The organism is Gordonia sp. (in: high G+C Gram-positive bacteria) (assembly GCF_052106715.1).
GTDB lineage: Bacteria > Actinomycetota > Actinomycetes > Mycobacteriales > Mycobacteriaceae > Gordonia.
In genome coordinates this window covers 1-57088 of sequence record NZ_JBQEDL010000025.1, presented here as the reverse complement: position 1 = coordinate 57088, position 57088 = coordinate 1, and the positions used below count along the sequence as shown (strand labels likewise).

Here is a 57088-nt window from a genome sequence, read left to right as displayed (position 1 = left end):
CGCGCGCGAGTAGAGCACTCCCGTGCCACACGGGTGCGTTCAATGCTGTTCCCGGGTCGGTTCAGGGTATGTATACACACGTGCTCCAGAGAACGATCCGAGGTCTCAATCCGGCGAGCTTCGCGATGGTCATGGCCACCGGAATCGTCTCCGTTGCGATGCATGTCCAGGGGTGGACCGCACCGTCGGCGATCCTCATGTGGGTCGGCGCCGTCGCGTACTGCGTCCTCGTGCTCGCCTATCTTGACCGGTTCGTGCGATATCGCGCGGCGGTCGCCGTCGACCTGCGAATGCCGACACGGACGTTCGGATTCTTCACCTTCGTCGCGGCCACCGGCGTTCTCGGCGACCGAGTGCTTCTCGACGGGCACGTCGGAATCGCCGAGGTCGCACTCGGCGTCACCGCGGTCAGTTGGCTGATCCTCGGTTACGTCCTCCCGGCGACAGCGTTCGTCGCGCGGGGCGACGAGGCCCCGCTGCGGCGCGCGGACGGCAGTTGGTTCGTCTGGGTGGTGGCGACACAGGCGGTGGCCGCCTGGCGTCGAGTCTGCAGCCGAGGCTCCCCGGCCTGGGCACCGAGTTGGCGTTGCTCGCCGTATCCTGCTGGTCGATCGGCGTCTTCCTATACGTGGCGGTCGCCGTCTTCGTCGCGGCACGACTCCTGCTCGCGCGCCCGGCACCCGAAGACGTCTCGGGTGCGTACTGGGTGGCGATGGGGGCGACGGCGATCTCAGTGGTTGCCGGCTCGCACGTGGAGACGATGAAGCCCGTGCCGCTCACCGAGGTCGTCGGTCCGACAGTCGCCGCGGGGACGTTCCTGCTGTGGGCGTTCGGCACCTGGTTGGTGCCCGCGCTGCTCGTCGCCGGATACTGGCGTCACGTCGTCCACCGCGTGCCGCTGCGCTACGAGGTCGGCCTGTGGACCATCATCTTCCCTCTCGGCATGTACGGCGTGGCCAGCCGTACCCTCGGCACCGCGCACGACCTGCCGATCGTCAACGGCATCGGAAACGCCGAGATCTGGCTGGCGTGCCTCGCGTGGGTCGCCACGTTCTGCGCGATGGTGGTCACGCAGGGGCGGCTGCTGGTACGGCGCCCGCCATTTGACGCCCAATCACCTGCGAGTCAGTGAGGCGTCGACGGTCGCGGCAGCCTTGTCCAAACATTCCTGCCATTCGACGTCGGGATCGGAGTCGGCGGTGATGCCGCCGCCGACGCCGAGCGTCAGCGCGCCGTCGACGGCGACGGCCACGGTGCGGATCGCCACCGAGAGATCGAGGAGGCCGTCGGGCCCGGCGATGCCGACGGCACCGCAGTAGACCCCGCGTTCGTGTTCTTCCCAGTCAGACAGCAAGGCCGCGGCTCGGATCTTCGGGGTGCCGGTGACCGACGCGGGAGGCATCGTCGACGCCAGCAGCGCGTCGTTGCCCACGTCGGACGGCAGGGTGGCCTGCACCGTCGACACGAGATGCCAGACGCCCGGCGCGCGAACCACCGAGAGGAGTTCGGTGACCTGCACGGACCCGGTCGTCGCAACGCGCCCGAGATCGTTGCGGACGAGGTCGACGATCATCACGTTCTCGGCGATGTCCTTCGTGGACGCCGCCAGCACCGACGGGTCGACGTGGGCCGGCGCCGTGCCCTTGATGGGGGAGGAGGAGACGACGTCGCGCCGTCGGTCGAGGAATTGCTCGGGGGAGAAACTCGCGATCGATCCCCACTCGCCCGACAGCCATGCGCCCTTCGCGGGGGCGCCCGCAGCAGCGACGTCGCAGAAGAAGCCGAGTGGGTCGCCGTCGAGCACTCCGGTGAACCGTGTGCAGACGCACGCCTGATAGATGTCTCCGTCGACGATCGCGTCGAGGCATCGGGCCACCGCGTCCACGTGGGGTTCTTTGCGTGGCGGCGTCCACGAGGCCGCCCACGGGAGCGGGTGGGCAAGCGGTTCGTCGAGGCATTCGGCGACCCAGCCGGGACACGACGAACCGTCGACCGACTCCCAGATCCAGGCGCCCTCTCGTAACAGGAGGAGGCCGTCGCAGAGTCCGCCGACCACGTCGGGTGGCTGGCCGGGCGGAGCGTACGAGAAGGCGCCGAGCCAGAAACGGTCCGGTCGGTCGGGTGGACCGACGCCGGAGCGGACGTCGATCGACGGCGCGATCACCGCGTCAGCGTCGAACCACCGACCGACCAGGGCGGCAGGCGGCGGGCGGCCGTCGATCACGGTACGGGCCCGCAACGCGGCCAGAACGTCTAACGGGGAGGCAACGACCATGGTGGATTCGACTCGCTTCGATCGCTCGCCGGGCGCAGCGACGTCTAGACCTCGTGGCGCGGGAACACCGGGTGCGGCTTCGGGAGGACGGCGCCCGGGGCCAGACGATCGGTGGCGGCGGCGAAGGTTCGCGCGTCGGCGTCGATCGCCAGTAGGTCAAGCAGGGTCGCGGTGGACGCAGGCATCGTGGGCTGTGCCAGCAGTGTCACGATCCGCACCACCTCGGCGCATACGTACAGAACGGTGCCGGTCCGCTCGAGGTCCGTCTTGGCGAGCTTCCACGGCTCCTGCGCCGAGATGTAACGGTTCGCGTCGGCGAGCACCGACCACAGCGCTTCCAGGCCCAGATGGATGGCCTGCGAGTCGAAGTGGTCGCGCACCTGCTCGAGCAGGCCGTCGGCGGTGTCGAGCAGCGCACGGTCGTCGGCGCCGAACTCGCCGGGCTCCGGAACCGTCGAATCGAAGTACTTGCCGATCATCGACAGAGTTCGCTGCGCGAGGTTGCCGTACTCGTTGGCCAGATCCGCGTTCTTCCGGGAGACGATGGCCTCAGCCGAATACGAACCGTCCTGCCCGTACGAGACCTCGCGGAGAAAGAAGTAGCGGACCGGATCGAGCCCGAACTCGGAGATGAGAGCGTGCGGATCGACGACGTTGCCGATCGACTTGCTCATCTTCTCGCCCTTGTTGTTCAAGAAGCCGTGCGCGAAGACGCGTCGGGGCACCGGAATGTTCGCGCTCATCAGGAACGCAGGCCAGTACACGCAGTGGAACCTGATGATGTCCTTACCGATGATGTGCAGGTCGGCAGGCCAGTATCGCTCCAACGTCTCCGGATCGTCGGGGAAGCCGACGCCGGTCAGGTAGTTGGTGAGCGCGTCGACCCACACATACATGACGTGTTCGGGGCTTCCCGGGACTCTGACGCCCCAGTCGAACGTGGTGCGCGAGATCGACAGATCGTTGAGTCCGCCCTCGACGAACCGGACGACCTCGTTGCGGCGTGTGTCCGGTCCGATGAACTCCGGGTGCTCGCGATACAACTCGAGCAACGGCTCGGTGTACTTCGACAGCCGGAAGAAGTACGTCTGCTCTTCGGTCCACGTCAGCGTGTGGCCGTTCTCGGTGGCGATGCGGTCGCCGTCGTCGTTGACGCTCGTCTCGTCCTCGGTGAAGAACGCCTCGTCGCGCACGTCGTACCAGCCGGCATACGAGTCGAGGTAGATGTCGCCGGCGGCCTCCATCCGCTTCCAGATCTCCTCCGACGCCCGATGGTGGTCGTCGTCGGTGGTGCGGATGAACCTGCTCAGATCGGTGCCGAGCGCGGTGTGCAGCGCTTCGAATCGGTCGGAGTTGCGTCGGGCAAGGTCGGCGGTGGACACGCCCTCGGCCAGCGCCGTCTGCTGCATCTTTTGACCGTGCTCATCGGTGCCCGACTGGAAACGCACGTCGTAACCGTCGAGCGCCTTGAATCGGGCGAGTACATCCGCCGAGATGAACTCGTACGCGTGTCCGATGTGCGGGGCGCCGTTCGGGTACGCGATGGCTGTCGTGATGTAGAACGGACGAGCGTGCCCGGAAGATGCGCCTGCGGCGGGAGCGTTGACCATAGTGTTCCCAAGGATAGTCGCCGCGAGATGGTCAGAGTGAGCGGCGGTACGGCTCGCACCCCGCGGGCGCCGCGGGCGGGTGTTTCGGCGTCGGCTGCTCGATCGCCTTACGGACCGGGGTGTCGCCGAGAATGAAGCGTTCGCCGTGGTGCGCGAGTTCGATCGTTGGACCGGACATCAGGCGGTACGTCGCCGATTCGGAGTCGACGGCGACGATGATCCGTGACTCGCGGACCACCATGCGGAAACTCATGTAGCTGAGCTGACGCGGGAGCTGCGGCGCGAACGTGATGGCGCCGCCGAAGTCACGCATGCCGCCGAACCCGGCCACGCAGTCGGTCCACGCGCCCGCGAGCGCCGCGATATGCAGACCGGACGAGACATTCGAGTGCAGGTCGTGCAGGTCCGTGAACACCGATTCGCTCATCAGATCGTAAGCGAGGTCGAGGTAGCCGACCTCGGCCGCCGCGACCGCTTCACAGCACGCCGACAGCGACGAGTCGCGCACGGTGATCGGATAGTAGTAGTCGAAGTTCGCGAGCTTCTGTGCGGGCGTGAAGTGGTCGCCGAACAGATACATGGCGAAAACGAGGTCGGCCTGCTTCACGACCTGTTTGCGGTACAGGTCGTAGTACGGGTAGTTGAGCAGCAGCGGGTACCGCCCGCGGGAACGCTCGAAGTCCCACGGCGCGAGCAGGGTGAACGCCTCCGACTGCTGGTGGACGCCGAGCGACTCGTCGTACGGGATGGCCATGTCGTCGGCGCACGAGGTCCACAATGCCGTCTCGGCGGCCGCGACGCCCAGACGTCGGGCGACGCTCGGGTGCCGTCCGACGGCGGTCACCGCGTCTCGCAACGCCTGCTGCGCGGCGAGGTTGGTGAACAGGTTGTTGTTGACGATCGCCGTGTACTCGTCGGGACCGGTGATCCCGTCGATGCGGAAGCGGCCGTTGGCGTCGTGGTGGCCGAGCCCGGTGAAGAAGCGTGCGATCTCGGTGAGGAGTTCTACGCCGCACTCGATCTCGAATGCCTCGTCGCCGGTGGCGCGGATGTACCGGGCCGTCGCGTTCGCGATGTCGGCCGACACATGGACACCCGCGGTGCCGGCGGGCCAGTAGCCTGAGCACTCGTCGCCGTTGATCGACCGCCACGGGAACATCGTGCCGGTCTCGCCGAGTTCGGCTGCGCGTGCCTTGGCTTTGTCCATGGTGCCGTGACGCCACCGGAGTTCTTCACCTGCGGCGGCGGGCACCGTGTAGGTGAGCATCGGCAGAACGAACGTCTCGGTGTCCCAGAAGGTGTGGCCGTCGTAGCCCGGACCGGTCAGCCCCTTGGCTGGGATCGCGCGGGACTGTCCGCGCGCTCCCGCCTGCAGCACGTGGAACAGCGAGAAGCGGATCGCCTGCTGCATCTCCGAATCGCCGTCGACCTCGACGTCGGCGTCGGCCCAGAAATCGTGGAGGTACTCCTCCTGTTCGGTTTTCAGTGCGTCCCAGCCGGTTTCTCGAGCCATCGCGATCGCGGCGTCCACCTGGGCGCGGAGTGCCGGCACGCTGCGGCGCGCCGACCAGCCGTAGCCGAGGAACTTGGTCAGGACGATCTTCGAGCCCTGTGGAACCGCTGCGGCCACGGTGAGGCGGGCGAGGTCGCCGTCTGCGCGGATCGATGTGTCTCCGCTGGCAGGCAGCTCGATCTCGTGATCCATCGCCGCGGCCACGGTCAACGCCGAACGCCTCGTGTGGTGCACGAGCACCGCCGAATAGTCCTCGCAGTCGGCGAGGTCGGCGACCAGCGGCTTGTCCAAGGCCGCGCTCAAGCGCGGATCGTCGGCAGCGGATTTGCCGCCGGGGCCGCCGATCGGCTCGTTGGCGAGCAGGTCCGACTGGAGTACGAGCTTCATGTCCTCGCCGATCGGCTCCACCTCGTAGCGGATCGCGGCGACAGTTCGTTTAGTGAAGGAGACGAGTCGTTCGGACCGAATCCGCACGGTGCGCCCGGTCGGCGAGGTCCAGAGGGTCTCCCGCTTCAGAGTGCCGGTCTTGAAGTCCATGACCCGCTCGTGTTCGACGGTGCTGCCGTAGCGCAGGTCCATCGGCTCGTCTTCGACGAGGAGTCGGATGATCTTGCCGTCGGTCACGTTGACGACGGTCTGCCCGGCTTCCGGGAATCCGTAGCCGCTCTCGGCGTAAGGGAGGTCACGCGTCTCGTAGAAGCCGTTGAGGTACGTGCCGGGCACATCGACCGGCTCGCCTTCCTCGAACGTGCCGCGCAGGCCGATATGACCGTTCGAGAGCGCGAAGAGCGCTTCGGTGCGGCCGATGGTGTCGATGTCGAAACCGCGCCACCGCAGTTCCCACGGGTGCACGTCGAAACCATGGTCGGGGCGGGTGCCGTGGGTCGGCACATGCATCGTGTCCGAGTGGCTTGAGGTGTCGCCGTGCGTGGTGTGCGCGAGATCGGCGGCGATCGGGTCCGTCACTGGCGGGGTCCTTCCGCTCTACAGGAGGTCGTCGAGGTCTGTCACGACGATAGAGGCGCCGGCGGCTCGCATGGAGTCGGCCTGGTCGCCGCCGACACGATCGATGCCGACGACGTAGCCGAACCCGCCCGCTGCTCCGGAGGCCACGCCGGAGATGGCGTCCTCGAAGACGGCGGCGTGCACGGGGTCGATGCCCATCAGTTGCGCTCCGCGCAGATACGAGTCGGGGGCAGGCTTGCCCGCGAGGTGCTCCTCGACGATCGTGTTCCCGTCGACGCGGTGTTCGACGAACTGGGAGAGATCAGCCGCGTCGAGGACTCGCGCACCGTTCTTCGACGACGTGACCACAGCGATCCGTAGCCCGGCCTCGCGCGCGGCGTTCAGGTAGCGCACCGAGCCGGGGTAGGCGGTGACTCCGTCGTGGTCGAGAACCTCGAGGAACTCGGTGTTCTTCGACTCGGCGATCGTTTCGGCGGTGGCGTCGTCGACGTCTATGCCGCGGGAGTCGAGGAAACTGCGGACACCGTCGAGGCGGGGCCGCCCGTCGACGTATGCGAGGTAATCACGGTCGGTGAACGGTCCGGAATCGTCGCCGCGCTCGGCGAGGAACGCGTCGAACGCGTTCTTCCAGGCGGACTTGTGGAGGACGGCGGTCGTCGTCAGGACCCCGTCCAGGTCGAAGAGTGCGACGGTGACATCGTCAGGTAACCCCAGCATCGATACGAGGCTACCGGGCCGAGCCGTCCCGCGCGCGTCGGCCGAGCGGCCGCGCCGACCCGGCACCGCGCGATTGCAGGCCCGGGTCGTCGATGCGGCACAGTGGTCTCGTGAGTTCCAGCAGTAAGAAGAACCGCCGTAGTACGCCGCCACCCGATCCGACGCCGTTACCCGGCCTCATCGACGCGCACACACACCTCGCCGCGTACGGCGGGCGCACCCCCGAGGCCGTTCACGCCATCCTCGATCACGCGGAGGCGGTCGGCGTCTCGCATGTGGTGACCGTCGCCGACGACATGGTCGATGCGCGGTGGGCGCTGAAGGCCGCGCACTGGGACTCCCGAGCGTTCGCCGCCGTCGGGCTGCATCCGACCCATGCCGCCGACCTCGACGACGCCTCCCGCGCCGAGATCGAGGCGATGGTCGCTGACGAGCGGGTCGTCGCGATCGGTGAGACCGGCTTGGACTACTACTGGACGACGCGGTCGGACGATTGCGCGGCCCCGTCCGTTCAGCGGGACGCGTTCGCCTGGCACATCGATCTCGCCAAGCGGTCCGGCAAGACGCTGATGATTCACAACCGGGAGGCCGACCGCGATCTGCTCGACGTGCTCGCCGCCGAAGGCAGCCCGGACACGGTCGTGATGCACTGCTTCTCCGGAGATCGTGCGATCGCCGCCGAATGTGTAGATCGAAACTACTACTTGAGCTTTTCCGGGACTGTGACCTTCGCCAACTCCGACGAATTGCGTGCCGCAGCCGATATCACCCCGACGAGGCTGATGTTGGTGGAGACGGACGCCCCGTTCCTGACCCCGCATCCCTATCGTGGCCAGCCAAATCAGTCGTATTGCCTCCCGTATACGGCGCGCGGTCTGGCGGCGGTGAAGGGGCTCGAAGACGAGGAGATCGCGACGATTCTGGGCGCGAACGCGGCGCGTGCGTACTCGCTGTCGTTGCGGTAACCACCACCTGTTCGTTACCGTATCGTGATCCCGGAACTAGTCAGGATGTTGAGCCTTGTCTGTCTTCACACGAATTAACACGTCTACCTCGGTGCGTGCCCGCCTCGCGGTGGCCGCTGTTGCCTCCACGGTGGCAGCCGGTGCCGTCACCGGTGCCGTCATGCATCGAGAGGTGACTCTCGCCGTCGACGGTGAGCAGACCACCGTCAACACGATGGCGTTCTCCGTCGAGGACGTTCTCCGTGAGAACGGCGTCGAACCGGCGAGCGGCGACTTGGTCAGCGCTCCGCTGTCGAGCTCGTTGGCCGACGATCAGACGATCGCGGTCGATCGCCTCAAAGAGGTGACGCTGCTTGTCGACGGCAAGCCGGAGACCGTCACCACCAACGCTTCGAACGTGCGTCAGGTCCTCGTCGAGCACGGGCTGGCTTCCGGAGCTGTCGACGACAGCCTCGACGCTCCACTCCCCGTGAAGGGCGCCGACCTCGATGTGACGCTGCCCAAGCGTGTCGTCCTGCGTGACGGCTCCGACGTCTCGCGCCCGACGATCGCCGCGAAGACCGTCGGCGAACTGCTCAACGCCGCAGGCGATCCGCTCTCGCCCACGGACAAGGTGTTCCCGGCCGCCGATACGGCGGTCCGCAAGGACATGGTCATCAAGGTGACTCGCATCAAGACCGAAGAGGTCACCGTCGACGAGGTCGTGAAGTCGCCGGAGATCGAGAAGAAGGACCCCGAGATGACCTCGGGCAAGCGCGACGTCACCAAGAAGGGCAAGCCCGGCAAGTCGAAGGTGACGTACAAGATCACCACTCGCAACGGCAAGGTAGTCAAGAAGACCAAGGTGTCTGAAGACGTCATCGAGAAGCCGACCCCGAGCACGGTCACCGTCGGCACCAAGCCCGGCGCACCGCACGTCCCCTACGGCGTGTGGGACCGTCTCGCGCAGTGCGAGTCGACCGGCAACTGGGCGGTCAACTCCGGCAACGGTTTCTATGGCGGTATCCAGTTCGATCAGAACACCTGGGACCGCTGGGGCGGCCAGGAGTACGCACCGCGCGCCGACCTCGCGACCCGTGAAGAGCAGATCGCGGTCGCCAAGAAGACGCAGGCCGCGCAGGGCTGGGGCGCATGGCCGTCGTGCACATCGCAGCTGGGGATGCGCTGACCCGCTGAACGTCGGGTCCGGTCTATCCTTGAGGTCTATGCCTCCTCGACTCCTCGGCCCCTCTGAGATCCGTGCACTGGCCGCGGACCTGGACGTCCGACCCACGAAGACACTCGGACAGAACTTCGTCCACGATGCGAACACCGTCCGGCGGATCGTCGCATCGTCCGGAGTGGGCGCCGACGATGTCGTCCTCGAGGTCGGGCCGGGGCTTGGCTCGCTGACTCTCGCGTTACTCGGTACCGCGGGACGTGTGGTCGCCGTTGAGATAGATCCGAAACTGGCGACGCGACTTCCGCTGACTGTTGCCGAGTATGCGCCCGACGAGGCCGACTCACTCGACGTGGTCACCGCGGACGCCCTCGTCGTCGAGCCCGCAGATCTCCCTGTCGCACCGACCGCGCTGGTCGCGAATCTGCCGTACAACGTGGCGGTACCCGTCTTGCTGAACCTGATGGCGCGGTTCCCGGCCATACGGACGGCGCTCGTCATGGTGCAGGCAGAAGTCGCCGATCGGCTCGCCGCGACGCCGGGCGGACGGATCTACGGAGTGCCGAGCGTGAAAGCCAGGTACTACGGCGACGTCGCCCGCGCCGGTTCGATCGGTAAGCACGTCTTCTGGCCGGCGCCGAAGATCGAGTCAGGGCTCGTGCGTGTGGAGCGCACCGACCGGTTCGGCACCGATCCGGAGCACCGTCGGCGGACGTTCGCCGCGATCGATGCGGCCTTCGCTCAGCGACGCAAGACGATGCGCTCGGCGCTGGCGTCGTGGGCGGGCAGCCCGGGTCGTGCCGAGGAACTCCTTCGCGCCGCCGACATCGATCCCCAGATCCGCGGCGAACGGCTCGCCGTCGACGACTTCGTCCGACTCGCCGACGCCGCAGCGGTCGCCGAACCCGCGGATATCCTCGAACCATGATGATCGGCGGAGCCACCGCACGAGTCCCCGCGAAGATCAACCTGCATCTGGGCGTCGGACCGTTGCGCGAGGACGGATTCCACGAGCTTTCCACAGTGTTCTGTGCGCTCGGACTGTTCGACGACATCACCGTTCGTCCCGCCGACCGACTGACCGTCACCGTCACCGGAGAGAACCGTCGTGCGGTCCCGTCGGACACGTCGAACCTTGCGGCCAAAGCCGTCATCGCGTTGGCCGAGCGGCTCGGACGTGAACCCAACGTCGCGGTCACCATCGACAAGCACATCCCCGTCGCAGGCGGGATGGCGGGCGGCTCGGCCGACGCTGCGGGAGCGTTGGTCGCGGTTGCACGACTCTGGCGCGTCGATCTGCCGCGCACGGACCTCATGGAGGTCGCGGCGACGCTCGGGTCGGACGTCCCGTTCTTGCTTGCGGGCGGGGCGGCGCTCGGCACCGGTCGTGGTGAGCGGCTGTTGCCCGTTCTGCATCGCGGTGAGTTCCATTGGGTGCTCGCGGTGTCGGGAAGCGGGCTGTCGACGCCCGACGTCTACCGTGAGCTCGACCGGCTGCGTGCCGCGGGCGACCGCAGGACCGATGCCGGGACCACCCGTCCGGACGAGCTGATGGTTGCCGTCGCGTCGGGCGACGTGCATGCGGTCGCTCCGCTGCTCCACAATGATCTACAGCCCGCCGCGTTATCGTTGCAACCGTTGCTGCGTCGGACCCTGCGGGCCGGACGTGAGGCCGGCGCTCTGGCGGGCATCGTCTCGGGGTCGGGCCCGACCTGCGCTTTCCTGTGCGCCGACGCCGACGCTGCGGTCCGCGTGGCCGCCGAGCTGTCCGGTTCGGGTGTGGCCAAAGCGGTGCGCACCGCGTCCGGTCCCGTCGCCGGAGCCAGGCTGATTCCCGTCGACGGCACCCGTTGACCGCGTTCCGCAGCAGCTCGAGCGACGGCCCCACTCCACGACGACCCCACTCCACAACGACCCCGACTCCACGACGACGCACTAGGAACTGATTATGGCCTCGGTCAACAACGGCACCAACACCGCGCTGATCACCGCGGAGCGGATCAGCAAGAGCTTCGGGATCGCACCGCTGCTCGACGAAGTGAGCGTCGGCGTACACGAGAACGAGCGGATCGGCGTCGTGGGTCTCAACGGTGGCGGTAAGACGACGCTGCTCGAGATCATCGCAGGCATCACTGAACCCGACGCCGGACGTGTGTCACGAGTCGGTGGCGCAGTGGTCGCGACAGTCACTCAGCGCGGCGAGATGCCTGCCGATCAGACAGTCGCCGATGTGGTCGTCGGAGTCGGGGTCGCCGAGCACGAGTGGGCGTCGGATCCGCGGATCCGCGGGATCATCGAAGGAATCGGTGTCGACGGACTCCTCGACCGGGAGGTGGGACGACTGTCCGGTGGGCAGCGTCGTCGTACCGCGTTGGCTGCCGCCCTGGTCACCGACGCGGATCTCCTGATCCTCGACGAGCCGACGAACCACCTCGACATCGAAGGCGTGCACTGGCTCGCAGAGCATCTGACCAAGCGTCGCAGCGCGTTGATCGTCGTGACGCACGACCGCTGGTTCCTCGACACCGTCGCTACGCGGACGTGGGAGGTCCACGCCGGGCGCGTCGACGAGTACGACGGTGGTTACAACGACTGGGTGTTCGCCCGTGCCGAGCGTGCGCGGCAGGCCGACGCGGCCGAGGAGCGCCGCCGCAATCTGGCGCGGAAAGAACTCGCATGGCTGCGCCGCGGCGCGCCGGCCAGGACGTCCAAGCCCAAGTACCGGATCGAGGCGGCCGAGAAGCTCATCTCCGACGTCCCGCCGCCACGTGACACCGTGGCCTTGTCGTCGTTCGCCAAACGGCGCCTCGGACGCGTCGCGATCGAACTGGAGGACGCCCGGCTCACGACGCCGTCGTCGGACGGTGAATCGGGCCGAGTCCTGTTGAACGACACCACGTGGCGGCTCGCGCCCGGCGAGCGGATCGGTCTGGTCGGCGTCAACGGCTCGGGGAAGACGACCTTGCTGCGTGCTCTCGCGGGGGACGTCTCCGTGGCACCGGGTAAGCGGATCGAGGGCAAGACGGTCTCGATCGGCTGGCTGCGACAGGAGCTCGACGATCTCGACGAGTCGTTGCGGTTGATCGACGTCGTCGAGTCCGTCGCCGGCTACATCATGTTGGGCGACAAGGAGATCTCGGCGAGCCAGCTCGCCGAGCGACTCGGGTTCTCGCCCGCCAGACAGCGCACACCGGTCGGCGACCTGTCCGGTGGCGAACGTCGTCGCCTGCAGTTCACTGCAGTCCTGATGAGTGAACCCAACGTGCTGCTACTCGACGAGCCGACCAACGACTTGGACATCGACACCCTGCAACAGGTCGAGGATCTGCTCGACTCGTGGGCGGGCACCCTCGTGGTGATCAGCCACGACCGGTATCTGATCGAGCGGATCTGCGACTCCACCTGGGCGCTGTTCGGCGACGGCGAGCTGACGAATCTGCCGCGCGGTATCGAGCAGTACCTCGAGCGGCGGGCCTCAGACGACAAGAAGCCGACCAAGACCGCTGCGAAGACGTCGTCGGCGAGCAAGGTATCGAGCCGCGGCGACTCGTCCGACGACAGCACCGTGACCCCCGCTCAGCATCAGGCGGCTCGCAAGGAGTTCAACGCCGTCGAACGCAAGATGGAGAAGCTGTCCTCGCAGGTAGCGAAGCTGCATGACGAGATGGCGGCCCACGACCAGAGCGACTACACAGGCCTCGGCGAACTCACCGAGAGGCTGCGGGCCGCGGAGTCCGAGACCGAGCGACTCGAAGAGCGTTGGTTGGAACTTTCGGAGATAGTCGGCTGACGTAGCGTGGTCACCATGTCTTACATCCGTACTTCTGTGAGCAACGGCGTCGGCGAGATCATCCTGGACCGACCGAAGGCCCTCAATGCGCTCGACCAGTCGATGATCGACGACCTGCATGAGACCCTCACCGCGTGGGCCGACGACGATTCCGTCGAGATCGTCCTGGTCACCTCGTCGAGCGACCGCGCGTTCTGTGCCGGCGGAGATATCCGCGCCATCCGCGACAGCGCGCTGGCAGGCGACACGGCCGCTGTCACCAAGTATTTCGCTAGCGAGTACCGCGTGAACCAGTTGATCGCCGAGTACCCGAAGCCCTATGTCGCGTTGGTCGATGGAGCGGCCATGGGCGGTGGCCTCGGCATCAGCGTGCACGGCGAGATCCGGGTCGTGACTGAGAAGGCCCTCATTGCGATGCCGGAGACGGCCATCGGCTTCTTTCCGGATGTCGGGGCCAGCTACTTCCTCCCGCGTCTGCCCGCAGGCGTCGGCATGTGGCTCGGGTTGACCGGGGCGCGCGTGCGTGGCTCGGACGCCGTCGCCATCGGCCTCGCGACCCACTACGTGCCGTCCGACCAGCTTGCCGGAGTCGCCGACGTCATCCGATCCGGGGCAGGTCTCGCCGAAGCGTTGGCCGATCACCGTGACCCGGTCGAGTCGACTTTGCCGCTCGGCAAGATCGCTGACTACTTCGGCGACGTGAGCGTCGACGCGGTGGCCGGTGGTCTACGTGGCGCGGTCGGTGACGACTGGGCGGAGGAAATGGTGGCGCTGCTCGACTCGGCGTCGCCGACGAGCCTGTTCGTCACGGCGCGACTGCTCGAAGAGGGCGGATCGTCGTCCCTGGCCGAATGTCTCGAGCGTGAACTGTCGACGGCGGAGAAGATCACCGCGCACCCTGATTTCGCCGAGGGCGTCCGTGCGGTGCTCGTCGACAAGGATCGGAATCCGTCGTTCGTACCGCCGACGATCGACGAGGTGTCGCCGGAGGCCGTCGCCGAGATCGTCTGACGGCTACCGCCGCACGTCGAAGCGCCCCGTCAAGCGCGCCGTGAGGGGTGCGGGTGTCGGCGCGGGATCCTCGTCGTACGGAACGTCGTCGGACGGGGCGAACGGATTGGCGTCCTGGGAGATGGCCTGTGCGCAGGTGAAGCGCCCGGCTGCGCGGTGCCCGCTCACCCTGGTGAGAGTCAACGAGCAGGCGGGTGCCGTGTAGTAGATGCCGTCGACGGATACGCCGACCATCGCACTGATGGGGTCCGTCAATTCCCCGACGTCCCGTGAATCGGGCGTGCGCTCTCCGGTGAGCGCCGACGCGAGGAACTCGAACTGGCCGCCCTCGCCGTTGCCGCCCGAGAACGTGAACAGCAGGGAGTCGGGCGCTATTTCGACGGAGTCGTTGCCCCATTTGGCGAACTCGACGCACTCGTCGGGTCGGCCGTCGGACGCGTCGATCGAGACTTGCATGACGCCGCGGGAGTACTTCAGCCCGGATGTCCTGCCTATCCCGTACCCACTGCGGTCCACCTTCCCCGTGGGCGTCGGAGCATCGCAGTCGGCGAGGGGCAGGCGGGGTGCTTCAGACGGCTCCGACGGATGCGTCGACTCGTCGGCCGGGGAGGTGCCGCACGAGGTGAGGACAGCGACACAGGTGAAGACTCCTGCGGCCACCTGCGCTGGCGCCCGATGCCTGCGCATGTCAGTCGGCTGCGGCGACGAGCGGCTCCAGGAGGAGGTCCTCGTGTTCCTTCTCGATGTACTGCAGACGCCACTTGTCGCTGAACAGTGCGAGAATCGCGCCGTCGGTGCGGGTGAAGACTTCGACGCCCCGCTGTCTGGCCAGTTCGGGTGCGCTCGCTTCGTCCGTGCGCCGCGCCAGCGAATAGCCGAGCGGTTCGATCACGGTGTCGACATTAAACTCGGCTTTCATTCGGGCCGTCACGACTTCGAACTGCATGGGTCCGACGGCCGCGAGGACCGGTGAGGCGTCGCCGCGCAGGTCATTGCGCAACACCTGGACGACGCCTTCGGCGTCGAGCTGGTCGATGGCCTTGCGGAACTGCTTGTACTTGTCGGCCGTCGTCACGCGCAGCGACGAGAAGTGCTCGGGAGCGAACGAGGGGATCGGCGGGTACCGGACCTTGGGATCGAGGTACAGGGTGTCCCCGGGGGCCAGCGCCATCGCGTTGACGAGTCCGACGACGTCGCCCGGATAGGCGGTGTCGACGGTGGCCCGGTCGCGGCCGAAGACGGCTTGCGCGTACTTCGTGGCGAACGGCTTCCCGGTCTGCGCATGGTTGACCACCATGCCGCGCTCGAACTCGCCCGACACGATCCGCATGTAGGCCAGGCGGTCGCGGTGCGAACTGTCCATACCGGCCTGCACCTTGAAGACGACCGCGCTGAACGGGTCGGTGACCTCGCGCGTCGTGTCGTCGATCGCGACGCGTCCGCGCGGCGGGGGAGCGAACTCGACGAGCGCCTCTAAGAGTTGGCGCACACCGAAGTTGAGCATCGCCGAGGTGAAGATCATCGGCGACGTCTGGCCGGCCAGGAACATCTCCTGGTCGTGGTCCTGACCGAGTTCGCCGAGGAGTTCGCTCTCCTCGGACGCCGCGGTCCACGCCGCGCCTTCGGCGTCGCGCGCGGTGTCGGCGTCGAGGATCTCCTCGGGCGCCACCTTCGCGCCGCCCGCGGTGCGCGTGAACTTGATGTACTCGCCGGTGCGGCGGTCCAACAGGCCGCGGTAGTCGCCCGCGATGCCGACCGGGACGTACAAGGGCGTCGGGATGAGGCCGATGCGCTCACTGATCTCATCGATCAGTTCCAGCGGGGTCTGCCCGGGACGGTCCCACTTGTTCACGACGGTGATCACCGGGATGCCGCGGTGACGGCACACCTGAAACAGCTTCAACGTCTGGGGCTCAAGGCCTTTCGCCGCGTCGATGAGCATGACGGCTGCGTCGACGGCGGTCAGCACCCGGTAGGTGTCCTCGGAGAAGTCCGAGTGTCCCGGGGTATCGACCAGGTTGATGACGTGTGGGCGGTCTCCGGCGTCGCCTGCGGCCGCGTACTTGAACTGCAGGGCCGTCGAACTGACGGAGATGCCGCGGGCCTTCTCCATCTCCATCCAGTCCGAGACAGTCGAGCGGCGCTGGCCCTTGCCGTGGACGGCGCCGGCCTCACTGATCATGCGGGCGTGCAGCGCCAACGCTTCGGTCATGGTCGACTTGCCCGCGTCGGGGTGGGAGATGATGGCGAACGTGCGACGGCGTTTGACTTCACGCCCGATGACCTCGGAACTCACCCGTCTACGCTATCGGGCCAGAGGTTGCCGCGGCAAAAATCTCCTCGCGGCTCTCGTACCCCGGAATTCGTGTTGCACGATTGAACGTTCGATCGTGCAACGCGAAGTTTCGGCTAGAAGGCGGTATCAGCGGGTCATTCGAACGGGATCGGCGGCATCGTGACGACCTGAGCCGCGTAGCTCAGACCCGCCCCGTAACCGAGAAGCAGAGCGGTGTCGCCGGGTTTCGCGGTGCCAGTGGAAAGCATGGTCTCCATGGCGAGCGGGATCGAGGCTGCCGACGTGTTGCCTGCGGTCTCGATGTCGTTGGCGACGGCGGTCGTCTCCGGGAACTTGAGGCTCTTGGCGAGCAAGTCGTTGATGCGGGTGTTCGCCTGATGCGGGATGAACACGTCGATCTCGGACGCGTCGACCTTCGCGACGTCGAGAGCACGCTGCGCCGCCTTGCCCATCTCGAATGCGGCCCAGCGGAAGACCGCAGTGCCCTGGAGTCGGATGTACGGACGCTTCGCGTGGTCGTCGCCGTCGAGATAGCTGAGCCAGTCGATGTCCTGGCGGATCGCGTCGAACTGTGTGCCGTCGCTGCCCCAGACGACTGGTCCGAGGCCCTGCTTCTCGGTCGGTCCGATGACGACGGCGGCTGCACCGTCACCGAAGATGAAGCAGTTGCCGCGATCGGTCATGTCGAGTGTCACCGACAGCTGTTCGGCGCCGATGACGAGGACGTTCGTCGCGCTGCCGCCGCGAACCATGTCGCATGCCAGGGACATCGCGTAGCCGAACCCGGCGCAGCCGACGGTCACGTCGAACGCGGGAACTCCGTTGGCGCCCAACTCGGTCGCAATCTTCACAGCACCTGCGGGCGTCTGCAACAAGTGGGTGTTGGTCGCGAGGATCACGGCGTCGATGTCCGTCCCGGACAGGAGCGCGTTCGCGATTGCCGTGCGGCCGGCGTTGACGCCCATCTCGACGACCGTCTCGTCTCGTCGGGCGAAACGGCGCGACTTGATACCTGTTCGCGTGTAGATCCACTCGTCAGACGAGTCGATGTTCTCGCATATCTCGTCGTTGGTGACGACGCGTTCGGGTCGATACGCGCCGATCCCGAGCATGCCGATGTGTCGGATACCGGTCGCTTCGTGTAGTTCCACCATGGACGATCTCCTTCTGCGATCCCCGTCACTGATTCTTCACGGTCTCACGGGATCGGGCCTACCGGGAAGTACCGGCTACCGTGAACGGTATGTCTGCAGGTACGACCCGTCTGTTACTGCTGGGGGCGGTGCGTCTGTTCGAGCCGGTCAACGGGTACCAGATCCGCCGCGAACTCCTGTCGTGGCGTGTCGACGAATGGGCGAGCACGCGACCGGGCTCGATCTACCACGGTTTGCGCAGGCTCTCCGAGGACGGACTGCTGCGGGCGACGACTGTCGACGACGGTGGCCGAGACGTGGTGGTCTACGAGATCACCCCGGACGGGCGGTCGGTGCTCGAGACGATGATCATCGAGTCGATCGAGTCGGTGAACGTCTTCGACCGGAGAGCGTTCCTCGCCGCCTTCAGCCTGCTGCCGACGATCGGCGAGGCGCGCGCCCGCGCGGCGATGACCGCACGGCGGAGCGCATTGATCGAGGGGCTCGACGAACTCGTCGCGGGCCGGTCCGGCGAGTACTCGCCGCCGCATGCTAAACGCACCCTTGAGCTGTGGAGTCGGCTCGCCGGGACTGAACTCGACTGGATCGACAGTCTGTTCGTGGAGTGGGACGAGGGCGCGATGACCGAGACGTTCGATCGCTCGTGGGCGCCGCCCGTAGACGATCCCGGCACGCAGATGGTCGCCGACCGTGACCGGTACCTTCGCGCCTTGCGCAGATCCTGAGCGCACGGCCCGACGGCCTGGATAGACGGCGGACTGTCGGGGGCTCCTGCTAAATCTGTTGACACGTTTGACCGACACGAGAATCATGAGTCTAGTCAAATTTGAATATGACATGCATCTTAAGAGGAAGTGACTCCCGCATGATTCATGCCAGAGGTCTCGTTCAGATGTTCACGACGGGCAGAGGTAAACAACAGAAACAGGTCCGCGCAGTGGACGGCGTCGACCTCGACATCGCCGAGGGTGAGGTGGTCGGCTTCCTCGGACCGAACGGTGCAGGTAAGACGACGACTCTCCGCATGCTGACGACGCTCCTTCGTCCGACCGCCGGGACGGCGACAGTCAACGGCTTCGACGTCCTCGCCGAGCCGGTCCAGGTCCGCCGGAGCATCGGCTACGTCTCGCAGGCCGGATCGACGTTCTCGCAGGCGCTCGCGGGCGACGAGGTCAGCGACCACGGACAGCTCTACGGGATGTCGCGTCGCGACGCGGTGGCGCGGGGCAAGGAACTGTTCGCCCAGCTTCAACTCGACGGTCTGTGGACCCGCATGCCGAAGAACATGTCGGGCGGCCAGAAGCGTCGTCTCGACATCGTGATGGGGCTGATCCACGACCCGACCCTGGTGTTCCTCGACGAGCCGACCACCGGACTGGACCCGCAGGCCCGCGCCAACCTGTGGGAGCACATCGCCCGACTCCGCACCGACCGCGGAGCCACCGTGTTCCTCACGACCCACTATCTCGATGAGGCCGACGCGTTGTCGGACCGCATCCTCATCATCGATAACGGTCGTATCGTCGCCGCAGACACTCCGGAGAACCTGAAGTCGCAGGTCTCCGGCGACCTCGTCCGGCTCGAACTCGGTGATCGCGAGCACGTCCCAGCGGTTGCGCAGTCACTCGAGTCGGTCGGCACCGACGTCGAGATCGAGGGGGCCGCACTCAGTGCCCGCGTCCGCGGATCGGCACGGGTCGTTCCCGGTCTCCTCCGCGACCTCGATTCCCGCGGCGCGATCTTGGAGGGGATCGAGATCGTCAAACCGACGCTCGACGACGTCTTCCTCACGTTGACCGGTCGTTCGTTGCGCGACGACACACCCGCCGACACCTCAGAGAACGACGCGGTGGCGGCATCCGAGAAGGAGGCCGTGTGATGGCGTTCGCCACCGAGTCGTACGTCGTGTTCCGTCGTCAGTTGCGCATGAACTTGCGCAACCCGGCCTGGGTCCTCATCGGCATCATGCAGCCGGTGATGTACCTGCTGCTGTTCGGCCCGCTGCTCAAACCGCTCGTCACCCAGTTTCCCGGGGCGGGCGACAACGCGTACACGTTCTTCGTTCCCGGACTGCTTGTGCAGCTTGGGATCTTCGGCGCGATGTTCGCCGGATTCAGCCTCATCGGCGAGTGGCGCGAAGGCGTCATCGAAGCCGAGCGCGTCACTCCGGCGAGCCGGACCGCGCTCTTGTTCGGCCGAATCCTGCGAGACCTGCTGCAACTGCTGGTGCAGGCGCTCATCCTGATCGGGCTGGGCTACGTGATGGGTATGCGGGGAGCGGTCGCCGGCGTCGTGGTCGGCCTCGTCATCACCCTCCTCGTCGGCGGAGCGTGCGCCGCTGCGTCCAACGCTCTGGCGTTGACCACGAAGAGCGAAGACGTGATGGCTCCGGTCATCAACATGGTGATGATGCCGATCTTGCTGCTGTCCGGGATTCTCTTGCCGATGACCATCGGCCCCGAATGGCTGCAGCGGGTCAGTGACTTCATCCCGTTCCGCTGGATCACCGACGGCGTCCGCAGTTCGTTCTTGGGCGATGTGATGTCGTCCCAAGTCGGGTGGGGGCTGCTCGCAGCCCTCATTCTCAGCGCACTTGCCACCTGGTGGGGCACGTCGGTGTTCCGGAAAGAGAACGCCTGAGTCGGGAGAAGTGCGTGCGGGGCTTTTACCCGCCTCGCGCTACTTGAGCAGGAGGTGCTTGGCGAGCGGACCGGGCTTCGCGTCCTCGAGACCGTCGAAACTCGTGACTTTCGGCGCGGGCGGCAGGGTGACGACACCGCCCGCGTAGCTCAGGCCCGCGCCGAAGCCGAGGATGAGCGCCGTCGCGCCGCCCCCGGCCTTACCGGTGGCGAGGAGTTCTTCGATGGCGAGTGGAATCGAGGCCGCCGAGGTGTTGGCGGTGTTCTCGATGTCGTACGCCATCGGGAGATCCTCGGGGAAGCCCAGATTCTTCTTCATCAAGTCATTGATGCGGGCGTTCGCCTGGTGCGGGACGAACACTTCGATCTCCTCAAGGGTCGCGCCGGAGATCTTCAGCATGTCGCCGAGGGCCTTCGGCAGCGTGATCGCGGCCCATCGGAAGACGCTCGGCCCCGCCATGTTGATCACCATCCGGCCGACCGGGTCGGTCTCGGGATCCTTGCCCTGGTACTCGACTGCGCGTGCCATGTACGAGACGGTGTCGAAGTTCTGGATGATCGCTTCGGCGTGCTCGCCGTCGCTGCCCGATACCATCGGCGAGATACCGTTGACGTCGCTCGGCCCGACGACCACTGCTCCGGCACCGTCTCCGAAGATGAAGCCCGTCGACCGGTCGGTCACGTCCAGGCCGACCGACATGGTCTCGACGCCGATCACGACGACGTGGGTTGCACTGCCTGCGCGGATCGCGTCGGCGGCCACCCCGAGTGCGTAACCGAACCCGCCGCATCCGGCGGACACGTCGAATGCGGACACTCCGTTGAGGCCGAGGTCGTAGGCCACGAGCGGAGCGCCGTGCGGCACGTTGTACGGCCAACTGCTCGTCGCCATGATGACCATGTCGATCTGCTCGCGGTCGACCTCGGAGTTGTCGATCGCGCGTGCGGCAGCCGCGGTCGACATGCTGCGGATCGACTCGTCGCCGCTGATCCAGCGACGCGCGCGGATGCCGCTGCGCTCGTGGATCCACTGGTCCGATGAGTCCAGAACGGTGCAGAGTTCGTCGTTGGTCACCAGCCGCGCAGGCCGGTATGCGCCGATGCCCAACATAGCCACGTTCTGATGTCCTGACGGAGTAGCCAGTGTCGCCAAGATCTTCGTCCTTCGTTCGTCTATCCGACACCACGTCGTGTCGGAGCCCGGGTGGAATTCCCGGGTGGAATTCTACGTCTGCCCCTGTCGTCCGTTCAGTCCAGGGACGTCGGGTGCGCCTCGCGTGCGCGCAAAGTGATGAGCGCACCGGCGATCGAGAGTGCGCACGCCATAGCGAACACGAGCCAGAACCCGCCGACCAATGCGACCAGGCCTGCGCCGAGGACGGGGCCGAGCAGTTGGCCCAGCGCGGCGGCGACGTTGACGATGCCGAGGTCGCGACCATGGTCCTGCTCGTACGGCAGAAGGTCGGTGGCGAAGGCTAGGCCCGCTGTCGAGAAGGCTCCGTACCCGACCCCCATGATCGCAGCGGCGGCCAGTGTCGAGGCGAACGTCGGACTGGCCACGACGACGATTCCTGCGACCGACTGGACGATCGCTGCTGCAACAGTCAGTGCGCGACGATGCCCGAGCCGGTCGGCGATCAGACCGGACGCGATCGACGCTCCGACCACGAACACCGTGTAGACGACGACCAGGATCAGCAGATTGTCCTCGGCGGCGGTCTCGGCTTGTCCGAGGCCGTACAGCAGAAAGAACAGGAGCAGGGAGGTGCCGAGCGCGTTGCCGATATTCGTGACCAGGCGACCAGTCAGCAACCACGCGAAATCCTTGTCGCGCAAGGACGCCCACCTATCGTGGCGGTCGCCGACCGCGAGCAGTGTCCGTGGTGCAGCAGGGTCGGGAAGTCCGAACGCGGCCCACGTTCCGACGACGGCCATCAATACGGCGAGGACGAGGTAGCCCGGGAGGACGTCGAGTCCGAGTAGGACGATTGCTCCGACCCCGAGCACGATGCCGAGCGCCTGAGACGAGCCGACGGCCGCCGATGCGCCGCCGCGCCGATCGACCGGAAGTTGGTCGGCGATAAGAGCGCTGAAGGCCGCCGACGTGACGCCGATGCCGGTGCAGACGCCGACCCACGCTGCACCGACGAGCCACGGTTGGTGAGCGAGTCCGGTCAGAATGAGCGAGGCAGCGATCAGCCAGGTGCCGCCGAGCGCCCACACGCGGCGTCGGCCGCCGAGGACCGCGGGCAGCCGTGCGCCGTCAGTCCGGTCCGAGGCCGCGCCCGCCAGCGGGCCTGCGACGACTCCCGCGAGTCCGCCGATTCCCAGGATCAGACCGGACAGGACGACGCCGTGGATCCATTCGTCGTCGCCGTCGGACACCTGGTCGTCCAACTGCAATGGCAACAGCAGTTGCAGGGGTGTCAGTTGGACCATCCAGATGACGAGCCATGCGAGGGTGAACAGCGTCATCCAGCGGCGGCCGCCCGGCGCTGCCTGCTTCACTCGCGGTTCTTCGCGATCGCTCGGCGGTACCAGTCGTACGACGCTTTCGGTGTCCGTCGACCCGTGGCGAAATCGACGTGCGTGAGACCGAAACGCTGGGTGTAGCCGTCCGCCCACTCGAAGTTGTCCAACAGTGACCAGACTGTGTACTCGTCAACGCGGACGCCCGCGCGCATCGCGTCGCCGACGGCGCGGATGTGCCCGTCGAGGTAGTCGATGCGGTCGGCGTCGTCGATCATGCCGTCTGCCGTGTCCGGCTCGGGGAACGATGCGCCGTTCTCGCTGATGATCAGGGGAGGCAGGTTCGGGTATCGCCGGGAGAAGTCGATGAGGAGATCGCGGAGCGCTCTCGGAACGATCGGCCACTCTTCGCCGAAACCGGTCACCGGTGCCCCGGGCGTCGGGACGATCTCGAACGGGATCGGATTGTCGGGGCCAGGGGCGGTGACTGTGGTCGGGTTGTAGAAGTTGATCGCGTAGAAGTCCGGTGGTGTCGAGATCACGTCCAGGTCGTCGTCCACGATCGGCATCGTAATGTCGATTCCCGGTAGCTCCGGGTACGCGCCGGTGAGGATCGGATCGGCGAACAGACGATTGTGGATCGCGTCGTATGCGGCGGCCGCGGATGCGTCCTCAGCAGAGTCGTGGAGCGAAAGCACGTGGGTGTGATTGTTGGCGACGCCGACTGCCAGCGCGCCGTACTCGCGTAGGACGCGCGCGGCGTGGCCGTGCGCGAGCAACTGGTGATGGGCGGTCGGCAGGGCGTCGAACAGGAGGAACTCGCCGGGAGCGAGCGCGCCGATCGCATAGCCTTCGAGCGTGGTCATCGCTGGTTCGTTGACCGTATACCAGTTCTCGACACGGTCACCCAGTCGCTGGGCGACGAGTTCGGTGTAGTCGGTGAATCGGCCGACGATGTCACGCGCCGTCCAGCCGCCCGCCTCGTGCAGAGCGATTGGCAGATCCCAGTGATAGAGCGTCGGGAACGGCGTCACGTCTGCGGTCAGTAGGTCGTCCACCAGCCGCGAGTAGTAGTCGAGGCCTGCCGCGCTGCCCGGGCCGCTGCCGTCGGGTTGAACCCGCGTCCACGAGATCGAGAAGCGATAGCGATCGAGTCCGAGGCCTGCGGCGAGAGCGACGTCGTCCGCCCATCGGTGATAGCTGTCGGGGCCGGGTTCGGCGGTCGAGCCGTCGACCACTTTGCCGGGAGTCTCGACCCAGGTGTCCCACACCGATCGGCCGCGTCCGTCTGCCGTTCGCGCACCTTCCACCTGGAACGCGGCGGTTGCAGCGGACCATCGGATGTGGCGGGGGAGGACGGGAACGCCCTGCATACGGCTCCTTCGCGAACGACGATGTTGATCGATCGATCAATAGACGATCGAGATCATCATCGCCGATCGGCGAAGCTGTCGCGGGAAGTCGGCGAAATTGCCGGAAGTCACCAGGTGTGTACGACGTTCTGGGCGGCTTCGAGTCCCTGCTTCACCAGTAGTTCGGCGGCGTCGACACCGTTGGCGATCAGGAGTTCGACGTCGGCCTTCATCGCCGCCGGAAACGGCTTGAGAACGAAGCCTGCGGGGTCCTGGCGACCGGGCGGACGCCCGATGCCCAGGCGCACGCGCAGGTAGTCACGGGTTCCGACCGCGGATGTGATGGAGCGCAGGCCGTTGTGCCCGCCTTCGCCGCCAGCTTGCTTGAGCCGCACCTGACCGAAGTCGATGTCGAGCTCGTCGTGCAGCACGATCAGTTCCTCTGGCGTCACCGAGTAGTACGCGGCGAGCGGTCCGATCTGGCGGCCGGTCACGTTCATGTAGGCACGAGCCTTGGCAACCATGACCGGTTCGCCACCGATTCGGACGGTCGCGGTCTCGGCGCCTGAACGCTTGTGGACCGAGTATTTCTCGCCGTACGAGAAGACCAGGCTGTCGGCGACCATGGCGCCGATGTTGTGCCTGGTCTTCTCGTAGGTTGGACCCGGATTCCCGAGTCCGACGATGAGCTTCACTTACTCGTCGGCAGCCTCGTCGCCTTCGGCTTCACCCTCGGTCTCGCCTTCGGCTTCCTCGTCGGCCGCGACGTCAGCGAGCTGAGCCTCGTTCACCGCGACGATAGCGCTGTCGGCGCTGGTCACCAGGGTGACGCCCTCCGGGATGTTCAGGTCGCCCGCGGTAACGAGAGTGCCGGCCTCGGCGTTCTCGACGTCGACGACAATGCTCTCCGGGATGTGCATGGCCTCGGCCTCGACCTCGACCGAGTTGACTTCCTGCACGGTGAGCGTGCCGCCCATCGGGGTGCCCTCGACGAGGACGGGGATGTCGACAACGACCTTCTCGCCGCGACGGATGACGAGGAAGTCGACGTGCTCGACGTAGTCGCGCAGCGGGTGGATGTCGACCTGGCGGGCCAGGACGAGCTGGCTCTTGCCCTCGATGTCGAGGTCGATGACAGCGTTGAGTCCGTTGTTACGCAGGATGGCGTTCAGCTCCAGCTTGGGGAGCAGAAGGTGCTGCGGGTCGGTGCCGTGGCCGTAGACCACGGCGGGGACCAGGCCCTCGTTGCGGGCGCGACGGGCGGCGCCCTTGCCGCGGCCGGTGCGGACGGTGACGCTCAACGTCGGAGTCTTGTTCGCCATGTGATGTCCTCCAATAGATTTCGGTTCGGTGGCGCCGCAGCGAGCGGCATCGACACGCAGAACCTGATCACCCGAGCGGGCGTGGAAGACTCCGCAGTCGCGCCGATAACGGTGAACCGATCACCCTCGCCGAGACAACGGGAAAGAGCCTACCATGTGGGCATGACGTCACAGAATCCGGTTGACCTGGTCCGACACTTTCTGACCGGCCTCGCGGCCGGCGATGTGGAGTCGGCGCTCGCTGACGTCGACGACGGCATCGTCTACACGAATGTCTCGCTGCCGACGGTGCGCGGGAAGGCGAGGTTCGCGCCCGTCATGCGGGCGCTGGATCGCCCAGGTTTCGGATTCGACGTCCAGATCCTCGCGATCAGCGCGGACGCCGACGGTGTCGTGCTCACCGAACGCCTTGACGAACTGAAAGCGGGTCCGCTGCGCATTCGGTTCTGGGTGTGTGGTCGCTTCGAGGTCCGCGAAGGCCGAATCACGGTGTGGCGCGACTACTTCGACTTCCTGGACGTCACGAGAGGCTTTTTCCGCGCACTCGTCGGGGTTGTCGTTCCATCCGTCAACCGGAAGTTCGACGGCGTCGGCCGGTAGCCGATGCGCCTGGCCCGTGACAGGACGACGGGCATCTACACGATCTCGTCGACACTCTCGATCGGGCGGGCGAGGCGGGTGCCCTTGTCGGTGACGACGAACGGTCGTTCCACGAGGACGGGGTGTTCGACCATAGCGTCGAGGATCGCTTCGTCGGACGAATCGGCGAGTCCGAGCTCTTTGTACAGTGCCTCGCGTTTGCGGACCGCCTGGCGCGCGGTGAGCCCGGCATCGGCGAACAGTTTCGTGAGCTGCTCGCGAGTCCAACCTTCGGTCAGGTACTTGACGACGGTGACATCGATGCCGGCGTTTTCGAGTCTTTCAAGCGTTTTGCGCGACGTCGAACAGCGAGGATTGTGATAAATCGTTGCGTCCACGACTTCACCGTACCGCCCGCCGACAGGCCCACCAGACGTATTAGGCACGCTGACGACGAACGACGCCGCGAGCTCGTCGCGATCCGGGTGGCTCGGGACGGTTGTGGTGCTCGTCGGCGTCGTCGTGAGGGGTGATCGCTGCGGGTCGCGCAGCTGAGGGCTATGCGCTTCCGTTGAAGAGGCTGGTGACCGAGCCGTTCTCGAAGACCTCGCGGATCGTCCGAGCGAGCAGCGGGGCGATCGACAGCACGGTGAGGTTGTCGAACCGCTGGTCCTCCGGGATCGGGAGGGTGTCGGTGGAGATCACTTCGCGCGCACCGCAACTCGCGAGACGATCCGCGGCGGGGTGGGAGAACACTCCGTGCGTGGTGGCGATGATGACATCGCCTGCACCTGCCTCCTTGAGGACGTTGACGGCGCCGGAGATGGTGCCGCCGGTGTCGATCATGTCGTCGATGAGCACGCAGGTCTTACCGGAGACGTCACCGACGACCCGGTTCGACTTGATCTGGTTCGGCACATCGGGGTCGCGCGTCTTGTGCACGAACGCCATCGGTGCGCCGTCGAGCTCGTCGGCCCACTTCTCACCGACCTTGACGCGACCGGCGTCCGGCGACACGACGCAGATGTTTGAGGTGCCGTACTTGTTGCGGACGTACTCCGCGAGCTGACCCTGTGCGTGCATGTGGTCGACGGGGCCGTCGAAGAAGCCCTGGATCTGGTCGGTGTGAAGGTCGACCGTGATGATGCGGTCCGCGCCGGCGGTCTTGAACAGGTCGGCGACGAGTCGGGCCGAGATCGGCTCGCGGCCGCGGTGCTTCTTGTCCTGGCGGGCGTACGGGTAGAACGGCAGAATCGCGGTGATGCGCTTGGCCGACCCACGCTTGAGCGCGTCGATCATGATGAGCGTTTCCATGATCCACTGGTTCATCGGATACGGGCAGCTCTGCAGAACGAACGCGTCACTGCCGCGGACGGAGTCCTCGAAGCGAACGAAGATCTCGCCGTTGGCGAAGTCGCGAGCGGTCTGCGGGGTCAAAGGCACGCCGAGTGAGTCGGAGACGGCCTGTGCCAGTTCGGGGTGCGCGCGGCCCGCGAACAGCATGAGGTTCTTCTGGTTGTCAGTAGTCCAACTCATCGGCTAGCTCTTATTCTCCTGGTCTCGACCGTTCTGGGCTCGGATAGCCGCGTCTGCGGCAGCCGTTCCGGGGCGCTTGGCGGGCACCCAGTCTTCAATGATGCGCTGTGATCCAGCGCTCACCGATAGTGCACCCGATGGAACGTCCCCCCGGAGCACGGTACCCGCACCTGTGTATACGCCGTCACCGATCGTAAGCGGTGCGACAAACATGTTGTCCGAACCGGTCCGGCAGTGCGAACCGATGACGGTCTTGTGCTTCTCGACGCCGTCATAGTTGACGAAGACGCTCGACGCACCGATGTTCGTGTACTCGCCGATCTCGGCGTCGCCCACGTAGGTGAGGTGCGGAACTTTGGTGCCGGTGCCGATCTGCGCGTTCTTCGTCTCCACGAACGAGCCGATCTTGCCGGACTCGCCGAGTTCGGTGCCGGGACGCAGGTAGGCGAACGGTCCGACGGTGGCGCCCGCCCTGATATTCGCCTCGGAACCATGGGTGCGGACCACGGACGCTCCTTCACCGACGGTGACGTCGGTGAGGGTCGTCTCCGGGCCGATGACCGCGTCGTCGGCGATCACGCACTGCCCGCGCAGCTGGGTGCCCGGTTCGATGTGGACGTCCTGACCGAGGGTGACGTCGACGTCGATCCACGTGGTCGCCGGGTCGACGACAGTGACGCCGGCCAGCATGTGGCGTCGGACGGTGCGGCGGTTGAGCTCGGCTCCGAGATCGGCGAGTTGGGCGCGGTCGTTGCAGCCGGCGACGGCGGCGGGATCGTCGACCACATGCGCTCGCACTTCGCGGCCAGCAGTGCGAGCGATCTCGACGACGTCGGTCAGGTAGTACTCGCCTTGCGCGTTGTCGGTCGACAGGTTCGCGAGCGCTTCGCGTAGGACGGTCGCGTCGAACGCGTAGATGCCCGCGTTGACTTCGTTGATCGCGTGCTGCTGGTCGGTGGCGTCCTTGTGCTCGACGATGGCGGTGACCGAGCCGTCGGTGTCGCGGACGATGCGTCCGTACCCGGTTGGGTCCGCGACGACGAAGCTGGTGAGGGTCACGGCGGCCCCGTCATCGGCGGTGTGGGTCGCCACGAGGGCCGACAGCGTCTGCGCGTCGAGGAGCGGAGCGTCGGCGACGGTCACGAGGACGGTGCCCTCGAAGTGTGGGATCGCTGTCATGCCCGCGCGCGCCGCGTCGCCCGTTCCTGACGGGGAGTCCTGCTCGGCGATCAGAATCTGTCGACCGAGTTGCTCTGCAACCGAACCGATCTCGGCACTGACCTTCTCGCGTTCGTGGCTGACCACGCCGATGAGCGCGTCCGGCGAGATGCCATCAGCCCCGTGCATGGCGTGTCCCACGAGTGACCGGCCGCCGATGCGGTGCAGGATCTTCGGTGTCTTCGACTTCATCCGTGTGCCTGCTCCGGCGGCAAGCACGATGACCGCGACTCCGGTCTGGTCGGGCTGTCTGCTCATGGATGGGTCCTTCGCTTGAGACTGTTGACGCTGCCGGGGAAATCCTACGCACCGGGGTCCTCAAGCCGCCCATCGCTGGTCGAGCGTGACTCCCTACCGCTGGTCGAGCGGCGTCGAGACCCCTACCGCTGGTCGAGTGGGAGTCTGTGAGACAGCTTCGCTGGTCGAGCTGGAGTCTGTGAGACAGCGTCAACCGCTGGTCGAGCGAGAGTCTTCGCTGGTCGAGCGGAGTCGAGACCCCTACCGCTTTCGAAGCCCTACTCCTCGACGTACACCGTCACATCCGTCAATGCGCCGTCGGAGAACCTGCACATTGCGACTGCGTGGCCGTCTCCGTCGGACAGACTCGCAGTGACATAGTCGCCGGCGGAGATGAATTTCGACGACGTCCAGCCTTCGAGTCTCCCGCGGAGTGCCGCCGGTGCCTCGAGTCGTTCCGTACCGCACGTCACGGTCAGGTCGGCGAACCGTGCGAGCTCGGAATCGTCACTGCCGGTGACTGCGTCGAGAAAAGTCTGTGCCGTCTTCTTGCCAGCCGCTCCGACGCGTTTGAATCCGCGCGCGAAACCCAACGAGCCCGACAACCCCTGGTTCTTCAGGAGTCGCGCCGAAAGTCGCAACGACGACGGCAGCGCCCAGACGCCTTTGCTGCCGAACTGCGCGACCATCGTCGGCAACTCCCAGTGCGCATACAGGCCGCGCACGAGATCGTGGTCGGTCAACTCATACCGGAGATGCATGGGGACGGTGAGGATCACGCGGTCGGTCATGCGGATCTCGAGTTCCAGGTCGCGCATCACGGTGCTGCCGCACACCATGTCGTGCTTCGGGTGGAAGACGACGTCGTTGGGTGCGATGAAAGTTGCGATGAAAGTGTCGTAGAACCGGCCGAGCTGCTCGGGTCCCCGATGGATGTCCGAGCCGACGGGGTCGTTGACGATCCCGTCGGAGGCGAACAGCGACAACCACTTCCGCTTGTCGTGGACGGCGACGGCGGCAGGCGACTGTTCGACGAGCGATAGCATCTCTTCGCGGGTGGACACCGTGGGATTCTACCGCTGGTCGCGTGGCTCTTGCGTAGTCGGCCGAGTGGCTCTCTCGCCGTTGTCGAGCAGCGCAGCCGCCGCTGGTCGAGCGAAGTCGAGACCTCCTACCGCCGCCCGACGCGACCACGGCCACCCGCTGTGGCACAATCATGACGCAGCATTCCGCCGTGGTGTAATCGGCAACACTCCTGATTTTGGTTCAGGTATTCCAGGTTCGAGTCCTGGCGGCGGAGCAAATTAGCAGCTCATACGGGGTTTAGAGAGTCTCGAGAGGGTCGTTCAGGCCCCCGGATCCCGCACAAATCGCGCAGATGGAATCAGGTCCGCCCTTGTGACGCGGGATCGTGCGGGATCAATCGCTACAGAACCTCATTTACAGCAGTGCGCGCTAGGTCCCGCTTGTCGGGCCAGAAGTGGGTGTATGTTCGCAGCGTCTCATTCGCAGACGAGTGACCTAGGTATGCCTGTACCGATGCCACGTCCACGCTCTTCGCAATGAGCAAGCTGGCGTAGTAATGCCTCAAGTCATGCGGAGTCCAGTCTGCATCTGGCAGACACCGATGTAGCGCCGCCGCAAACGCTTCGGCGTACGTGGTGGACGTGTACATGCCGCCCGCGCGGGTTTGGAACACGGGTACATCCTTGCTCTCCCGATCGGTCGCGCGCTTCGCAGCTTGCACCGCGGTGGACGACATGTGCGTCTTCAGCATCGCCAGCGCCCGGTCGGGGATAGGTACGTCTCGCCGCGACGAAGGCGTCTTTAAGTCGGCCCACGTCCACGCCGCCGAGCGTGCGGACTGAACGCGCACACGGAGCGCCCTGCCTTTGAGATCCACGTCAGAACGGCGTAGGCCGCAGATCTCGCCGGGGCCCAAGCCTGTCGACGCCTGCAACGTGATCATCGTCGCGAGTGGCGTCTTGGCCGGTGTCGTCTTGCCGCGCCGCACGAACTTCGATGCGGCATCGACAAGGGCCAGCACGTCGGCGGTCGTTGGGATCTCGTCGGCACTCACGCCGTCGCGCTCTTCGGTACCTTTCGGCGGTCGGATCTTCGCGGCGGGGGACTTCGCGATGAGCGGCGGCGATGCGTCAACGGCCCGGTTCAGCGCCGTCTTGACGGTGCGCAGGTATATCGAGATCGATGAGGCCCCTAAAGGCTTGCCGTCAGCCCACGGCCTGCCGTCCTGAAGCTCGGTCAGCCAGTCCTCGATGTCCTGCGACCCGATTGTGCCGATTGGCATGCCTCCGAGACGCCCCAGGTTCGCCGCTGCCGCCTTCTTGCTCAGCCGCGTGTTCTCGGCGTCGGCGCGGTGGGCCTCACGCTCCACGAGCGTGCGCAGGGTGACCTTCTGCCGCTTCGGATCAATCCAGTCGCCACGGTTCTTGTTGACGGCGACCGTCGCCAGATATGAGTGAGCGTCCTTCGACCGATCGACTAATCGCTTCAAGAGCCACCCCGGCCGAGCTGCTGTTGGTCGCGCGGTCGGCGTCGTGGTCGATGTTGAGCCACATTAGGGCATCATCGACTGAGATGGTGAAACGCTGCCGGTCCGATAGTGTCGCCAGGGGGAACAGCGACTGCCTTGTAGGGGGCAGGCATGACCACAGGGGGTAGGCATGACCACGGAACAGCCAGGCGATGACAGGACGGGCGCACAGAAGTTCGACGACTGGATGGAGAGCCACCCTTGGTGGCGACGGTTCCTGAAGGTCGTGCGGTTCTTTGTGTAGGGGCCGTGACCCCGGACAGGATCCCGCAAAAATCCCGCAGATGAAACAGGATCGCCGGAAACGGGCCACGATGAGACCACCTGAACGACTCCGGTCCACCTCACCATGACCCCATCTGACCTGGGAGTACTCTTCAGTCTATTGACATTTGGATGTGATTATGCATCGAATGTCTGATTTGGTTCAGGTATTCCAGGTTCGAGTCCTGGCGGCGGAGCAAAGCAAAAGCGCAGTTCAGACGGTATAACAAGCGAACGCTTATTTCCGTCAGGACGATGTCTTGCGCATACGCGATGGCTCAATGGGCTCGATGAGGCGTCTGCAGGCCGGAAAAATAACGACCCCGACCAGGTGTTGGAAGCACCTGCCGGGGTCTGGCGAGGGGATCAGGACGGTGATCTCCACCCGCGTTGACACGCACTTTACCCGCTCGGCGGGCGCGTCGTCCACCACCGCTGACCAGCGGTTCTCCCTTCGCCACCGACCGAAGGGACTTTCTCATGGCTAGGCCATCTGCTGTCGAAAGACGCACTGGACTAGCTGTATCTCGCCACGATCCGGATCGCTTCGGCACTTCCCCATTCAGACGCCGAATAGATTGAAGTTGGATCGCCCGACTTGGGTTGCTGCCGCCCCAGCTCGTCTACGCGAAGTCGCAGTATCCAGCGCACCGTTCGGATTGCGGGTTCTGCGCCGAATGCAAGTTGCCGTCTACCGGGACTGCCAGCTCTTCACAGATGGTGAGAGAATGCCGAGGCACATCATGAACTGCGTGTAGGGAGTAGCACTGTGGCGGCGCTGAGACCTACCAGTGTGAGACCACAGGTTAGCGCTGCTGCTCCGCTGCCCGATGGGGCCACTGATCCTACGACCAGCGAGCCGTAGGCCATGCCGCCAGCGCGAACGACGTTGCTGATGCCGAACACTTCGACATGGGGGTTTCGGCGCTTGAGCTCTTGTTGGATGGTGATCGAGGTGACTGATGTCCGGCCGAGCCAGAATCCGCGGAATGCGTTGGCCATCAGCACGATCATGGCGGACAGGGAAGAGATTGCGTAGAGCGCGAAGCTCGCCGCCACCCATGCTAGTTGCTGACTTGCGTGACCTCGACCGGCGGAGCTGCGCTCTTTGCGCCGAGGCTTACGGTGGGAGCCGAGGGTGACGAATGCCCCGGTCGCGGCCTGACTGAGACAGATAGCGATGATGGTGAGGAGCGGGGCGGCGGCGAGGGAAGTGAAAGAGACGAACACTCCTGCGGAGGTAAAGCCGAAGCCGAATGCGAATGTCACAGCCATTGCGCCGATCGCCGGGCCACGGTCGCTGCGCACCCAGCCAGCGCGTACCAGCATCCCAGCGCACACTACGATGACCAGGGCTGAGGAACCCAGCACTACGACGGAATTACCGCGCAGACCGGACACGGTCAACAGCAACGGCACCGTCAACAGAACGCCGGCTAGCAACAGAGCCAGCAGAGTCGGACGGTGTGCGTAGGCCGGGGTGCAGGTCGCCTCATCGAGTGCCGAGGACCGAGGGGGTGGACGCCGGAGTCGGTAGGGGCGGGTGACGAGCGGAACTGAACCGGCAGCGCTCACGACCGCTACCGCAGCGAAGAAGACGGGCAACGACGTGAGCGCCGGTACGATACCGCCTATAACCCAACCGAGGGCGGCCGAGATCCCCGGTGTGGCGGCGAGAAATCTGCTGTCTGCGGCGTGTTGTTTCGTGTGGTTGTCGAGGTGAATCATCTGCATCACGGTGACCGTCGAACCGGCGGCGAGAGCAGCGCCGACGCGGGAGAGCCAGAACATCTCGATTGCATCTGGCCGTACGGCTACGAGTGTCGAGGTAAGGACCAGGACCGCCATCTGCGCGATCAGTACTGTATGACATTGCCGCAGCGTGGTGATCGTGTCGACGAACAGTGAAGCGGTCGCACCGATCAGCATCGGTACAGACAGCTGCAATGCCGCAGTCAGCGGAGATACCCCGTATTCCGTTGGGACGTATGCGATGAGCGGAAATCCACACGCGACAACGGTATTGGCGACGACGACTGCGGGCAGAGTGCGACGGGTCTCGGTCAGGGAGTTGGTCACGGTTGGTGGTTGGCTAGGTGGTCGTGGACCTGTGTGGTGCTTGCGCTTGTCCAATCGGGTTCCGGTGTCCGCCGGAACCCTGTGCCGGGGTTGGGCGGGGCCAGCGACAGCAAGCCGTGATCGAATCCCACGTAGCCGGGTTCGAGCGCGTCGCACAACTTGGCGGCGCGATTGATAACCGGGCCGATCATCTGCGGAAACGAGACGCTCCCGTGTCGTCGGAACCCGTAACTGAACTGCCCGCGGATGATCGCGGTGGCGCTGGGTGCGCACCCGACCTCTCGGGCCCAGTCGGTCGCGGCCCCCTGGATGAGGAGAGCGGTCCGCGCGGCGGTGTGGGCGTGATGTTTGTCAGGCACGTAGACGTAGCCGCCGTCGCCGTCGAGCTTGAGTAGTTCGGTGCCATCGGGCGCGTCGGAGGTCGCGGCGGTGAAAAGTTCGGCGTGCAGTCGATCGACCGCTGCAACCGTGTCGAATAGTCCGTGTCGTTCGACGGAACGGCTCAACCACCCGGTGAAGCTGCGCAGGTCGACCTTGACGACGTAACCGGTACGAATGTCGGGGAAAGGGAGTCCAGAGATGGGTCAGCCCTCCAGAAGAATCGATCGCAGGTACCCCCACCGGGACGCGCCGTCCGGCAGGAATTCCGATGTGAAATGGCAAGTTCTTATGCCCAGCGCACGTGCCGGCGCCAGGTCATTGCGCGATGAGTCGTCGATCATTACCGCTGCCGACGCATCGGCGACCGCGAACCGATCGAGTACGCGACAGAACGCGCGGGGGTCCGGTTTGGCTACGCCTACCTCCCCGGAAATCTGGACGTAGTCGACCATGTCGCCGAGCCCTGAACTATGCAGCTTCGATCGCTGCCCGTCCGATGGGCCGTTCGACAGTACGGCAACACGGACTCTTCTGGTGTGCAACGTATGCAGCGCGTCCGCCGCGCCCGCCATCACCTCGCTTGTGCCGGGGTTGTTGCAGATCTTCATGAACAGCGTGTTGCACTCGTCGATCAGATCTCTTCGATTAGGCCCTGCCGGAACGAGCCAATCGAAGCGGTGTGCACGGTAGTCCTGCACGGTAATATCACCCGTCGTCATCTGCTCGAACGCGGACGCGTCCTGCTCGTCGAATCGGGCGAGCAACGTGCCTGCGTCCTGCCGCACCTCTAAGTGTTCAGCGATCGCGGTCAACGCTGAGCGCTTGAGGTCGGTGGACCTGATCAGGGTGTCGTCGAGGTCGACGATCACCAATTGCGGGTCAGTCAAAGACCGGTCTCCAACCTATCGAGACGGAGCCGAAATGCGCGGCGCGGTGGCGAGCCACCCCTACCTTCAATAACTCGGATGGCTTGTTCCATCCACCGCCCGTGACGAGCCTTCGAGTGTCGAGAGCGACTTGCACACTGCCGCCACGAGCTTCGAACAGGGTGTCGGCGCACCACTCTTCCACGTTTCCTGAGATGTCGTAGACGCCGTTGGACAACGGTGGGTAGCTTCCTGGCACCGACAGCGCACCAACGTGTTCGGCGAAATTTGCGTCGTCCGGGGTCGGTTCTCGATCACCCCATGGGTACAGGGAATCGGGGAAGTCGAGACGTGCGATAGCGGTGCGCTCGACGAAAGTGGGCAATCGTCCACCGAACCACTGCGACAGCGCACTAGCGCCGTACCAGGTGAACAGGATCGCAGGCAACGGTGCCGACTCATCCGAAACCGACCACCCGAGTTCTGGGTCGAGTGTCAGTGGTTGATCAGGGTTGTCGATGTTGACCACCTCCGCTACATCGTCCGGATCGGTCAGCGCCAGCCCGTTGAGGGCATCTACCGCCTGGTCGTTGGTGATCGGTGACAACGCCACCGCGAGGACTCGTCCGTCAGCCAGCGTCACTGACGCTCTGGGTATACCCAGTGTCCTCGCACGCTCGGGCGATGCCTGCATGAAAATCTCCCCCCATTTCACGATCGTTAGTCAAAACGTGTTCGGGTCGACGGAAAGTCGAATATCGCCCTCCCTTATCGACCGAATATTCGTCGATGAAGCGATGAAACACCTCGGGATCGGTCTCGCCGAAAATTCGGGCCACTCGCGGGACTTCACGGTCGCTGTCAGTCAGCAGCGCTTCCAGGCTGATCTGCACTGACGACGGAAACACCCGTCGAAACCTCCGGTACGCATCGATGACCATGCGAGCCAACTCGTATGCTTCCTGCTCTTCTGGCGAAGCGAAATCGGTTACCCACGAAGCGTTGCGCGCCGTAGCGATACGCGCTTGCAGGTTCCACAACTGCTCGCGCTCGACGATTCTCATGATCGCGGCCACGATGTTCGCTGGCTCCCGCGTGACGACCACGGCGCGAATTCTGGGAAACAATTCTCGAAGGGACTGGGCGTCGTGAATGAAACAGGTCTCCTTGAACATCGGGGCAACCCCGCGCGGAGATTCACCGGCCCACCGACGCAATTGCAGCGCAATCTGTTTCGACCGAGCCGTTCTCAGCGCACGGTCCGGATGCGTCCGAGTGGAAGAGTAGAACATCGAGAACGGCTCGTTGACACTTTCGACCCGTCCACTGCTCTGCAACAAATCGTTGACAAAGTTTGTGCCTGACCGCTGATGCCCAATAAGGACCGTCAGATTTGTTTCCTCCACACTCACCTCAGAACAATCATTGACTCCGAGACGGACCGATCATCACGTCCAGCCCAGGCGACGCTATACAAGGTGAGCCAGCTGACCGATAGATAGAGTCGACAAGATTCCGAATATTGACGACAACGGGCGACGAAGATGGGCAGAAGACGAAGCTCGCGTTTCGCACCGATGTCGTCGACGGGACCAACGAAATGTCGATCGCGTCGGCCAGGACGACACGGTCGCGCGCTCTTGGGATCAGGTTCGTCACCGGCACAGAGTGCGGTGTAGTCACACTCCACGCCATGCCCGCACGACGACGATTTGCGGGGCTGCATGATGTGGTCGGGGTTGCCCGTGACCGTGAGAGCGGGGTGACGCTCGCTCAGGTCGCGGTTCCCGGACTGGGCGATCGGAGCACGATGGCTCGCGCATGCTTGGCGATGACGGGGGAGACGAGGGTCGCGGACCACTCGTCGTCTTAATACGGTCGTTATCGACTTCCGGTGTGCCGCGCCTGCCAGCCATCGCACGGTCCTGCGTTAGCCCTCGCGTGGGAGAGACGCTGTCTGCTTGGACCCGTGCGGTGTTGAACTGTGAACCCGTCGCACGATTGACTTGAATCAAGTTAGGTGAAGTGATTCAGGAGGTGGAGTGATGAACAATATTGTTGCCGCGATCGAGAGCGCGCGTATGGCGGCAGGCGTGTCGCAGCGAACGCTGGCGGATAGGACGGGCATCTCGCAGTCCACTCTGAATCGCATTCTTGGCGGTGAGCGCGCGGCGAAGATGCCCGAGGTCATTTTGATCTCGGATGCTCTGGGATGCACGGTATCCCAGTTGACGGGAAGTGCTGTTGCGGATCGTGTGACGTGCGCGGCCCGATCCGTGAACGGTGCAGACATGGCCGCTATGCGGCAGAGACTCCTGCACTTCATGGAGATCGACGCTTACCTCGATGACCACGCGATTCCTGCAGCGTGATGCCGAGCGCAGAGCAACACGCGAAGGCGGCTGCTGAACAGTTCCGCGGGAAGCATCAGCTGGGCGTGCAGCCTCTCGGGGACCTCGTCGCTCTGATCGAGCAGACCACAGGGCACGATGTCGCGGTGCTCGATGCGGTGCCCGATGCCCACGGTTTGACGATGCGTGACCCGGCGCGGGGGCGGGTGTTCATCGGGGTCGCGCGGACCCCGCATCCCATGCGTCAGCGAAGCACGCTGGCGCATGAACTGGCGCACGTGGTCTTCGACGACGAGATAGATGACCTCGCCCTGCGAGGGTCGGAAGAGATACGCGCCGACGCGTTCGCGCGTCACCTGCTCGTCCCACTAGGCGGCCTCGAGGCGGTCCTCGATGACGTGGATCATGCGAATGAAGGAGTCCTGTCCACCGTCGTGCAGCGCTACCTCGTCTCTCCGGCGATGGCGGCGATTGCTCTGAGAGACGCCGGGGTGATCTCACAAGCGACGGTTGACGCATGGAGGAGCCTCAGCACGCGGTATCTCGCTACGCGGTTCGGCTGGAGTGACTTCTACGCCACGCTCCAGGACGACTCGAATCGTCTCCGTGCTCCTCAGGCGCTGGTGTCGCGGTCCGTCGCTGGATATGCCGCTGGAGTGCTCTCGGCTCAGGCCGTGGCAACCTTGCGTGGGGTGCCTGTAGGCACTGTCGTGGCCGAGCTTGCGGAAATCGGCATCGTTCCGCAAAGCGTCGATGCGGAGGACTTCGAAATCGATGAACTGCCGCAGATCGATCTCGACTTGAGTGATCTGGAGGAGGGCGGCGCGTCCTCATGACCGCCAAGGTAGGCCAACCCAGTCAACCGGCCCGAGGTGCTCTCAGTCGGCCGGGAACGCAACAAGTGCCCGATGACGCGCCGGAACCACGCGTCCATCTTCCGATCGGGGACCGTCTGGCCCGACAGCACGAGGATGCACCGGGCCCCGGCGTGACTGGCGTCGTCGAGTGTCTCGGTGATCGTGGGCGAGTGCCCGCCCAGCACCGCCGTCGCGAACACGACGTCGGGCCGGCGCCGAGCGAGTCGGGTGAGTGCGAGCGTCAGTTCGGCAGCAGGGTCCGCTCCGCGATTGGTGGGCGCGGTGACGATCACCCAGTCAGGAGACGTCATTTCGGCTGCTCCATCGATTCGCATAACACCACCAGCGGTCCGCCGGTCCGTGGGTGGCCGATCACCTCGGCGTCGATACCGTAGACCTCGGCCAGCAGCGTCGGGGTGAGGACGTCGGTTGGCGTTCCGACTGCGTGCACCGCGCCCTCGCGGAGAACTACGAGGCGATCGCAGTACATGGCGGCCAGGTTCAGGTCGTGGATGGCGGCGACCACGGTCAGATCCAGCCGCCGCACCGTGTCGAGCAGCCCGAGCCCGGCGGATACGTCGAGGTGGTTGGTCGGCTCGTCGAGCACCAACACGGTGGGACGCTGAGCCAAGGCACGCGCCACTTGGACCTTCTGCCGCTCACCGCCCGACAGTGTGTGCCAGGTGCGTCGTCGCAGCGTGTGCAGGCCCAACGCGTCGATCGCGTCGTCGACCCCCGTCATCGACTCCCCGAGGGGGCGACCCCAGCTCGAACCGTGCGGGATGGTCCCGAGTTCGACGATCTGTTCCACCGTCAACTGCATGGCCGTCGCCGACTGCTGTTCCACCTCGGCGACGGTGCGGGCGAAGTCCCGTCGTTTGACGCTGTGGACGTCACGACCGTCGAGTAGGACGTGACCGGCGTCTGGCCGCTGCCAGCGCATGATCATCGACAGCAGAGTCGACTTGCCAGATCCGTTCGGACCGATGATCCCGGTGAACTCGCCGGAAGCCGCAGTGCATGTGACGTCTCGCAGGATGTGGTTCGCGCCGAGGGCGAAGTCGACGCCGCAGATTTCGATGTTCACTCGAATCCCTTCTGCCTGCGCAGCAGCCAGATGAACGCGGGTACGCCGATCGCCGACGTCACCAGTCCGAGCGGCAGCTCCCGCGCGTGCATCAGGCTGCGCGCCAGAATGTCGGCCCACACCACGATCAGCGCGCCGACCAGAACCGCCATCGGCAGCACGCGCGCATGAAGCGGTCCGACGAGGAAGCGCACCAGGTGCGGAATCACCAATCCGACGAAGCCGATGATCCCCGACAGGGCGACGAGGACGGCGGTGCACAGCGACACGAGTGCGTACAGGGCCCATCGGGTCCGAGCGACGTTCGTTCCCAGGCTTGCCGCAGCCCGCTCCCCGAACGCGAACGCGTCGAGCGTCCTGGCGCAGAAGAGCACGACCACCACCGTTACCCCGGTGACGACGACGGTGAGGAGCATCGTGTTCCATCGGACGCCTGCCACCGAGCCGAGCGACCAGAACATCACTCGTTCGGCGGTCCCGTGCGGCCCGAAATAGATCAGTCCAGAACTGAGCGCCGACGCCAAGAGTCCTACCGCGACACCCGCCAGGATCAGCCTGCCCGGCATCAGTGCGCCGCCGCGTGTGACGGAGATGGCGAACACCAGGACCAGTGCGGACATCGACCCGACGAATGCGGCCAGGGACACCACCGGGCCGCCTGCGAGGGTGCCGAACCCGATACCGGTGCTCAGGACGACTGACGCGCCCAGCGCGGCGCCGCCCGACATTCCGAGTATGTAGGGGTCAGCGAGTTGGTTGCCGGTCAATGACTGAAGCACGGCGCCGCACACCGCGAGGCCCGCACCGATCACCGCGGCGCCGACCACCCGCGGGAGCCGGAGGTCGACGACGATGTGCTCATCGAGGATGTCGACTCCCGAGGTCAGTCCGAGTCGCCCGAGGATCGCGTCGGTCACGGTGCCGAGCGACAGGTCGGCCGAGCCGATGATCACCCCGAGTCCCATGCTGACGAGGAGCAGCCCTGTCAGCCCGACCATCCAGAGGACGAACGACGGGGTGCTGCGCACCCGTTTGAGCACGCGCGGCCTACTGCTTCGCGAGCGCGTCCGACAGTCGGACCGCGCCATCGATCATTCGTGCACCGGGCGTGCTCTCGGAGAACGGGAAGACGACGTACGACGCGTTCTTGACGGCGTCCAGTTCCCGTAGGGCCGGGTCGGACTCGAGGTACTGGCGTTTGGCGTCTGCCGGGTCCCATTCGGCGTCGACCAGCACGATGACGTCCGGGTTCGCTTGCAGAACGGACTCCCAGCCGGTGTCGGCCCAGTTGCCCGAAAGAGTGTGGAAGGCGTTGGTCGCGCCGACGGCGTCCATGACCAGTTGAGGGCCGCCGTCGCGCCCGCCGACGGACGGGCTGTCGGTCTTGGAGTCCCACCACATCAGAGTCTTGTCGGCCCCGGCGTTTCGCTTCTTGAGTTCGTCGAGCGTCGACCGCATCGCGCGGTTCACTTCGTTCGCCTCATCGGTGCGGCCGAAGAGGACGCCGTAATCGTGGGTCTCTCCGGCGACCGCGTCCCACGACGGCTCGGGACGTTGCGACTTGTCGTCGCAACCGAAGGGTGACACGTACGAGGCGACACCCAACTCGGCCAACGAGTCCTGGCTGCCGAGGGCCTTGTCGTCGAAGGCCGAGGAGTACGACGCGGTGACGAGGTCCGGACGCTTCTCCAGGAGTGTCTCGCGATCGGGGTATTCCTCGGCGAGAACCTCGATGCCGTTGTACGCCTCCGCCCATTTCGGCGCGATGGCGTCGTCGAGGTAGGCCGTGCCGACCATCTGGTCTTGCGCGCCGATCGCCAGTGCGGACTCCGTCGCCCCCTGGTTGACGGTGATCGCCGATTCGGCGGGCACGTCCATGGTGATCGTTCGGCCGCAGTTGGTGAGCGTGATGGAGGCGTCAGAGGTGTCGGCGTCGTCGCTGCTGGTGCAGGCGGACAGTGCCAGTGTGCCGGCGAGACTCGCGAGCACGGTGAACTTCGTCAGGGTACGCAAAGCGACCCCCTTTCCAGATCTCGTGGAATTACGGGGTACGCCGCGGCCGGTCTCCTGGCTCAGCAGGGGCTCCCGGCGTCGTGCCTTCCCGAATGGCGACCGTTGTCGGCCGCCGGTTCAGTGGCTGGAGGCTTTCACTCCAGACGACTTCCGGACCTGCTCACAGTGGCGAGTCCGCGCCGGATTCTCACCGGACTTCCCGTACACCGTGACGTATCGCGACGAGTGTATCGGCAGTCGGAGGAAACCGACGATTCCGCAAATTCGCCGCGAGCGCGCAGTGCAAGACGCGCATTCACAACGCGAAACGTTTCCCAACGCTTGACCCTTCAGGCGATCAATCTAGGAGTAGACCTATACGGGTGCGGTGCGTGTCTGCGGAGCTCTGCTGCGGCCGCCGCGCTCGACGGCGGGTGTTCGCGGTCACGATCTACGTCGTCGGCGGTCGATATAGTGCTGAATCGGGGCGGCGACCGCCCGTTGATCGTCGAGGAGGACCCGTGGCTGAAGGCTCGAACCCGCTGAGTCGTCGGCGGGAAGTCGGATCGGCCAGCGCTCGTTCGCTTCTGTTGACGATCCTCGGCGAGTTCGCGTTGCCCCGCAAAGAACCGGTGTGGACCTCGACGATCCTGGATGCGCTTGCGCTCCACGACGTCGAGGAGCGTGCGGCTCGGCAAGCGCTGTCGCGCACCTCTTCTGAAGGGCTGCTCGCCTCGAGTCGTCATGGCCGACGCAGCGCGTGGGAACTGACCGGATCGGGCGTCGACCTTCTGACTGAGGGGACCGAGCGGATCTACGGTTTCATGCGGAGTGCGCCCGCGTGGGACGGCAGATGGCTGACCCTGGCGGTCTCGATCCCGGAGACACAGCGCAAACTGCGGCACCGCCTCCGCACTCGGTTCACCTGGCTCGGACTCGGCTCTCCGCAGTCGGGCCTCTGGATCACTCCAGACACGTCTAAGGCGGACGACGTCCGACGTGTGATCGATGACCTCGGACTGTCGCGCCAGACCTTCTCCTGGGTCGGGGCGACGTCTGGGATCGGCGACGAGAAGGCCCTCGTGTCGGCGGCCTGGGACCTCGCCGACGTCGAATCGCGATACGTCGACTTCCTCGGGTTGTTCTCTGAGCGGCGCGCGGAGTCGACGACCGAAGCGTTCGTCGCGCAGGTGGAGCTCGTGCAGGAGTGGCGTCGCTTCCCGTTCCTCGATCCGGACCTGCCACGAGAGCTACTCGACCATGAATGGCCCGGTCCGCGGTCTGCGGCCGTGTTCCATGACCGTCATGCGCAGTGGCATCGCCGCGCCCAGGCGTATTGGGACGAGCTGCAGGCGAGCGCTGCGCAGCGTATCTGATCGCGCGCTTCGCACAGTCTCGGTTCGGCTTCCGCAGCCTCACTCTCCTCGTCGCACCGTCAGCTCACTCGGCGCCCCCCGCAATGAGCAGGCAGCGACGGAGTTGAGGCTGCGGCACGGGAGACGAGGCTGCGCCACGGAATGTTTCTGCATCACATTTATCGACGTCAAGTGGGTTAGGTCACCCTAAATATGTGACAATTTGTTGACGAACTGCCAGAGAGTTGTAGAGTGTTTCTCAGATCGAGGAACACCCGACAGCCCCCGAATGGAGTCCTCTGTGATCGACAGTCTCCCCAGCTATCTCGCCGGCCGGTGGCGTACCGGCACCGGCGACGCTCGCGTCGTCCGGGATGCGGTCACCGGCGAACCGGTCACTCGGATAGCTGCCGCCGACGTCGATTTCGCCGACGTGCTCGCCTATGCCCGCGACGTCGGCGGAAGTGCCCTTCGCGCAATGACGTTCGCTGAGCGGGCCGCGTCGTTGAAAGCGGCGGCCGCAGCGCTCGGCGAGCGCAAGGACGAGTTGTACGAGCTCTCCGCGAAAGCCGGCTCCACTCGCGCCGACGCCAAGGTCGACGTCGACGGCGGGTTCGGCACGGCGATCGTGTACGCCGGACTCGCGCGCAAAGGACTGCCCGACGGCACGGTCATCGTCGAAGACGATGCTCCGACCCAGTTCGGTAAACAAGGTCTGTTTCTCGGACGGCACATCCTGACCTCGCGACGGGGCACCGCAGTCCAGATCAACGCCTTCAACTTTCCGGTCTGGGGCATGCTCGAGAAGCTCGCGCCCGCACTCCTCGCGGGCGTCCCGACACTGGCGAAGGCCGCGACGCCGACGGCGTACATCGCTGAACACGCCGTACGCATCATGGTCGAATCGGGTGCGCTGCCCGATGGCGCGCTGCAGTTCGTCGCGGGCCCGATCAACGGGCTGTTCGATCTTCTCGACGGTCAGGACAGTGTCGGCTTCACCGGATCGGCCGACACCGCAGCATCCCTGCGCTCACATCCGAGCGTCGTCGGCCGGTCGGTGCACTTCACCGCCGAAGCCGACTCGCTCAACGCTTCAGTACTGGGACCCGACGCGACCCCGGGAAGCGCGGAGTTCGACCTGTACGTCGACCAGATCGTCACTGAGATGACGACCAAGGCCGGACAGAAGTGCACGGCTATCCGCCGCGCATTCGTCCCGGCGGCCCAGCTCGACGCCGTGCAGGACGCGCTCGCCGCCAAGCTCGGCGACGTGGTCGTCGGAGCACCCGGAGCCGATGGCGTCACCATGGGCGCACTCGTCGGCACCGACCAGCGAGACGACGTCCGCACTCGGATCGCCTCACTCGCCGCGGACGCTCGCATCGTCGTCGGCGACCCGGACTCCGTCGACGTCGTCGGTGCGGATGCTCGCATCGGAGCGTTCCTCGCCCCGATCCTGCTGCGCGGCGACGAGAACTCGCAGACCGCGCACGACGTCGAAGCGTTCGGTCCAGTCTCGACGCTCCTCCCGTACGACGGATCGTCTGCTGACGTCACGGCGCAGGTGGCTCGCGGGCACGGCTCGCTCGCCGCGTCGGTGGTCAGCGCCGACGCCGACTTCGCAAAGGAGACGGTCCTGGGCATCGCGGCCCACCACGGCCGCGTCCTCGTCCTAGACCGGGACAGCGCGCCCGAGTCGACCGGCCACGGCATACCGATGCCGCAGCTCGTCCACGGCGGCCCCGGCCGCGCGGGCGGCGGCGAAGAAGAAGGCGGACTGCGAGCGGTCTACCACCACATGCAGCGCACGGCGGTCCAAGGCGGGCCAGATTTCCTCACCAGTCTCTATCCCGCTCGACCAGCGTGAGCGGTCTGCCCGCGCTCGACCACGCAGAAACAACCACTCCGAGAACAACACAGGAGAAGACACCATGACCAGCTCCACCACCGACCGCACCGGCGAAGCCCCCAAGCCCAGCGGACCCCTCTCCCAGATCGACTACAGCGAGAAGATCCCGAACAACGTCGATCTGGCAAGCAACCGGCGCCTCCAGCGCGCGCTCGAAGGCTGGCAGCCCAAGTTCCTCGACTGGTGGCGCAACCTCGGTCCCGCGATTCCGACCAAAGACGTGTACTTGCGTACCGCGGTCGCCGTCGGACGCGACGGGTGGGCGCACTTCGATCACGTTCCGATGGAGGAGTACCGGTGGGGCATCTTCCTCGCCGAGGCCAACCCGGATAAGAAGATCAACTTCGGCAAGCACAAGGGCGAGCCCGTCTGGGACGAGGTTCCCGGCGAGTACCGCGCCGACCTGATGCGCCTCATCGTCGTCCAGGGCGACACCGAGCCGGCCTCCGTCGAGCAGCAGCGGGTCCTCGGCGCCACCGCGCCGAGCATCTACGACATGCGCAACCTGTTCCAGGTGAACGTCGAAGAAGGCCGACACCTCTGGGCCATGGTGTACCTGCTCCAGGCGTACTTCGGTCGCGAGGGCCGCGAGGAGGCCGAGAAGCTGCTGCAGCGCAACTCGGGTGACTTCGACAACCCGCGCATCCTCGGAGCGTTCAACGAGGAGACCACCGACTGGCTGCAATTCTTCATGTTCACGTACTTCACCGACCGCGACGGCAAGTACCAGCTCGGCACCCTCAAGGAGTCGGCGTTCGATCCGCTGGCCCGCACCTGCGAGTTCATGCTCAAAGAAGAGGCCCACCACATGTTCGTCGGCACCACCGGCGTCCAGCGCACCGTCGAGAAGACCGCGGAGAAGATGAAGGAACTCGGCACCGACGACGAGAAGACCCTCTTCGAGGCGGGCGTCATCCCGCTGTCGATCATCCAGAAGTACTTGAACTTCCAGTTCTCGGTATCGATGGACCTGTTCGGTTCCGAGCAGTCGACCAACGCGGGTAACTACTACTCCGAGGGACTCAAAGGCCGCTGGCAGGAGACCCGTCGCAAGGACGACCACGTCCTCGTCGACGACGAGCGGACCATGACCTACGTCGAGGACGGCGAGATCCGTGAGAAGGCGGTGTCGGCGCTCGGTTCGCTGAACCTGGACCTGCGTAACGAGTACGTCGCCGACTGCGCCAACGGCGTGGCTCGCTGGAATCAGGAACTCGAGGACGCCGAACTCGAACAACGGCTGACCCTCCCGCACGAAGGCTTCCACCGCAAGGTCGGCGTGTACGCCGACGTCAACGTCAGCCCGGACGGCGAAGTCCTCGACGATGCGACTTGGGAAGCGCGCAAGGACGATTGGCTGCCGTCGAACGCGGACCGTGAGGCCGTCGCCGCGCTCATGGTGCCCGAGTACGAGTACGGCGAGTTCGCCGGTTGGATCGCGCCGCCCAAGACGGGTATCAACTCGCAGCCCGTCGAATTCGACTACGTCCATCTGGCCGAAGAAGGCCTGGCCTGAGAGCCGCGCCGGAACAGCCCATCCCGACCATCCGAAGGACTTGCAGCCATGACTGTTCTCGACGAACCGACCACTTCCGATCAGACCGCGCCACCAGTCGTCGACTTCGCAACAGATCCCGACGAGTACAAGCACTGGACGCTCGTCACTGACGGCGAGATCGCCACCGTCACACTCAAAGTCGACGAGGACGGCGGCCTGGTTCCCGGTTACCAGCTGAAGATGAATTCGTACGATCTCGGCGTCGACATCGAGCTCTACGACATCACGCAGCGTCTTCGCTTCGAGCACCCCGAGGTCAAGTCGGTGGTCCTCACCGGCGGCTTGGAGCGGATGTTCTGTGCGGGCGCCAACATTCGGATGCTCGCGCAGTCGCCCCACTCGTGGAAGGTGAACTTCTGCAAATTCACCAACGAGACCCGCAACGGCATCGAAGACGCCACGTCGAACTCCGGTCAGACGTGGATCGCCGCGCTCAACGGAACGGCGGCGGGCGGCGGCTACGAGGTAGCACTCGCCTGTGACGAGATCATCCTCGTCGACGACAACTCGTCGACGGTCTCGCTGCCCGAGGTCCCGCTGCTCGGTGTCCTTCCCGGTACCGGCGGCCTGACCCGCGTGGTCGACAAGCGTCACGTCCGAAAGGACCGCGCCGACATGTTCGCGACCAAGTCGGAGGGCTACCGCGGCGATACCGCCGTCCAATGGGGTCTCATCGACTCGACGGTGCCACGCAACGCGTTCGACGAGGCCGTCACCACCCGCGCCCACGAGCGTGCGGCATCCTCACACCGTCCCGGTGGGCAGGGCGTCGCATTGACTCCGTTGGACCGTCGGATCACCGACACCGAGATCAGCTACCCGCATGTGTCGGCCACGCTGGATCGCAACGGCCGCAAGGTCGAGATCACCGTGCAGGCGCCCACCGACGCGCCGCCCGCCGACGCTGCGGCCGCCCTCGCGCAGGGCGTCGACTACTGGCCGCTCGCCGTGACCCGCGAACTCGACGACCTGATCCTGCACCTGCGCACCAACGAGAACGAGTTGGGGACCTGGGTGCTTCGCGTGGTCGGCGACGCCGATACTGCGCTCGCCTACGACACCCAGCTGTTGGAGAACGGCGACGACTGGTTCGTCAACGAGGTCCGTCACTACTACAAGCGCGTGATGAAGCGTCTGGACGTCACCAGTCGCAGCCTGATCAGCGTCATCGAACCGGGCAGCGCGTTCGTCGGCCTGCTCGCCGAGATCGCCCTCGCCTCCGACCGGCAGTACATGCTCGACGGCGTCTACGAGGACGTCGACCCGGACGCGACTCCCGCGACGATCCAGTTGACGGCGTCCAACGACGGTGTCTACCCGATGGGCAACGGTCTCTCGCGGATCGAGTCCCGCTTCTGGGGCCGAGACGACGACCTCGACGCAGCCCGTGCCACGATCGGCACCGCCCTCGACGCGGCCGCTGCCGACACCGCCGGACTGGTGACCGTCGCCCTCGACGACATCGACTTCGAGGACGAACTGCGGATCGTGCTGCAGGAGCGGGCCGCGCTCTCGCCGGATTCGCTGACCGGCATGGAGGCCAACCACCGATTCGTCGGACCCGAGACCATGGAGACCAAGATCTTCGGTCGCCTCACCGCGTGGCAGAACTGGATCTTCATCCGGCCCAACGCTTCCGGCCCCGACGGTGCGCTTCGCCGGTATGGCAGCGGCCAGCGCGGCGAGTACGACTTCGGCCGGGTGTAGTCATGGCCGACTACTTCAACGCCGCCGAATACCTCGTCACCCGGCGCGTGGACGCCGGCGATGGAGACCGGACTGCAGCAGTCGGTACCACCACCGTTACGTACGCCGAACTCGACCGTCTGATCGGCGACGCGGCTGCCGCGTACCGGACCGCAGGCCTGCACCGTGACGACCGCGTACTGATCGTCATGGCCGACGACATCCCGATGCTCGCCGCGATCCTCGGAGCGTTCCGCGCCGGGGTCGTCGCGGTGCCGATATCGACGATGTTCAACGGCTCGGAACTCGGAAAGATCATGGCCGATTCGGGTGCACATCTCGTCGTGTGCAGCAGTGAGTTCGTCGACGCCGTCAACGAAGGCCTGACCGCGGCGCCAGACGTCGCGACTGTGGTCCTCGACGGTGACGGCGACCTGAAGGTCCCGAACGGTGTCGCGCGATGGTCGTGGCCCGCGTTCGTCGCAAGTGGGGCCGCCGCCGCACCCGACACCCGGCAGATCGTTCCCACCGCCGACGACTCGTGGGCGCTGTGGCTGTACACCTCGGGCACGACTGGCTTCCCGAAGGCCGCCATGCACCGGCACGCCAACATCCGTCACGTGTGCGAGACGTACGGCGACCGTGTCCTCGGGATCACGCGGGACGACCGTTACCTGTCGATCGCGAAGATGTTCTTCGCGTATGGCATCGGAAACTCGGTGTTCTTCCCGCTGTCGGTCGGGGCGACGACGCTGCTCGAGCGGCGCCGTCCGACGCCAGCGATCGTCGCCGAGCGTGCGATCGCCGATAAGCCGACGTTGTTCGGCGGAGTGCCGACCTTCTTTGCGGCGCTGCTCAACAGCGATCTGCCGGACGACGCGTTCGCGTCGGTGCGGCTGGCGACGTCCGCGGGAGAACCGCTGCCTGCGCCGCTGCTGCGTCGCTTCAAGGAGCGGTTCGGCGTCGACATCATCGACGGCATCGGTTCCACCGAAGCACTGCACATCTTCCTGTCGAATCGGCCGGACCACATCGTTCCCGGCACCACTGGAACCGCGGTGCCGGGATACGAACTGCGGATCTGCGACGGTAACGGCGAACTCGTCGAGGACGGGACTCCCGGCGCGCTGCAGGTGCGCGGCGAGTCGATCGCGCTCGGATACTGGCGGCGCACCGACGCCACGCGTCAGGTGTTCTGTGGCGAATGGTTGATCACCGGCGACACGTATGTGCGCGACGAGAACGGCGACTACACGTGCTTGGGCCGAAACTCCGACATGTTCAAAGCCGGGGGCATCTGGGTGTCGCCCGCCGAAGTCGAGTCTCGTCTGCTCGAGCATCCGTCGGTCATCGAAGTGGCTGTCGTCGGCATCGCCGACTCGGACGGTCTCGACAAACCGGTCGCCGCCGTCGTCCTGTCCGCGAGCGGGGGACAGGTAGACGAGGCCGAATTGATCACCTGGTGCCGTGACGGAATGGCGCACTTCAAAGCGCCCCGCCAGATCGTCTTCGCACCGTCGCTGCCGAAGACGGCGACCGGCAAACTTCAACGATTCATCGTCCGCCGACAACTCGCGGACGGCGCAGGGCAATTGACAGGAGCTGCATCATGACCGAAGCGACGGGGGATGTGACCGGGGCGAGCGAAGCGACGGGGGATGTGACCGGCTCGAGGGAAGCCGACTCCAGGGTCGATGTCCTCATCATCGGTGCGGGCCCGGTGGGTCTGTTCGGCGCCTACTATGCGGGTGCCCGCGGTCTGAGTGTCGCGGTCGTCGACTCGCTGAGCCAGCTCGGCGGACAGATCACCGCGATGTATCCGGAGAAGGAGATCTACGATGTCGCCGGCTTCCCGGCGGTCACGGGCCGCAAGCTCGTCGCCGACCTCGTCGAGCAGGCGCGTCAGTACGATCCGATGTATCTACTCGGCCGAGAGGCGCAGACGCACGAGGTGACCACCGACGGACGGCACCATGTCGGACTGTCGGACGGTTCGACGGTGGACGCCGGGGCCGTGGTCATCACTGGCGGCATCGGCACGTTCACGCCGCGGGCGCTGCCTGCGGGCGAGGACTACCTCGGCCGCGGTCTGGACTACTTCGTGCCCGATTCGGCGCCGTTCCACGATGCGAACGTCGTCGTGGTCGGTGGCGGCGACTCGGCCATCGACTGGTGCCTGATGCTCCAACCGATCGCACGGAGCATCACGCTGGTCCACCGGCGCGACAAGTTCCGCGCCCACCAGGCCAGTGTTGACAAGGTCCTCGCGCACCCGGAGATCGCGGTGATGATCAATGCGCAGGTCACCGGCCTCGACGGTGGCGCAGGCATCGAGAAGGCGATCGTCGAGACGAAAGGCGCGGGCACCGACGTGCTCGAGTGCGAGCGCGTCGTCGCCGCACTCGGGTTCACCGCCAACCTCGGCCCGCTCCGCGACTGGGGGCTCGAACTACACGACAACCGCCATCTCGTCGTGGATTCGGCGATGCGCACCAACGTGCCCGGAGTGTTCTCGGCGGGCGACATCACCGACTACGACGGCAAGGTCCGACTCATCGCGGTCGGGTTCGGGGAGGTGGCTACGGCGGTGAACAACGCTGCGGTGCATCTGGATCCGGACGCGATGCTCTTTCCCGGACACTCCACGGACAACCCGCACTAGCCGGCCTCGCCCGGATTCACGAGGAGGAAACAGTCATGCCATACGTCATCGCCAGTCCATGCGTCGACACGATGGACCGCAGCTGCACCGAGGAGTGCCCGGTCGATTGCATCTACGAAGGCGACCGCAAGCTCTACATCAACCCGAAGGAATGCATCGACTGCGGTGCCTGCGAGCCGGTCTGCCCAGTGGAGGCGATTAGTCAGGACCGTCGCGTCGAGGACGACGACGAGGCGTTCGTCGCCGACAACCGAGCGTTCTTCGAACTGGCACTGCCCGGCCGCGGCGAGCCTCTCGGGGCTCCAGGCGGGTCGCACAAGGTCGGTGCGCTCGGCGTCGACACCCCGATGGTTGCGGACCTGTGAGGTGAGCCGACGTGCTTGACGGACACCTCTTGGTCGACGCGCACGTCCACGTGCCGATGCTCGACACATTGGCTCCGGCGTGGATCGACTGGGCGAGGGAGTTCGGACCCGACGGACTCTTGGAGACCGTGTGGGACTCCGACGGGGCGCCGATTCCGGCGCAGCTCGACGCGGTGTTCGACGCGCAGGGCGTCGACGGCGCGCTTCTGTTGTGCGAGTACAGCCCGAAAGCGACCGGGATGCAGCTCTTCGACGATCTGCTTCCGCTGGTCGAACACAATCCGTTGCGCTTTCGGCCAGTGGCGAATGTCAACCCGCACTTGCACTTTCCCATCGCGAGGGAGCTGTCCCGACAACTGGACCACGGTGCGGCTGCACTGAAGTTGCATCCGGTCCACGGTGGCTTCCGGTGTGACGACCGCGCGTTGTATCCCGCGTACCAAGTCCTCGTCGAGCGCGACGTCCCGCTCATCGTCCACTGCGGAACCAGCACCTTTCCCGGATCGATGAACGAGTTGGCCGACCCGGAGATCCTGTTGCCGGTGGTCCGTGACTTCCCGACGTTGAACGTCGTGCTCGCACACGGCGGACGCGGCTGGTGGTACGACCAGGCGGCGTTCATGGCACTCGCGTACGAGACCGTCTGGATCGAACTGTCGGGTCTGCCGCCCAAGCGGCTGCCCGACTACTACTCGAAGTTCAGTCTGCAACGCCTGTCACGCAAGTGGATATTCGCGACCGACTGGCCGGGGGTACCGGGAGTCGCGGCCAACGCGCAGGCCGTCGCCGACCTCGGATTCGACGATGCCACAGCGGATCTCGTCCTCGGTGGCAACGCGCTCGCCGTATACGCGGGCCTTGACCACCTCGCTGTCGGAAGGGACACGCCATGACGTTCTACGCACTCGGTGATGTGACGCCGACCGTCGACCCCACTGCGTACGTCCACCCGGACGCCGTCGTCATCGGAGACGTCACGCTCGGCGCTGAGGCCTCGGTGTGGCCGGGAGCTGTGTTGCGCGGCGACATGGGCGCGATCGTGATCGGTGAACGGACGTCCATCCAGGACAATACGGTCCTGCACACGACCCCTGAATGGCCGACCATCGTCGGTGATGACTGCGTCGTCGGCCACATCACGCACCTCGAGGGTTGCACGGTGGGTGACCGCTGCCTCATCGGTTCGGGCGCGGTCGTCCTCAACCGCGCGCAGATCGGTTCCGACAGCGTTGTCGGTGCGCAGGCGCTCGTCGCCGAGGACACGGTCGCGCCGCCAGGGACGATGCTTCTCGGTGTGCCCGCCCGCCCCCGCGACGTGGATCCGTCCGATCAATCGGAATGGATCGCGTACGGCGTCGGCGAATACCGCGCGAACGCCCGCCGGTACCGCGCAGAAATCCGCGTCGCCGAGCCTCGCATCGCCACCGTCTCACGTCGCTGACTCGACCCGTCGCTTCCTCCTCCTCGAAGTCCCACTTACACCCTCCTACCAGCCCGATCCACCCACAGGAGATCTCATGACCCCCACGACCAGCACCACCGGACGTCCGGCGCACGAGCTGTCGGACGATGAACTTGAGCAGCAGGGCACCACCGCGCACGAGACGCGCAACTGGGTGTTCCTCAACGGCACTGCGGAACAGTTCGCCACCCATACCGCGCGGATGCTCGAACTGGAGCAGGAGTATCTGCGTAGGCACCCGATGCGCACCTGGCAGGGTTCGGGCGGCGCCGCGGGCGAGCAGTCCGAGCTGGACGTCCTCAAGCAGGCTCTGCGCGGAATCCTCGTCCAGATCACGGCCCTCCTGGATCACGAGCCTGCCGCGACCGGCCCCCAGACGTCGAGCGACGTCGCTGATCCCGTCGTCGCACTGTTGTCGCGGATCGCGGAGTCCGAGGGTAATCGCATGCACAAACTCGAGGTGCATCAGGCGGCCCGCGAGGTCGGTCTGGAGCGTTCGGCCCTGGCCAAGCTCTACCAGTCCGATCCGCCGCTGCTGGTCACCGAGCAGTCCGACCGCGTCCTCACCGCCGCCGGTCGCTTGCGACTGTCGGAGGCGAGCGCGTGAGCGAGACGATCGCACTCCCACAGACCTGCGGTGTCGTCGGCGGTGGACGCATGGGCGCGGGCATCGCGCACGCGATGCTGTTGGCTGGCAGCGGGGTGACGGTGCTCGAACGCGACGCCGACGCGGCTGTCGGGGCCTCCGAACGGGTGGAGCGTGCCGTTCATGCGAGCGTTCGGCGCGGTGTGCTCGATGACGCCGCTTCCGTTCTCGCCCGCTTCTCGTGCACGACGAGCGTCGACGACCTCGCACCGGCTGGACTCGTCGTGGAAGCGGTTCCAGAAGACGTGGCACTCAAGACCGACACGCTCACTCGCATCGAGGGTGTCGTCGCAGGTGACGCGGTGATCGCGACGAATACGAGCAGCATCTCGCTCGACGTGCTCGGCGCAGCGTTGGATGACCCGAAACGTCTTGTCGGACTGCACTTCTTCAACCCGGTACCGGCTTCCAAACTGATCGAGGTGGTCTACGCCGACGCCACCGATGACGCACTGACCGAACGCGCAGCGGGATGGGTGCGTGCGATGGGCAAGACCCCAGTCGTCGTACGCAACGCACCCGGATTCGCCAGCAGCCGCCTCGGCGTCGCCATCGGACTGGAAGCGATTCGGATGGTCGAGGACGGCGTTGCGTCGGCCGCCGACATCGACGCGGCGATGGAACTCGGCTACGGCTATCCGATGGGGCCGCTGAAACTGACCGACATTGTCGGAATCGATGTGCGGCTGGGCATCTCGCGATATCTCGAACAGGAGATCGGTCCGCGTTTCGCGCCGCCTCAGCTGATGGTCGACATGGTCGAACGCGGTGACCTCGGACGTAAATCGGGTCGCGGATTCTACGAATGGGACGACTGATGAGCGCCGAGCGCCTGGCCGTAGCGGAAACCGGCGACCGCGTCGTCGTCACCCTGGACAGGCCTGCGACGAAGAACGCTATCGACGCCGAGATGGTCGCCGAGCTCCACGCCGTCTGTCACCGGCTGGAACAGGACCCGAAGCCGCTGATTATCACCGGTGGGTCCGAAATCTTCGCAGGTGGAGCCGATATCGGACAACTGCGCGAACGACGAAACGTCGACGCGTTGGCCGGAGTCAACTCCGCAGTGTTCGACCGGATGGCAGCACTGCCGATGCCGACGGTCGCGGCCGTCGCCGGATACGCGCTCGGAGGCGGCGCGGAACTGGCATACGCCTGCGACTTCCGGATCGGGACGCCGAGCGTTCGGTTCGGCAATCCCGAAGGCGGCCTGGGGATCCTCGCGGCTGCGGGCGCGTCGTGGCGTCTGATCGAACTGGTCGGGGAGCCGCTCGCCAAAGAGATCCTGCTGGCGGGCCGGACCCTGAACGCCGATGAAGCCAGGGACGTGCGCCTGCTCAACGAGGTCGTCGAGCCCGATGACCTCCTGGCGACCGCGCACCGCTGGGTCGACCGCATACTGCGGAACGCCCCTCTCGCGGTGCGGATGACCAAACTGGCTCTGCAGATGCCGCGGTCGGCGCACCCGACGTTCGACAACGTGGCACAAGCGGTCCTGTTCGAGACAGCGGAGAAGGACCGACGCATGACGGCGTTCTTGGATCGTAAGAAGGAGAAGGCATGACAGCTCTCGTCACCGGTGGCGGCGGCGGAATCGGCGCGGCCGTGGTGGCACGGGTCGCACGTCGGGAACCGGTGCTCGCAACGTATTTCGACCACGCGGAGCGCGCCGACGCGTTGGCTGCGGAGCTGAACGCAGACGGCGGCGACGTCGTCGTCCGACGTGCCGACCTGACAGTGACCTCTGACGTCGTGGCGACGTTCGACGCTGCGGAAGAGCTGGGTCCGATCACCGCGGTCGTCAATTGTGTCGGCGGGTGGGACTACCCGCGCCTGACCGACGTCGAAGACGATGCGATCGATGCGAGTCTGGCCCTGAACCTCCGGTCGGCCCTGCTCGTGTTGCGGGAGTCGGCTCGGCGAGTGGTCGACGGCGGCCGGATCGTCATGCTGTCGAGCGCGGCCGTCGGCATCGCTCCGGCGCGCCAGGTCACTTACGTCGCCGCGAAGGCGGGCGTCGAAGGAGCGGTGCGGGTGGCCGCGAAGGAACTCGCCAAACGGCAGATCACGGTCAACGTCGTCCGGCCAGGGTCCACAGACACCGAGACCCTGCACCGCACCACGGCCGAGAAGGCCGTCGCAGCGATGTCGGCGGCCAACGCTATGCGGCGTCTCGGTACCCCGGACGACGTCGCGGGCGCGGTCGACCTGATGCTCTCTCCCGATTCGAGCTGGGTGACGGGCCAGATCATCGGAGCCGACGGCGGCCTCTATTGACCGGAGACACCGCACGGGCTACTTGTAATGCGGGTTGTTCGTGTACGGCAGTTCGATACTGATGGGCATCCGCAGCTCTGAGATGTAGAGAAGGACGAACTGGCGCAGGATCTCGTCGAAGGTCCAGTCGCCTCCTTCGGCATGCCGGCCTGCAGGACGCCTTCACGGACGAGGATGAAGGGACCCCACGCGGTCTCCAGCAATGGATCCCACACCGGTTCGCGCGGAATGCGGAGTTCGCCGGCGATTCGGTCGCCGAGCATGAATCGGGTCAGGGCACCGAGGACGCCGCGCGACAACAGCGTGAGGTCGAGGTTGAACCCGAGGTCGAGCAGCATGTTGGCAAGCTTGCGGCCCTCGGTGGTGCCCTTGAGGACGGGGTCGAGCGCGATCTTCGCCTGCGCCTCGGAGTCGGCCCACGTCGCCGGCATGCAGGAAACCGGCGGATTCGGCCGTATCGATCGGCACCTGCCATCGCTTGAGCATTCGCATGACCGTCGTCGGCAGGCTGTGCCAGGTCACCATCTGGTCTGCCTGGGTGATCGGCTTCTCCTGGTGCGGCATCCGGGACGACCACTGGTGTTGCTGAGGCAGTAGATGCCGGACCGCGGAATGGATGAGACGCGTCTTGACACAGTGACTTCGGGAGGCTCTGGCCGTTCTTCGTCCACCCGCGTAATGCGTTGTTGACCTTGGTGACGTCGCGGTGCTGATAGATATCGGCGATCAGTCGATCCGGGTCGTCGTCCCACGTGTGCCTCGCGTCGGTCGTCGGTCCCTGGCCGGGGGGAGGCGCCAGCGAGCGCGGACGTCCACCCGAATGCGGGCGCCGCGAGCAGCGCAGCCCCCGTACCGGCCCCGCCCCGTAATACGCGACGGCGTGTCAGATCTTCCATGTCTTCCTCGTCTCGAACGACCGCAATGAAACAGTTAGGCTAAATCTGTAACATACGTAGCACCCGGTGACCGCCGTCACAAGGGGGATGGTTAGAGAGGTAGGATCGGACCGATGACGATCGAGGAGACGACTACTCCCCCCACGTTGTTCGAGCGTGCGACCCGGCGGGCCAACAGCGCGGTGGAACAGCGATCGGCGGACGCCACCAGGGACAAGTTGCTGATCGCGGCGTACGAGCAGTTCTGCATCGACGGCGTGGCAGGCGCCTCCATGGAGGACGTCGCCAAACGAGCCGGAACCTCCCGCATCACGATCTACCGGAAGTTCGACAGCAAAGACGCCCTCGTCGACGAGGTCATCGCCCGCGAACTGACGAGCTACCTCGCCTACTTCCAGAAGGCGATGGCCGAAGCGGAGTCGTTCGCCGACCGACTGGTGACCGGCTTCGTGACGTCGATCCAACAGATCTGGTCCAACCCCCTCATCAAGCGCTTGATCGCCGACGACCCCGCGCTTGTGCCGGGGTTGGTCGGCGGTGGAGGCGGCCGCAACATGTACGCGGTCAGCGAGTTCGTGGCGACCGCACTCCGCAAGGAGCAGCACGCAGGCAACCTGGACGCCTCGGTCGATCCCGACTTGGCGGCCGAACTGATTGCCCGCATCACGGGGTCGTTTGTCACGACACCCGGTGGGCAGGTCGAACTCGAGGACGCCGCCCAACTTGAGAACATCGCACGCTCCTACCTGCTCCCCATGTTGAGGGTCGCGGACAGCTGATGCCAACACCTCCCTGACCAGCGGATTTGACGCTCCGTTTGGATGTGCGTAACTTATGTCGAGTCAGAGCGGTTCGGCCGCGAAGACAAGCCCCTAACACCTGCCGCCAGATGATCACACGATCGGCTGGCGGAAATCGTGTGGGCCCAGTAACGCAGGATCACGGCGGTTTGCCTAGCAAATCGCGGTCCTGCTAGCCTGGGAAGGTCGGCCTGAAAATGGTTGACGCAAACAATGTATGTGCTTGCTGGTGT

53 protein-coding genes, 1 tRNA gene, 1 pseudogene and 1 riboswitch (2 of these 56 running past the window's edge) are annotated in these 57088 nt (G+C 65.7%); of the genes and pseudogenes, 29 read left to right on the top strand and 26 right to left on the bottom strand.

Translation table 11 applies throughout. The features are described 5' to 3' along the window. On the top strand, positions 1-13 hold the 3' end of the coding sequence (gene rsmI / locus ACTIMF_RS13435) for a 16S rRNA (cytidine(1402)-2'-O)-methyltransferase (RefSeq protein ID WP_442350802.1). Its footprint begins 791 nt before the window's first position; 13 of the gene's 804 nt are visible here — the last part of the coding sequence; its start codon lies off the left edge, out of view; its stop codon occupies positions 11-13. Next, a pseudogene (locus tag ACTIMF_RS13430) lies at positions 1-1132 on the top strand (tellurite resistance/C4-dicarboxylate transporter family protein); it begins 55 nt to the left of the window's first position. Before rsmI ends, ACTIMF_RS13430 begins: the two are co-directional and overlap by 68 nt. Here ACTIMF_RS13430 and ACTIMF_RS13425 read toward each other — a convergent pair. The 4 genes from ACTIMF_RS13425 to ACTIMF_RS13410 all read right to left on the bottom strand — a co-directional run bounded on the left by ACTIMF_RS13425 (position 1115) and on the right by ACTIMF_RS13410 (position 7081). Then, on the bottom strand, positions 1115-2275 hold the full coding sequence (locus ACTIMF_RS13425; RefSeq protein WP_442350797.1) for an aminodeoxychorismate synthase component I: 1161 nt from the start codon (positions 2273-2275) through the stop codon (positions 1115-1117). The pseudogene ACTIMF_RS13430 and the gene ACTIMF_RS13425 sit on opposite strands and share 18 nt — an antisense overlap. 44 nt (positions 2276-2319) lie before the next feature. Further along, a complete protein-coding gene (gene metG, locus ACTIMF_RS13420) occupies positions 2320-3885 on the bottom strand; it encodes a methionine--tRNA ligase (protein ID WP_442350796.1) in 1566 nt (521 codons plus the stop codon). A gap of 31 nt (positions 3886-3916) precedes the next feature. After that, positions 3917-6295 (bottom strand): glycoside hydrolase family 65 protein, encoded by a 2379-nt coding sequence (locus ACTIMF_RS13415; protein ID WP_442350801.1) that lies wholly within the window; start codon positions 6293-6295, stop codon positions 3917-3919. A gap of 87 nt (positions 6296-6382) precedes the next feature. After that, positions 6383-7081: an HAD family hydrolase gene (locus ACTIMF_RS13410; protein WP_442350795.1), complete on the bottom strand. Its 699-nt coding sequence runs from the start codon at positions 7079-7081 to the stop codon at positions 6383-6385. Positions 7082-7173: 92 nt separating this feature from the next. Between ACTIMF_RS13410 and ACTIMF_RS13405 the strand changes: the two genes are divergently transcribed. The 6 genes from ACTIMF_RS13405 (at position 7174) to ACTIMF_RS13380 (ending at position 14006) form a co-directional block, all read left to right on the top strand. After that, complete coding sequence (locus tag ACTIMF_RS13405; RefSeq protein WP_442350794.1) at positions 7174-8046, top strand: TatD family hydrolase; 873 nt, start codon at positions 7174-7176, stop codon at positions 8044-8046. Between the two features lie 55 nt (positions 8047-8101). Continuing rightward, on the top strand, positions 8102-9214 hold the full coding sequence (locus ACTIMF_RS13400) for a transglycosylase family protein (RefSeq protein WP_442350793.1): 1113 nt from the start codon (positions 8102-8104) through the stop codon (positions 9212-9214). Positions 9215-9251: 37 nt separating this feature from the next. Next, entirely contained in the window at positions 9252-10133 is an 882-nt protein-coding gene (rsmA, locus tag ACTIMF_RS13395) for a 16S rRNA (adenine(1518)-N(6)/adenine(1519)-N(6))-dimethyltransferase RsmA (RefSeq protein ID WP_442350792.1), read from the top strand. Continuing rightward, on the top strand, positions 10133-11059 hold the full coding sequence (locus ACTIMF_RS13390; RefSeq protein ID WP_442350800.1) for a 4-(cytidine 5'-diphospho)-2-C-methyl-D-erythritol kinase: 927 nt from the start codon (positions 10133-10135) through the stop codon (positions 11057-11059). The genes rsmA and ACTIMF_RS13390 overlap by 1 nt, the downstream gene beginning before the upstream one ends. A gap of 94 nt (positions 11060-11153) precedes the next feature. After that, positions 11154-12995, top strand: coding sequence for an ABC-F family ATP-binding cassette domain-containing protein (locus ACTIMF_RS13385; RefSeq protein WP_442350791.1), 1842 nt, complete (start codon positions 11154-11156; stop codon positions 12993-12995). Positions 12996-13010: 15 nt separating this feature from the next. Then, positions 13011-14006, top strand: coding sequence for an enoyl-CoA hydratase/isomerase family protein (locus tag ACTIMF_RS13380; RefSeq protein WP_442350790.1), 996 nt, complete (start codon positions 13011-13013; stop codon positions 14004-14006). 3 nt (positions 14007-14009) lie between these two features. On the opposite strand, the gene ACTIMF_RS13375 is transcribed toward ACTIMF_RS13380, so the two are convergent. The 3 genes from ACTIMF_RS13375 to ACTIMF_RS13365 all read right to left on the bottom strand — a co-directional run bounded on the left by ACTIMF_RS13375 (position 14010) and on the right by ACTIMF_RS13365 (position 17456). Further along, positions 14010-14693 carry a hypothetical protein gene (locus tag ACTIMF_RS13375; protein ID WP_442350789.1) on the bottom strand — a complete coding sequence of 228 codons (684 nt, stop codon included), beginning with the start codon at positions 14691-14693 and terminating at the stop codon, positions 14010-14012. 1 nt (position 14694) lies between these two features. Beyond that, entirely contained in the window at positions 14695-16302 is a 1608-nt protein-coding gene (locus ACTIMF_RS13370) for a peptide chain release factor 3 (RefSeq protein ID WP_442350788.1), read from the bottom strand. 134 nt (positions 16303-16436) lie between these two features. Continuing rightward, entirely contained in the window at positions 16437-17456 is a 1020-nt protein-coding gene (locus ACTIMF_RS13365) for a beta-ketoacyl-ACP synthase III (RefSeq protein ID WP_442350787.1), read from the bottom strand. Between the two features lie 89 nt (positions 17457-17545). Here ACTIMF_RS13365 and ACTIMF_RS13360 point away from each other — a divergent pair, with 89 nt between their 5' ends. The 3 genes from ACTIMF_RS13360 (at position 17546) to ACTIMF_RS13350 (ending at position 20096) form a co-directional block, all read left to right on the top strand. After that, a complete protein-coding gene (locus tag ACTIMF_RS13360; RefSeq protein ID WP_442350786.1) occupies positions 17546-18181 on the top strand; it encodes a PadR family transcriptional regulator in 636 nt (211 codons plus the stop codon). A gap of 140 nt (positions 18182-18321) precedes the next feature. Next, positions 18322-19335 carry an ATP-binding cassette domain-containing protein gene (locus ACTIMF_RS13355; protein WP_442350785.1) on the top strand — a complete coding sequence of 338 codons (1014 nt, stop codon included), beginning with the start codon at positions 18322-18324 and terminating at the stop codon, positions 19333-19335. Further along, positions 19335-20096: an ABC transporter permease gene (locus ACTIMF_RS13350; RefSeq protein WP_442350784.1), complete on the top strand. Its 762-nt coding sequence runs from the start codon at positions 19335-19337 to the stop codon at positions 20094-20096. The genes ACTIMF_RS13355 and ACTIMF_RS13350 overlap by 1 nt, the downstream gene beginning before the upstream one ends. 39 nt (positions 20097-20135) lie before the next feature. On the opposite strand, the gene ACTIMF_RS13345 is transcribed toward ACTIMF_RS13350, so the two are convergent. The 5 genes from ACTIMF_RS13345 to ACTIMF_RS13325 form a co-directional block, all read right to left on the bottom strand. After that, positions 20136-21206 (bottom strand): beta-ketoacyl-ACP synthase 3, encoded by a 1071-nt coding sequence (locus ACTIMF_RS13345; protein ID WP_442350799.1) that lies wholly within the window; start codon positions 21204-21206, stop codon positions 20136-20138. 137 nt (positions 21207-21343) lie between these two features. Further along, complete coding sequence (locus ACTIMF_RS13340; protein WP_442350783.1) at positions 21344-22603, bottom strand: MFS transporter; 1260 nt, start codon at positions 22601-22603, stop codon at positions 21344-21346. Then, positions 22600-23937: a GH1 family beta-glucosidase gene (locus ACTIMF_RS13335; protein ID WP_442350782.1), complete on the bottom strand. Its 1338-nt coding sequence runs from the start codon at positions 23935-23937 to the stop codon at positions 22600-22602. The genes ACTIMF_RS13340 and ACTIMF_RS13335 overlap by 4 nt, the downstream gene beginning before the upstream one ends. Positions 23938-24044: 107 nt before the next feature. Beyond that, positions 24045-24611 carry an aminoacyl-tRNA hydrolase gene (pth, locus tag ACTIMF_RS13330; RefSeq protein ID WP_442350781.1) on the bottom strand — a complete coding sequence of 189 codons (567 nt, stop codon included), beginning with the start codon at positions 24609-24611 and terminating at the stop codon, positions 24045-24047. Beyond that, positions 24612-25238, bottom strand: a complete 627-nt coding sequence (locus ACTIMF_RS13325; protein WP_442350780.1) for a 50S ribosomal protein L25/general stress protein Ctc — start codon at positions 25236-25238, stop codon at positions 24612-24614. It abuts the gene before it with no gap. 162 nt (positions 25239-25400) lie between these two features. On the opposite strand from ACTIMF_RS13325, the gene ACTIMF_RS13320 reads away from it, so the two are divergent. Next, positions 25401-25838, top strand: coding sequence for a limonene-1,2-epoxide hydrolase family protein (locus ACTIMF_RS13320; RefSeq protein ID WP_442350779.1), 438 nt, complete (start codon positions 25401-25403; stop codon positions 25836-25838). Between the two features lie 35 nt (positions 25839-25873). On the opposite strand, the gene arsC is transcribed toward ACTIMF_RS13320, so the two are convergent. From arsC to ACTIMF_RS13300, 4 genes are all read right to left on the bottom strand, one after another. Beyond that, positions 25874-26215 (bottom strand): arsenate reductase (glutaredoxin), encoded by a 342-nt coding sequence (gene arsC, locus ACTIMF_RS13315; RefSeq protein WP_442350778.1) that lies wholly within the window; start codon positions 26213-26215, stop codon positions 25874-25876. A 160-nt stretch (positions 26216-26375) separates the two neighbouring features. Next, on the bottom strand, positions 26376-27353 hold the full coding sequence (locus tag ACTIMF_RS13310) for a ribose-phosphate diphosphokinase (RefSeq protein WP_442350777.1): 978 nt from the start codon (positions 27351-27353) through the stop codon (positions 26376-26378). 3 nt (positions 27354-27356) lie between these two features. Further along, positions 27357-28829, bottom strand: coding sequence for a bifunctional UDP-N-acetylglucosamine diphosphorylase/glucosamine-1-phosphate N-acetyltransferase GlmU (gene glmU, locus ACTIMF_RS13305; RefSeq protein ID WP_442350776.1), 1473 nt, complete (start codon positions 28827-28829; stop codon positions 27357-27359). A 257-nt stretch (positions 28830-29086) separates the two neighbouring features. After that, positions 29087-29872 carry a nuclear transport factor 2 family protein gene (locus ACTIMF_RS13300; protein ID WP_442350775.1) on the bottom strand — a complete coding sequence of 262 codons (786 nt, stop codon included), beginning with the start codon at positions 29870-29872 and terminating at the stop codon, positions 29087-29089. Between the two features lie 164 nt (positions 29873-30036). Here ACTIMF_RS13300 and ACTIMF_RS13295 point away from each other — a divergent pair. After that, positions 30037-30108: transfer RNA gene (locus ACTIMF_RS13295), tRNA-Gln, on the top strand. Positions 30109-30234: 126 nt separating this feature from the next. Here the strand turns inward: ACTIMF_RS13295 and ACTIMF_RS13290 are convergent. The 6 genes from ACTIMF_RS13290 to ACTIMF_RS13265 form a co-directional block, all read right to left on the bottom strand. Continuing rightward, entirely contained in the window at positions 30235-31323 is a 1089-nt protein-coding gene (locus ACTIMF_RS13290; protein WP_442350774.1) for a tyrosine-type recombinase/integrase, read from the bottom strand. A 1044-nt stretch (positions 31324-32367) separates the two neighbouring features. Next, positions 32368-33705, bottom strand: a complete 1338-nt coding sequence (locus ACTIMF_RS13285) for an MFS transporter (RefSeq protein WP_442350773.1) — start codon at positions 33703-33705, stop codon at positions 32368-32370. Continuing rightward, positions 33702-34211, bottom strand: coding sequence for a hypothetical protein (locus ACTIMF_RS13280; protein WP_442350772.1), 510 nt, complete (start codon positions 34209-34211; stop codon positions 33702-33704). Before ACTIMF_RS13280 ends, ACTIMF_RS13285 begins: the two co-directional genes overlap by 4 nt. 78 nt (positions 34212-34289) lie before the next feature. Beyond that, on the bottom strand, positions 34290-34973 hold the full coding sequence (locus tag ACTIMF_RS13275) for an HAD family hydrolase (protein WP_442350771.1): 684 nt from the start codon (positions 34971-34973) through the stop codon (positions 34290-34292). Continuing rightward, positions 34966-35595 (bottom strand): SUMF1/EgtB/PvdO family nonheme iron enzyme, encoded by a 630-nt coding sequence (locus ACTIMF_RS13270; protein WP_442350770.1) that lies wholly within the window; start codon positions 35593-35595, stop codon positions 34966-34968. Before ACTIMF_RS13270 ends, ACTIMF_RS13275 begins: the two co-directional genes overlap by 8 nt. Next, on the bottom strand, positions 35582-36364 hold the full coding sequence (locus ACTIMF_RS13265; protein WP_442350769.1) for a hypothetical protein: 783 nt from the start codon (positions 36362-36364) through the stop codon (positions 35582-35584). The genes ACTIMF_RS13270 and ACTIMF_RS13265 overlap by 14 nt, the downstream gene beginning before the upstream one ends. Positions 36365-36997: 633 nt before the next feature. Between ACTIMF_RS13265 and ACTIMF_RS13260 the strand changes: the two genes are divergently transcribed. Next, on the top strand, positions 36998-37324 hold the full coding sequence (locus ACTIMF_RS13260; protein ID WP_442350768.1) for a helix-turn-helix domain-containing protein: 327 nt from the start codon (positions 36998-37000) through the stop codon (positions 37322-37324). Continuing rightward, positions 37324-38139 carry an ImmA/IrrE family metallo-endopeptidase gene (locus tag ACTIMF_RS13255; protein ID WP_442350767.1) on the top strand — a complete coding sequence of 272 codons (816 nt, stop codon included), beginning with the start codon at positions 37324-37326 and terminating at the stop codon, positions 38137-38139. Before ACTIMF_RS13260 ends, ACTIMF_RS13255 begins: the two co-directional genes overlap by 1 nt. 328 nt (positions 38140-38467) lie before the next feature. Here ACTIMF_RS13255 and ACTIMF_RS13250 read toward each other — a convergent pair whose 3' ends face one another. Genes ACTIMF_RS13250 through ACTIMF_RS13240 form a run of 3 tightly spaced genes read right to left on the bottom strand, consistent with a single transcriptional unit; the run spans position 38468 to position 41260 of the window. Beyond that, positions 38468-39247, bottom strand: a complete 780-nt coding sequence (locus tag ACTIMF_RS13250) for an ABC transporter ATP-binding protein (RefSeq protein WP_442350766.1) — start codon at positions 39245-39247, stop codon at positions 38468-38470. Then, positions 39244-40287 carry a FecCD family ABC transporter permease gene (locus ACTIMF_RS13245; protein ID WP_442350765.1) on the bottom strand — a complete coding sequence of 348 codons (1044 nt, stop codon included), beginning with the start codon at positions 40285-40287 and terminating at the stop codon, positions 39244-39246. The genes ACTIMF_RS13250 and ACTIMF_RS13245 overlap by 4 nt, the downstream gene beginning before the upstream one ends. A gap of 7 nt (positions 40288-40294) precedes the next feature. Beyond that, complete coding sequence (locus ACTIMF_RS13240) at positions 40295-41260, bottom strand: ABC transporter substrate-binding protein (RefSeq protein WP_442350764.1); 966 nt, start codon at positions 41258-41260, stop codon at positions 40295-40297. Positions 41261-41287: 27 nt separating this feature from the next. Then, a riboswitch (cobalamin riboswitch) is annotated at positions 41288-41486 on the bottom strand. A gap of 274 nt (positions 41487-41760) precedes the next feature. Here ACTIMF_RS13240 and ACTIMF_RS13235 point away from each other — a divergent pair. The 13 genes from ACTIMF_RS13235 (at position 41761) to ACTIMF_RS13175 (ending at position 55159) form a co-directional block, all read left to right on the top strand. After that, positions 41761-42615 (top strand): PaaX family transcriptional regulator, encoded by an 855-nt coding sequence (locus ACTIMF_RS13235; protein ID WP_442350763.1) that lies wholly within the window; start codon positions 41761-41763, stop codon positions 42613-42615. Positions 42616-42895: 280 nt separating this feature from the next. Next, positions 42896-44461, top strand: a complete 1566-nt coding sequence (paaZ, locus tag ACTIMF_RS13230; protein WP_442350762.1) for a phenylacetic acid degradation bifunctional protein PaaZ — start codon at positions 42896-42898, stop codon at positions 44459-44461. 64 nt (positions 44462-44525) lie between these two features. Further along, positions 44526-46019 (top strand): benzoyl-CoA 2,3-epoxidase subunit BoxB, encoded by a 1494-nt coding sequence (boxB, locus tag ACTIMF_RS13225; protein WP_442350761.1) that lies wholly within the window; start codon positions 44526-44528, stop codon positions 46017-46019. A 48-nt stretch (positions 46020-46067) separates the two neighbouring features. After that, positions 46068-47768 (top strand): 2,3-epoxybenzoyl-CoA dihydrolase, encoded by a 1701-nt coding sequence (boxC, locus tag ACTIMF_RS13220; protein WP_442350760.1) that lies wholly within the window; start codon positions 46068-46070, stop codon positions 47766-47768. 2 nt (positions 47769-47770) lie between these two features. Further along, positions 47771-49360, top strand: a complete 1590-nt coding sequence (locus ACTIMF_RS13215; RefSeq protein ID WP_442350759.1) for a benzoate-CoA ligase family protein — start codon at positions 47771-47773, stop codon at positions 49358-49360. Beyond that, positions 49357-50409 (top strand): NAD(P)/FAD-dependent oxidoreductase, encoded by a 1053-nt coding sequence (locus ACTIMF_RS13210; RefSeq protein ID WP_442350758.1) that lies wholly within the window; start codon positions 49357-49359, stop codon positions 50407-50409. The genes ACTIMF_RS13215 and ACTIMF_RS13210 overlap by 4 nt, the downstream gene beginning before the upstream one ends. Positions 50410-50444: 35 nt before the next feature. Beyond that, positions 50445-50774 carry a ferredoxin gene (gene fdxA, locus ACTIMF_RS13205; protein WP_442350757.1) on the top strand — a complete coding sequence of 110 codons (330 nt, stop codon included), beginning with the start codon at positions 50445-50447 and terminating at the stop codon, positions 50772-50774. An 11-nt stretch (positions 50775-50785) separates the two neighbouring features. Beyond that, positions 50786-51667 carry an amidohydrolase family protein gene (locus ACTIMF_RS13200; RefSeq protein WP_442350756.1) on the top strand — a complete coding sequence of 294 codons (882 nt, stop codon included), beginning with the start codon at positions 50786-50788 and terminating at the stop codon, positions 51665-51667. Beyond that, positions 51664-52215 (top strand): gamma carbonic anhydrase family protein, encoded by a 552-nt coding sequence (locus ACTIMF_RS13195; RefSeq protein WP_442350755.1) that lies wholly within the window; start codon positions 51664-51666, stop codon positions 52213-52215. The genes ACTIMF_RS13200 and ACTIMF_RS13195 overlap by 4 nt, the downstream gene beginning before the upstream one ends. 76 nt (positions 52216-52291) lie before the next feature. After that, positions 52292-52843, top strand: coding sequence for a DUF6158 family protein (locus ACTIMF_RS13190; RefSeq protein ID WP_442350754.1), 552 nt, complete (start codon positions 52292-52294; stop codon positions 52841-52843). Beyond that, positions 52840-53700, top strand: coding sequence for a 3-hydroxyacyl-CoA dehydrogenase family protein (locus ACTIMF_RS13185; RefSeq protein ID WP_442350753.1), 861 nt, complete (start codon positions 52840-52842; stop codon positions 53698-53700). Before ACTIMF_RS13190 ends, ACTIMF_RS13185 begins: the two co-directional genes overlap by 4 nt. Next, entirely contained in the window at positions 53700-54446 is a 747-nt protein-coding gene (locus ACTIMF_RS13180) for an enoyl-CoA hydratase/isomerase family protein (protein WP_442350752.1), read from the top strand. Before ACTIMF_RS13185 ends, ACTIMF_RS13180 begins: the two co-directional genes overlap by 1 nt. Beyond that, positions 54443-55159, top strand: a complete 717-nt coding sequence (locus tag ACTIMF_RS13175) for an SDR family NAD(P)-dependent oxidoreductase (RefSeq protein ID WP_442350751.1) — start codon at positions 54443-54445, stop codon at positions 55157-55159. Before ACTIMF_RS13180 ends, ACTIMF_RS13175 begins: the two co-directional genes overlap by 4 nt. On the opposite strand, the gene ACTIMF_RS13170 is transcribed toward ACTIMF_RS13175, so the two are convergent. Continuing rightward, positions 55153-55590 (bottom strand): hypothetical protein, encoded by a 438-nt coding sequence (locus ACTIMF_RS13170; protein WP_442350750.1) that lies wholly within the window; start codon positions 55588-55590, stop codon positions 55153-55155. The genes ACTIMF_RS13175 and ACTIMF_RS13170 overlap by 7 nt on opposite strands. A gap of 578 nt (positions 55591-56168) precedes the next feature. On the opposite strand from ACTIMF_RS13170, the gene ACTIMF_RS13165 reads away from it, so the two are divergent. Beyond that, entirely contained in the window at positions 56169-56834 is a 666-nt protein-coding gene (locus ACTIMF_RS13165; RefSeq protein ID WP_442350749.1) for a TetR/AcrR family transcriptional regulator, read from the top strand. Positions 56835-57088: the final 254 nt, after the last annotated feature.

What these genes read in the sequence shown, in the direction of transcription:
- ACTIMF_RS13195 (WP_442350755.1), top strand. Translation starts at nt 51,664, where the DNA reads ATGACGTTCTACGCACTCGGTGATGTGACGCCGACCGTCGACCCCACT.
- ACTIMF_RS13410 (WP_442350795.1), bottom strand. Translation starts at nt 7,081, where the DNA reads ATGCTGGGGTTACCTGACGATGTCACCGTCGCACTCTTCGACCTGGAC.
- ACTIMF_RS13365 (WP_442350787.1), bottom strand. Translation starts at nt 17,456, where the DNA reads ATGGTGGAACTACACGAAGCGACCGGTATCCGACACATCGGCATGCTC.
- ACTIMF_RS13255 (WP_442350767.1), top strand. Translation starts at nt 37,324, where the DNA reads ATGCCGAGCGCAGAGCAACACGCGAAGGCGGCTGCTGAACAGTTCCGC.
- ACTIMF_RS13175 (WP_442350751.1), top strand. Translation starts at nt 54,443, where the DNA reads ATGACAGCTCTCGTCACCGGTGGCGGCGGCGGAATCGGCGCGGCCGTG.
- ACTIMF_RS13165 (WP_442350749.1), top strand. Translation starts at nt 56,169, where the DNA reads ATGACGATCGAGGAGACGACTACTCCCCCCACGTTGTTCGAGCGTGCG.
- ACTIMF_RS13380 (WP_442350790.1), top strand. Translation starts at nt 13,011, where the DNA reads ATGTCTTACATCCGTACTTCTGTGAGCAACGGCGTCGGCGAGATCATC.
- ACTIMF_RS13390 (WP_442350800.1), top strand. Translation starts at nt 10,133, where the DNA reads ATGATCGGCGGAGCCACCGCACGAGTCCCCGCGAAGATCAACCTGCAT.
- ACTIMF_RS13405 (WP_442350794.1), top strand. Translation starts at nt 7,174, where the DNA reads ATGCGGCACAGTGGTCTCGTGAGTTCCAGCAGTAAGAAGAACCGCCGT.
- ACTIMF_RS13170 (WP_442350750.1), bottom strand. Translation starts at nt 55,590, where the DNA reads ATGCCGGCGACGTGGGCCGACTCCGAGGCGCAGGCGAAGATCGCGCTC.
- glmU (WP_442350776.1), bottom strand. Translation starts at nt 28,829, where the DNA reads ATGAGCAGACAGCCCGACCAGACCGGAGTCGCGGTCATCGTGCTTGCC.
- ACTIMF_RS13425 (WP_442350797.1), bottom strand. Translation starts at nt 2,275, where the DNA reads ATGGTCGTTGCCTCCCCGTTAGACGTTCTGGCCGCGTTGCGGGCCCGT.
- metG (WP_442350796.1), bottom strand. Translation starts at nt 3,885, where the DNA reads ATGGTCAACGCTCCCGCCGCAGGCGCATCTTCCGGGCACGCTCGTCCG.
- ACTIMF_RS13335 (WP_442350782.1), bottom strand. Translation starts at nt 23,937, where the DNA reads ATGCAGGGCGTTCCCGTCCTCCCCCGCCACATCCGATGGTCCGCTGCA.
- boxC (WP_442350760.1), top strand. Translation starts at nt 46,068, where the DNA reads ATGACTGTTCTCGACGAACCGACCACTTCCGATCAGACCGCGCCACCA.
- ACTIMF_RS13180 (WP_442350752.1), top strand. Translation starts at nt 53,700, where the DNA reads ATGAGCGCCGAGCGCCTGGCCGTAGCGGAAACCGGCGACCGCGTCGTC.
- fdxA (WP_442350757.1), top strand. Translation starts at nt 50,445, where the DNA reads ATGCCATACGTCATCGCCAGTCCATGCGTCGACACGATGGACCGCAGC.
- ACTIMF_RS13260 (WP_442350768.1), top strand. Translation starts at nt 36,998, where the DNA reads ATGAACAATATTGTTGCCGCGATCGAGAGCGCGCGTATGGCGGCAGGC.
- ACTIMF_RS13345 (WP_442350799.1), bottom strand. Translation starts at nt 21,206, where the DNA reads ATGTTGGGCATCGGCGCATACCGGCCTGCGCGGCTGGTGACCAACGAC.
- ACTIMF_RS13215 (WP_442350759.1), top strand. Translation starts at nt 47,771, where the DNA reads ATGGCCGACTACTTCAACGCCGCCGAATACCTCGTCACCCGGCGCGTG.
- ACTIMF_RS13355 (WP_442350785.1), top strand. Translation starts at nt 18,322, where the DNA reads ATGATTCATGCCAGAGGTCTCGTTCAGATGTTCACGACGGGCAGAGGT.
- ACTIMF_RS13375 (WP_442350789.1), bottom strand. Translation starts at nt 14,693, where the DNA reads ATGCGCAGGCATCGGGCGCCAGCGCAGGTGGCCGCAGGAGTCTTCACC.
- ACTIMF_RS13325 (WP_442350780.1), bottom strand. Translation starts at nt 25,238, where the DNA reads ATGGCGAACAAGACTCCGACGTTGAGCGTCACCGTCCGCACCGGCCGC.
- ACTIMF_RS13210 (WP_442350758.1), top strand. Translation starts at nt 49,357, where the DNA reads ATGACCGAAGCGACGGGGGATGTGACCGGGGCGAGCGAAGCGACGGGG.
- ACTIMF_RS13415 (WP_442350801.1), bottom strand. Translation starts at nt 6,295, where the DNA reads ATGCATGTGCCGACCCACGGCACCCGCCCCGACCATGGTTTCGACGTG.
- ACTIMF_RS13320 (WP_442350779.1), top strand. Translation starts at nt 25,401, where the DNA reads ATGACGTCACAGAATCCGGTTGACCTGGTCCGACACTTTCTGACCGGC.
- rsmA (WP_442350792.1), top strand. Translation starts at nt 9,252, where the DNA reads ATGCCTCCTCGACTCCTCGGCCCCTCTGAGATCCGTGCACTGGCCGCG.
- ACTIMF_RS13310 (WP_442350777.1), bottom strand. Translation starts at nt 27,353, where the DNA reads ATGAGTTGGACTACTGACAACCAGAAGAACCTCATGCTGTTCGCGGGC.
- boxB (WP_442350761.1), top strand. Translation starts at nt 44,526, where the DNA reads ATGACCAGCTCCACCACCGACCGCACCGGCGAAGCCCCCAAGCCCAGC.
- ACTIMF_RS13360 (WP_442350786.1), top strand. Translation starts at nt 17,546, where the DNA reads ATGTCTGCAGGTACGACCCGTCTGTTACTGCTGGGGGCGGTGCGTCTG.
- ACTIMF_RS13350 (WP_442350784.1), top strand. Translation starts at nt 19,335, where the DNA reads ATGGCGTTCGCCACCGAGTCGTACGTCGTGTTCCGTCGTCAGTTGCGC.
- ACTIMF_RS13385 (WP_442350791.1), top strand. Translation starts at nt 11,154, where the DNA reads ATGGCCTCGGTCAACAACGGCACCAACACCGCGCTGATCACCGCGGAG.
- ACTIMF_RS13190 (WP_442350754.1), top strand. Translation starts at nt 52,292, where the DNA reads ATGACCCCCACGACCAGCACCACCGGACGTCCGGCGCACGAGCTGTCG.